The 54,723-nt window shown below is 68.1% G+C and carries 55 protein-coding genes (2 of these 55 running past the window's edge); 23 read left to right on the top strand and 32 right to left on the bottom strand.

Annotated features, from left to right (window positions below; genetic code table 11):
* The 15 genes from NNZ72_RS14955 to NNZ72_RS15025 all read right to left on the bottom strand — a co-directional run.
* Window positions 1-1,000 carry the 5' portion of an ABC transporter substrate-binding protein gene (locus NNZ72_RS14955; protein ID WP_257316156.1) on the bottom strand. It extends 722 nt beyond the left edge of the window, so the window shows 1,000 of its 1,722 coding nt (coding positions 1-1,000); the start codon lies at window positions 998-1,000; its stop codon lies off the left edge, out of view.
* 73 nt (window positions 1,001-1,073) lie between these two features.
* Window positions 1,074-1,355 (bottom strand): DUF2160 domain-containing protein, encoded by a 282-nt coding sequence (locus NNZ72_RS14960; RefSeq protein ID WP_257316157.1) that lies wholly within the window; start codon window positions 1,353-1,355, stop codon window positions 1,074-1,076.
* Between the two features lie 13 nt (window positions 1,356-1,368).
* Window positions 1,369-2,187 (bottom strand): carbohydrate ABC transporter permease, encoded by an 819-nt coding sequence (locus NNZ72_RS14965; RefSeq protein WP_257316158.1) that lies wholly within the window; start codon window positions 2,185-2,187, stop codon window positions 1,369-1,371.
* A gap of 15 nt (window positions 2,188-2,202) precedes the next feature.
* Window positions 2,203-3,069: a carbohydrate ABC transporter permease gene (locus NNZ72_RS14970; RefSeq protein WP_257316159.1), complete on the bottom strand. Its 867-nt coding sequence runs from the start codon at window positions 3,067-3,069 to the stop codon at window positions 2,203-2,205.
* Entirely contained in the window at window positions 3,066-4,145 is a 1,080-nt protein-coding gene (locus NNZ72_RS14975) for an ABC transporter ATP-binding protein (protein ID WP_257316160.1), read from the bottom strand. The genes NNZ72_RS14970 and NNZ72_RS14975 overlap by 4 nt, the downstream gene beginning before the upstream one ends.
* A gap of 9 nt (window positions 4,146-4,154) precedes the next feature.
* Window positions 4,155-5,222, bottom strand: a complete 1,068-nt coding sequence (locus NNZ72_RS14980; protein WP_257316161.1) for an ABC transporter ATP-binding protein — start codon at window positions 5,220-5,222, stop codon at window positions 4,155-4,157.
* 38 nt (window positions 5,223-5,260) lie between these two features.
* Window positions 5,261-6,772, bottom strand: coding sequence for a glycerol-3-phosphate dehydrogenase (gene glpD, locus NNZ72_RS14985; RefSeq protein WP_257316162.1), 1,512 nt, complete (start codon window positions 6,770-6,772; stop codon window positions 5,261-5,263).
* Window positions 6,773-6,877: 105 nt separating this feature from the next.
* Complete coding sequence (locus tag NNZ72_RS14990) at window positions 6,878-7,657, bottom strand: DeoR/GlpR family DNA-binding transcription regulator (protein ID WP_257316163.1); 780 nt, start codon at window positions 7,655-7,657, stop codon at window positions 6,878-6,880.
* Window positions 7,658-7,760: 103 nt separating this feature from the next.
* The gene (gene lhpI / locus NNZ72_RS14995; protein WP_257316164.1) at window positions 7,761-9,461 is read right to left on the bottom strand and encodes a cis-3-hydroxy-L-proline dehydratase; all 1,701 of its coding nucleotides are present in this window, start codon (window positions 9,459-9,461) and stop codon (window positions 7,761-7,763) included.
* Between the two features lie 9 nt (window positions 9,462-9,470).
* Window positions 9,471-10,721, bottom strand: coding sequence for an NAD(P)/FAD-dependent oxidoreductase (locus NNZ72_RS15000; protein ID WP_257316165.1), 1,251 nt, complete (start codon window positions 10,719-10,721; stop codon window positions 9,471-9,473).
* 7 nt (window positions 10,722-10,728) lie between these two features.
* Window positions 10,729-11,451: an amino acid ABC transporter ATP-binding protein gene (locus NNZ72_RS15005; protein ID WP_257316166.1), complete on the bottom strand. Its 723-nt coding sequence runs from the start codon at window positions 11,449-11,451 to the stop codon at window positions 10,729-10,731.
* On the bottom strand, window positions 11,444-12,097 hold the full coding sequence (locus NNZ72_RS15010) for an amino acid ABC transporter permease (RefSeq protein ID WP_257316167.1): 654 nt from the start codon (window positions 12,095-12,097) through the stop codon (window positions 11,444-11,446). The genes NNZ72_RS15005 and NNZ72_RS15010 overlap by 8 nt, the downstream gene beginning before the upstream one ends.
* 13 nt (window positions 12,098-12,110) lie before the next feature.
* A complete protein-coding gene (locus tag NNZ72_RS15015; RefSeq protein WP_257316168.1) occupies window positions 12,111-12,776 on the bottom strand; it encodes an amino acid ABC transporter permease in 666 nt (221 codons plus the stop codon).
* 70 nt (window positions 12,777-12,846) lie between these two features.
* Window positions 12,847-13,656, bottom strand: coding sequence for an ABC transporter substrate-binding protein (locus NNZ72_RS15020; protein WP_257316169.1), 810 nt, complete (start codon window positions 13,654-13,656; stop codon window positions 12,847-12,849).
* 182 nt (window positions 13,657-13,838) lie between these two features.
* Window positions 13,839-15,356 carry an aldehyde dehydrogenase (NADP(+)) gene (locus NNZ72_RS15025; RefSeq protein ID WP_257316170.1) on the bottom strand — a complete coding sequence of 506 codons (1,518 nt, stop codon included), beginning with the start codon at window positions 15,354-15,356 and terminating at the stop codon, window positions 13,839-13,841.
* 144 nt (window positions 15,357-15,500) lie between these two features.
* On the opposite strand from NNZ72_RS15025, the gene NNZ72_RS15030 reads away from it, so the two are divergent.
* Window positions 15,501-16,538, top strand: coding sequence for an Ldh family oxidoreductase (locus NNZ72_RS15030; RefSeq protein WP_257316171.1), 1,038 nt, complete (start codon window positions 15,501-15,503; stop codon window positions 16,536-16,538).
* Window positions 16,539-16,581: 43 nt separating this feature from the next.
* Here the strand turns inward: NNZ72_RS15030 and NNZ72_RS15035 are convergent, their stop codons facing one another.
* Complete coding sequence (locus NNZ72_RS15035; protein ID WP_257316172.1) at window positions 16,582-17,286, bottom strand: GntR family transcriptional regulator; 705 nt, start codon at window positions 17,284-17,286, stop codon at window positions 16,582-16,584.
* Window positions 17,287-17,389: 103 nt separating this feature from the next.
* Between NNZ72_RS15035 and NNZ72_RS15040 the strand changes: the two genes are divergently transcribed.
* From NNZ72_RS15040 to NNZ72_RS15075, 8 genes are all read left to right on the top strand, one after another.
* Window positions 17,390-18,421, top strand: coding sequence for a trans-3-hydroxy-L-proline dehydratase (locus NNZ72_RS15040; RefSeq protein ID WP_257316173.1), 1,032 nt, complete (start codon window positions 17,390-17,392; stop codon window positions 18,419-18,421).
* Between the two features lie 210 nt (window positions 18,422-18,631).
* Window positions 18,632-19,732, top strand: a complete 1,101-nt coding sequence (locus NNZ72_RS15045) for an ABC transporter ATP-binding protein (protein ID WP_257316174.1) — start codon at window positions 18,632-18,634, stop codon at window positions 19,730-19,732.
* A 2-nt stretch (window positions 19,733-19,734) separates the two neighbouring features.
* Entirely contained in the window at window positions 19,735-20,661 is a 927-nt protein-coding gene (locus NNZ72_RS15050; protein ID WP_257316175.1) for an ABC transporter permease, read from the top strand.
* Window positions 20,654-21,457, top strand: coding sequence for an ABC transporter permease (locus tag NNZ72_RS15055; protein WP_257316176.1), 804 nt, complete (start codon window positions 20,654-20,656; stop codon window positions 21,455-21,457). Before NNZ72_RS15050 ends, NNZ72_RS15055 begins: the two co-directional genes overlap by 8 nt.
* A gap of 37 nt (window positions 21,458-21,494) precedes the next feature.
* A complete protein-coding gene (locus NNZ72_RS15060) occupies window positions 21,495-22,535 on the top strand; it encodes an ABC transporter substrate-binding protein (RefSeq protein ID WP_257316177.1) in 1,041 nt (346 codons plus the stop codon).
* Between the two features lie 78 nt (window positions 22,536-22,613).
* Window positions 22,614-23,795: a serine hydrolase domain-containing protein gene (locus tag NNZ72_RS15065; protein ID WP_306766322.1), complete on the top strand. Its 1,182-nt coding sequence runs from the start codon at window positions 22,614-22,616 to the stop codon at window positions 23,793-23,795.
* A 21-nt stretch (window positions 23,796-23,816) separates the two neighbouring features.
* On the top strand, window positions 23,817-25,487 hold the full coding sequence (locus tag NNZ72_RS15070; protein WP_257316179.1) for an amidohydrolase: 1,671 nt from the start codon (window positions 23,817-23,819) through the stop codon (window positions 25,485-25,487).
* A 66-nt stretch (window positions 25,488-25,553) separates the two neighbouring features.
* Window positions 25,554-26,444, top strand: coding sequence for a DMT family transporter (locus NNZ72_RS15075; RefSeq protein ID WP_257316180.1), 891 nt, complete (start codon window positions 25,554-25,556; stop codon window positions 26,442-26,444).
* Here NNZ72_RS15075 and NNZ72_RS15080 read toward each other — a convergent pair.
* The 5 genes from NNZ72_RS15080 to NNZ72_RS15100 all read right to left on the bottom strand — a co-directional run bounded on the left by NNZ72_RS15080 (window position 26,441) and on the right by NNZ72_RS15100 (window position 31,155).
* Complete coding sequence (locus tag NNZ72_RS15080; RefSeq protein WP_257316181.1) at window positions 26,441-27,220, bottom strand: carbon-nitrogen hydrolase family protein; 780 nt, start codon at window positions 27,218-27,220, stop codon at window positions 26,441-26,443. The genes NNZ72_RS15075 and NNZ72_RS15080 overlap by 4 nt on opposite strands.
* Before the next feature lie 4 nt (window positions 27,221-27,224).
* On the bottom strand, window positions 27,225-28,022 hold the full coding sequence (locus NNZ72_RS15085; protein ID WP_257316182.1) for an ABC transporter permease: 798 nt from the start codon (window positions 28,020-28,022) through the stop codon (window positions 27,225-27,227).
* Complete coding sequence (locus NNZ72_RS15090; RefSeq protein WP_257316183.1) at window positions 28,019-28,873, bottom strand: ABC transporter permease; 855 nt, start codon at window positions 28,871-28,873, stop codon at window positions 28,019-28,021. Before NNZ72_RS15090 ends, NNZ72_RS15085 begins: the two co-directional genes overlap by 4 nt.
* The gene (locus tag NNZ72_RS15095) at window positions 28,870-29,907 is read right to left on the bottom strand and encodes an ABC transporter ATP-binding protein (RefSeq protein ID WP_257316184.1); all 1,038 of its coding nucleotides are present in this window, start codon (window positions 29,905-29,907) and stop codon (window positions 28,870-28,872) included. The genes NNZ72_RS15090 and NNZ72_RS15095 overlap by 4 nt, the downstream gene beginning before the upstream one ends.
* A gap of 159 nt (window positions 29,908-30,066) precedes the next feature.
* Entirely contained in the window at window positions 30,067-31,155 is a 1,089-nt protein-coding gene (locus NNZ72_RS15100) for an ABC transporter substrate-binding protein (protein ID WP_306766323.1), read from the bottom strand.
* A gap of 289 nt (window positions 31,156-31,444) precedes the next feature.
* Here NNZ72_RS15100 and gcvA point away from each other — a divergent pair, with 289 nt between their 5' ends.
* From gcvA to cueR, 5 genes are all read left to right on the top strand, one after another.
* Entirely contained in the window at window positions 31,445-32,461 is a 1,017-nt protein-coding gene (gene gcvA / locus NNZ72_RS15105) for a transcriptional regulator GcvA (protein ID WP_257316185.1), read from the top strand.
* 21 nt (window positions 32,462-32,482) lie between these two features.
* Complete coding sequence (locus tag NNZ72_RS15110) at window positions 32,483-33,658, top strand: aminotransferase (RefSeq protein ID WP_257316186.1); 1,176 nt, start codon at window positions 32,483-32,485, stop codon at window positions 33,656-33,658.
* Between the two features lie 263 nt (window positions 33,659-33,921).
* Entirely contained in the window at window positions 33,922-34,140 is a 219-nt protein-coding gene (locus tag NNZ72_RS15115) for a heavy-metal-associated domain-containing protein (protein ID WP_257316187.1), read from the top strand.
* 57 nt (window positions 34,141-34,197) lie between these two features.
* Window positions 34,198-36,693 carry a heavy metal translocating P-type ATPase gene (locus NNZ72_RS15120; RefSeq protein WP_257316188.1) on the top strand — a complete coding sequence of 832 codons (2,496 nt, stop codon included), beginning with the start codon at window positions 34,198-34,200 and terminating at the stop codon, window positions 36,691-36,693.
* On the top strand, window positions 36,690-37,097 hold the full coding sequence (cueR, locus tag NNZ72_RS15125) for a Cu(I)-responsive transcriptional regulator (protein ID WP_257316189.1): 408 nt from the start codon (window positions 36,690-36,692) through the stop codon (window positions 37,095-37,097). Before NNZ72_RS15120 ends, cueR begins: the two co-directional genes overlap by 4 nt.
* 4 nt (window positions 37,098-37,101) lie before the next feature.
* On the opposite strand, the gene NNZ72_RS15130 is transcribed toward cueR, so the two are convergent.
* From NNZ72_RS15130 to NNZ72_RS15155, 6 genes are all read right to left on the bottom strand, one after another.
* Entirely contained in the window at window positions 37,102-37,410 is a 309-nt protein-coding gene (locus tag NNZ72_RS15130; RefSeq protein ID WP_257316190.1) for a type II toxin-antitoxin system RelE/ParE family toxin, read from the bottom strand.
* A 1-nt stretch (window position 37,411) separates the two neighbouring features.
* A complete protein-coding gene (locus NNZ72_RS15135) occupies window positions 37,412-37,657 on the bottom strand; it encodes a type II toxin-antitoxin system ParD family antitoxin (protein WP_257316191.1) in 246 nt (81 codons plus the stop codon).
* An 80-nt stretch (window positions 37,658-37,737) separates the two neighbouring features.
* The gene (locus NNZ72_RS15140) at window positions 37,738-38,139 is read right to left on the bottom strand and encodes a type II toxin-antitoxin system VapC family toxin (RefSeq protein WP_257316193.1); all 402 of its coding nucleotides are present in this window, start codon (window positions 38,137-38,139) and stop codon (window positions 37,738-37,740) included.
* Window positions 38,139-38,375 carry an antitoxin gene (locus NNZ72_RS15145; RefSeq protein ID WP_257316194.1) on the bottom strand — a complete coding sequence of 79 codons (237 nt, stop codon included), beginning with the start codon at window positions 38,373-38,375 and terminating at the stop codon, window positions 38,139-38,141. The genes NNZ72_RS15140 and NNZ72_RS15145 overlap by 1 nt, the downstream gene beginning before the upstream one ends.
* A 70-nt stretch (window positions 38,376-38,445) precedes the next feature.
* On the bottom strand, window positions 38,446-38,832 hold the full coding sequence (locus NNZ72_RS15150) for a YybH family protein (RefSeq protein WP_257316195.1): 387 nt from the start codon (window positions 38,830-38,832) through the stop codon (window positions 38,446-38,448).
* 16 nt (window positions 38,833-38,848) lie between these two features.
* Window positions 38,849-39,475: a TetR/AcrR family transcriptional regulator gene (locus NNZ72_RS15155; protein WP_257316196.1), complete on the bottom strand. Its 627-nt coding sequence runs from the start codon at window positions 39,473-39,475 to the stop codon at window positions 38,849-38,851.
* A gap of 129 nt (window positions 39,476-39,604) precedes the next feature.
* Between NNZ72_RS15155 and NNZ72_RS15160 the strand changes: the two genes are divergently transcribed.
* The 8 genes from NNZ72_RS15160 to NNZ72_RS15200 all read left to right on the top strand — a co-directional run bounded on the left by NNZ72_RS15160 (window position 39,605) and on the right by NNZ72_RS15200 (window position 48,248).
* On the top strand, window positions 39,605-40,681 hold the full coding sequence (locus NNZ72_RS15160) for an extracellular solute-binding protein (protein ID WP_257316197.1): 1,077 nt from the start codon (window positions 39,605-39,607) through the stop codon (window positions 40,679-40,681).
* A 284-nt stretch (window positions 40,682-40,965) separates the two neighbouring features.
* Complete coding sequence (locus NNZ72_RS15165; RefSeq protein WP_257316198.1) at window positions 40,966-41,829, top strand: ABC transporter permease; 864 nt, start codon at window positions 40,966-40,968, stop codon at window positions 41,827-41,829.
* Window position 41,830: 1 nt separating this feature from the next.
* Window positions 41,831-42,619: an ABC transporter permease gene (locus NNZ72_RS15170; RefSeq protein ID WP_257316199.1), complete on the top strand. Its 789-nt coding sequence runs from the start codon at window positions 41,831-41,833 to the stop codon at window positions 42,617-42,619.
* Complete coding sequence (locus NNZ72_RS25535; RefSeq protein ID WP_371747764.1) at window positions 42,616-43,707, top strand: ABC transporter ATP-binding protein; 1,092 nt, start codon at window positions 42,616-42,618, stop codon at window positions 43,705-43,707. Before NNZ72_RS15170 ends, NNZ72_RS25535 begins: the two co-directional genes overlap by 4 nt.
* Window positions 43,708-44,439, top strand: a complete 732-nt coding sequence (locus tag NNZ72_RS15185) for an MBL fold metallo-hydrolase (RefSeq protein ID WP_257316200.1) — start codon at window positions 43,708-43,710, stop codon at window positions 44,437-44,439.
* 12 nt (window positions 44,440-44,451) lie between these two features.
* Entirely contained in the window at window positions 44,452-45,885 is a 1,434-nt protein-coding gene (locus NNZ72_RS15190) for an aldehyde dehydrogenase family protein (RefSeq protein WP_257316201.1), read from the top strand.
* A gap of 2 nt (window positions 45,886-45,887) precedes the next feature.
* Window positions 45,888-46,922, top strand: a complete 1,035-nt coding sequence (locus tag NNZ72_RS15195) for an alcohol dehydrogenase catalytic domain-containing protein (RefSeq protein WP_257316202.1) — start codon at window positions 45,888-45,890, stop codon at window positions 46,920-46,922.
* Between the two features lie 426 nt (window positions 46,923-47,348).
* On the top strand, window positions 47,349-48,248 hold the full coding sequence (locus NNZ72_RS15200) for a DMT family transporter (RefSeq protein WP_257316203.1): 900 nt from the start codon (window positions 47,349-47,351) through the stop codon (window positions 48,246-48,248).
* A gap of 63 nt (window positions 48,249-48,311) precedes the next feature.
* Here the strand turns inward: NNZ72_RS15200 and NNZ72_RS15205 are convergent, their stop codons facing one another.
* Window positions 48,312-50,084, bottom strand: a complete 1,773-nt coding sequence (locus NNZ72_RS15205; RefSeq protein WP_257316204.1) for an IlvD/Edd family dehydratase — start codon at window positions 50,082-50,084, stop codon at window positions 48,312-48,314.
* Window positions 50,085-50,252: 168 nt separating this feature from the next.
* Here NNZ72_RS15205 and NNZ72_RS15210 point away from each other — a divergent pair, with 168 nt between their 5' ends.
* Entirely contained in the window at window positions 50,253-51,155 is a 903-nt protein-coding gene (locus NNZ72_RS15210) for a DMT family transporter (RefSeq protein WP_257316205.1), read from the top strand.
* An 8-nt stretch (window positions 51,156-51,163) separates the two neighbouring features.
* On the opposite strand, the gene NNZ72_RS15215 is transcribed toward NNZ72_RS15210, so the two are convergent.
* The 4 genes in view from NNZ72_RS15215 to NNZ72_RS15230 are tightly spaced (at most 14 nt apart) and all read right to left on the bottom strand, a layout consistent with a single transcriptional unit that may run on beyond the window.
* Window positions 51,164-52,078 carry an SMP-30/gluconolactonase/LRE family protein gene (locus tag NNZ72_RS15215; protein WP_257316207.1) on the bottom strand — a complete coding sequence of 305 codons (915 nt, stop codon included), beginning with the start codon at window positions 52,076-52,078 and terminating at the stop codon, window positions 51,164-51,166.
* A gap of 14 nt (window positions 52,079-52,092) precedes the next feature.
* Window positions 52,093-53,043, bottom strand: a complete 951-nt coding sequence (locus NNZ72_RS15220; protein ID WP_257316209.1) for an ABC transporter permease — start codon at window positions 53,041-53,043, stop codon at window positions 52,093-52,095.
* Window positions 53,040-53,987 carry an ABC transporter permease gene (locus NNZ72_RS15225; RefSeq protein ID WP_257316211.1) on the bottom strand — a complete coding sequence of 316 codons (948 nt, stop codon included), beginning with the start codon at window positions 53,985-53,987 and terminating at the stop codon, window positions 53,040-53,042. Before NNZ72_RS15225 ends, NNZ72_RS15220 begins: the two co-directional genes overlap by 4 nt.
* Window positions 53,984-54,723, bottom strand: partial view of a sugar ABC transporter ATP-binding protein gene (locus NNZ72_RS15230; protein ID WP_257316212.1) — the 3' portion only. It continues 715 nt past the right edge of the window; only the last 740 of its 1,455 coding nucleotides appear in the window; its start codon lies beyond the right edge, outside the window — the gene reads right to left on this strand; the stop codon is at window positions 53,984-53,986. The genes NNZ72_RS15225 and NNZ72_RS15230 overlap by 4 nt, the downstream gene beginning before the upstream one ends.

Raw genomic sequence — 54,723 nt, forward strand, 5'->3', positions numbered from 1 at the left:
CCGGACCGGATTCCGAGAAGGTCATGCCCTGGGCGGCGGCCGGGGCATAGGCCTTCAGCCATTCGAGATACTTCTCGATCGAGTAGACCGAGGCCGGGCCGTTGGTGTCGCCGCCGCGGGCGACGCAGGAGCCGACCGGACGCGAGTTCTCGTCGACCTTGATGCCCCATTCGTCGACCGGCAGGCCGTTCGGGATGCCCTTGTCGCCGTTGCCGGCCATGGAGAGCCAGGCGTCGGTGAAGCGCCAGCCGAGCGACGGGTCCTTCTTGCCGTAGTCCATGTGGCCGTAGACCTTCTTGCCGTCGATCTCGCGGCCGGTGAAGAACTCGGCGATGTCCTCATAGGCCGACCAGTTGACCGGAACGCCGAGGTCGTAGCCGTATTTTGCCTTGAAGTCGGCCTTGTTCTTCTCGTCGTTGAACCAGTCGTAGCGGAACCAGTAGAGGTTGGCGAACTGCTGGTCGGGAAGCTGGTAGAGCTTGCCGTCCGGCGCGGTGGTGAAGGACGTGCCGATGAAGTCGTCGAGGTCGAGGCCCGGGTTGGTGACGTCCTTGGCCTCGTTCGCCATCCAGTCGGTCAGCGAGCGGGCCTGCTGGTAGCGCCAGTGGGTGCCGATCAGGTCCGAGTCGTTGACATAGGCGTCGTAGATATTCTCGCCCGACTGCATCTGCGTCTGCAGCTTCTCGATGACGTCGCCCTCGCCGATCAGGTCGTGGGTGATCTTGATGCCGGTGATCGCGGTGAAGGCCGGCGCCAGCACCTTCGATTCGTATTCATGCGTGGTGATGGTTTCCGAGACGACCTTGATGTCCATGCCGGCGAACGGCTTGGCGGCGTCGATGAACCACTGCATTTCCGCTTCCTGGGCGGCGCGGTCGAGCGAGGACAGGTCGCCGATCTCCGCGTCCAGGAACTTCTTCGCCGCCTCCATGTCGGCAAAGGCCGAGCCGGTCATGGCGAGCAGCATGGCTGCCGTCGTCGTCAGTAGATGCTTTCGCATAGTCATCCTCCCTGGGGTTTGCGATTGCATGCTTGGAAGGCCCCCCTTGCGGAGGGCCTCCGTTCGTTTTGCCTCATACGTAACGGAATACGCCGACGGCGTAGACCAGCGACAAGGCAAGGGCCCACCACAGGCTGGGGCCGACGAGCCCGAGCCATGCGAGGTGAATGAAGGCGCTGCCGAGCAGCGAGATGAAGAGCCGGTCGCCGCGCGTCGTCTCGAAGCGCAGGACGCCGACGCGGGGATTGCCGCCGGGCGAAAAATACTCCCACACGCCCATCGCGACGATGAGGGCGAGGATCGTCAGGAAGAACAGCGCCGTCGGCAATGTCCAGGCCATCCAGGAGAAGCTCATGGGTCTTGCCTCCTTACACGCGGCCGAGGGCGAAGCCCTTGGCGATATAGTTGCGGACGAACCAGATCACGAGCGCGCCGGGGATGATGGTGAGCACGCCGGCCGCCGCGAGCACGCCCCAGTCCATGCCCGAGGCCGAGACCGTGCGCGTCATGGTGGCGGCAATCGGCTTGGCATCGGTCGTCGTCAGGGTGCGGGCGATGAGGAGCTCGACCCAGGAGAACATGAAGCAGAAGAAGGCGGCGACCCCGATGCCCGAGGCGATCAGCGGCATGAAGATCTTCACGAAGAACTTCGGGAAGGAATAGCCGTCGATATAGGCCGTCTCGTCGATCTCCTTCGGCACGCCCGACATGAAGCCTTCGAGGATCCAGACCGCCAGCGGCACGTTGAACAGGCAGTGGGCGATGGCGACCGCGATATGCGTGTCGATCAGGCCGAAGGCCGAGTAGAGCTGGAAGAAGGGCAGCGCGAAGACGGCGGGCGGCGCCATGCGGTTCGTCAACAGCCAGAAGAACAGGTGCTTGTCGCCGAGGAAGCGGTATCGCGAGAAGGCATAGGCCGCCGGAAGCGCCGCCGTCACCGAGATCACCGTGTTCAGCACCACGTAGATGATCGAGTTGATGTAGCCGGAATACCAGGCCGGGTCGGTGAAGATGACCTGATAGTTCCGGAGCGTCGGCGCCTGCGGGATCAGCGTGAAGGTCGCCGTGATCTCCGTGTTCGTCTTGAAGCTCATGTTGACGAGCCAGTAGATCGGCAGCAGCAGGAACAGGATGTAGAGGGTCGGAACGATCCAGGAGAGGTTCCGGGTCTTGGCTTGAGCGTTCATCGGTTTCCCCTCCCTTCAAGCCGTCTCGTCGCCGCTGGTCATGACCGTGTAGAAGATCCACGACAAGAGCAGGATGATCAGGAAGTAGATGATCGACATGGCGGCCGCGGGCCCGAGGTCGAACTGGCCGATCGCCATCTTGACGAGGTCGATCGACAGGAACGTCGTCGAGTTGCCGGGGCCGCCGCCGGTGACGACGAAGGGCTCGGTATAGATCATGAAGCTGTCCATGAAGCGTAGCAGGAAGGCGATCAAGAGCACGCGCTTCATCTTCGGCAGCTGGATGTAGCGGAACACGGCCCAGCGCGAGGCGCCGTCGATCTTGGCCGCCTGGTAGTAGGCTTCCGGGATCGAGACCAGGCCGGCATAGCAGAGCAGCACCACGAGGCTCGTCCAGTGCCACACGTCCATGACGATCAGTGTCGCCCAGGCGTCGAAGACGTTGTTGACGTAGTTGTAGTTGATGCCGAGCGCCGCGAGCCCGCGGCCGAGCAGGCCGATGTCGACGCGGCCGAAGACCTGCCAGATCGTGCCGACCACGTTCCACGGGATGAGCAGCGGCAGCGCCATCAGCACCAGGCAGACCGGCACGCCGATGCCCTTCTTCGGCATGTTGAGGGCGATCAGGATGCCGAGCGGGATCTCGATGGCGAGGATGATGCCCGAGAACATGAGGTTGCGGCCGAGCGCCTCCCAGAAGCGGTCGGATTCGAGCACGTCCTCGAACCAGGCGGTGCCGGCCCAGAAGAACTGGTTGTTGCCGAAGGTATCCTGCACCGAATAGTTCACCACCGTCATCAGCGGGATCGCCGCGGAGAAGGCGACGAGCACCAGCACCGGCAGCACCATGAACCAGGCCTTGTTGTTCCAGGTCTTGTTCATCGTCCGGCCTCCTTGCTGCCGACGCGCCAGCTGTCGGCATAGATATTGATGGCCGCCGGATCGAAGGCGACGCGCGGCTCGGCGGGGATCTCGCCGTCCTCCGGCACGACGATGGCGATGGGTTTTCCCGCGAAATCGGCGCGCACGATCTTCTGGCGGCCGATGTCCTCGACCTTGCGGATGGAAACGGGCATGCCCTCGCGGCCGAGGCGGACGAATTCCGGGCGGATGCCGAGCTCGGTCCTGGCGCCGGCGGCGATTTTTGGCGCATGGTCGAGGCCGATCGTCTCCTCGCCGATCCGCACCCGGTCGCCGTCGATTGCGGCCGGCAGCACGTTCATGCCCGGCGAGCCGATGAAATAGCCGACGAAGGTGTGGCTCGGCCGCTCGAACAGCTCGGCCGGCGTGCCGATCTGCACGATCTGGCCGTCATACATGACGACGACCTTGTCGGCGAAGGTCAGCGCCTCGGTCTGGTCGTGGGTGACATAGACCATGGTGAAGCCGAACTGGCGGTGCAGCTTCTTCAATTGCGAGCGCAGCTGCCACTTCATGTGCGGGTCGATGACCGTCAGCGGCTCGTCGAACAGGATGGCGTTGACGTCGTTGCGAACGAGGCCGCGGCCGAGCGAGATCTTCTGCTTCTGGTCGGCCGTCAGCCCGCGCGCCTTGCGCCTGGCCCAGCCGCCGAGGTCGGTCATCTCGATGATCTCGCGCACGCGCCGGTCGATCTCGGCCTCCGGCACGCCGCGGTTGCGCAAGGGGAAGGCGAGGTTGTCGTAGACCGTCATCGTGTCGTAGACGACCGGGAACTGGAACACCTGGGCGATGTTGCGCGCCTGCGTCGGCAGGTTGGTCACGTCCTTGCCGTCGAAGAGGATGCGCCCCTCCGAGGGCTGCAGCAGGCCCGAGATGATGTTGAGCAGCGTGGTCTTGCCGCAGCCGGAAGGGCCGAGCAGCGCATAGGCGCCGCCGTCGTTCCACTGGTGATGCACTTCCTTCAGCGCATAGTCCGCTTCCGATTTCGGTTTCTCGCCGTAGGCGTGGCGGATGTGTTCGAGGTCTATTCTGGCCATGTCCCCTCCTCAGCCCGCCGTTCCGATAGCCCGGCCGGCGGCGTCGAACGCCATCAGGTGGCGCGTGTCGACATGCACGGTGATCTCGCTGTCGGGCTCGATGTCGAGGATGCCGGGCGTCAGCATGACCCAGCGGTTGCCCTCGAACTCGACGTGGACGAAGCTTTCCGAGCCGGCGATCTCGGAGATCGCCGTGCGTACCGTCAGCGCCGCCGAATCGTCGCGTCCGGCCGGCGCCAGGTGGTGCGGATGGAAGGCGATCGTCATCGGCCCGTCGGCCATGTGCTTGAGATGCCCCGGCACCGGCAGCACCGGCTTCCCGCCGATCGCGAAGCCGTCGCCGCGCTTCTCCAGCGCGATCGTGTTCAGCGGCGGATCGGCGAAGGTGCGCGCGGTCAGAAGATCGCTCGGCCTGCGGTAGACGTCGATGGTGCGGCCGAACTGGGTGATGCGGCCCTCGCTGAGCGTCGCTGTGTTGCCGCCGAGCAGCAGCGCCTCGGAGGGCTCCGTCGTCGCATAGACGAAGATCGCGCCGGATTCGGAAAAAATCTTCGGCAGTTCCTCGCGCAGTTCCTCGCGCAGCTTGTAGTCGAGGTTCGCGAGCGGCTCGTCGAGCAGCACGAGGCTGGCGTTCTTGACGATGGCGCGGGCGAGCGCCGTGCGCTGCTGCTGGCCGCCGGAGAGGTTGAGCGGCGTGCGGTCGAGATAGGGCGTGAGCTTCAGCAGCTCGGCCGCCTTCTTCACCGCGCGGTCGATCGCCGCCGTGTCCGCGCCCTTCACCCGCATCGGCGAGGCGATGTTCTCGTAGACGGTCAGCGCCGGATAGTTGATGAACTGCTGATAGACCATGGCGACGCTGCGGTCCTGCACGCGCAGCCCCGTCACGTCCTTGCCGTCGAACCAGACCGAGCCGGTGGTCGGCTTGTCGAGGCCGGCCATCAGCCGCATCAGCGTGGTCTTGCCCGACAGCGTCGGCCCGAGCAGCACGTTGAGCGAGCCGCGCTCCAGCACGAGGCTGGTCGGGTGGATGTGCGTCGCGCCGCCCACCGCCTTCGTGATGTCCTTCAGTTCAAGCATTCCTATCTCCAATGTTCCTCCCAGCCATCGGTGCGGCGCTAAGCGGAAGCCTCCGTCGTCATGAAGGTTTCCAGCGCTGCCGCTTCCGCGGCGGTAAGATGCAGGCCCCGTTTCGTGCGCCGCCACAGCACGTCCTCGGCGTGGCGCGCCCATTCCTCCCTCATCAGCCAGCGCACCTCCCGTTCGTAGAGGTCGCTGCCGAAATGCCGGCCGAGATCGGCGAGGCCCGAGGCGTCGCCGAGCAGCGCCACCGCGCGCGTGCCGTAGAGGCGCACGAGCCGGCGGGCGTGGCCGGGCGCGAGAAACGGATAGCGCTTGGAAAGCGTCCGCACCTGCGCCTCGAAATCATGGACGGGAAAGTCGCCGCCGGGAAGGTGCGAATTTTTCGTCCAGCGTTCGCCCTTGCCGCCGATCGCCGCTTCCACGTGCTCCAGCGCCGATTCGGCAAGACGCCGGTAGGTCGTGAGCTTGCCGCCGAAGACGTTGAGCAGCGGCGCCCTGCCCTCGCCGGCGTCGAGCTTCAGCACGTAGTCGCGCGTCGCCTCCTGCGCCTTGCTGGCGCCGTCGTCGAAGAGCGGGCGCACGCCGGAATAGCACCAGACGATGTCCTCGCGCCGCACCGGCTCGGCGAAATACTCGCTCGCCGAGCGGCAGAGATAGTCGATCTCCTCCTCGCCGATGGCGGCGGTGCCGGGATCGCCGACATAGTCGCGGTCGGTGGTGCCGATCAGCGTGAACTCCTCCTGGTACGGGATCGCGAACATGATGCGGCCGTCCGGGTTCTGGAAGAAATAGGCGCGCGGGTCGGAGAACTTGCCGCTGACGACGATGTGGCTGCCCTGCACGAGGCGGACGTTGTGCACGTCGTTGAGGCCGACCACGTCGGAGAGCACGCCGTCCACCCAGGGGCCGGCGGCGTTGACCAGCATGCGGGCGCGCACCGTGGCGCGCTCGCCGGTCTCCACGCCCTCGGTCACCATGGTCCAGTGGCCGTTCTCGCGCCTTGCGGAGACGACGCGGGTAGCGGTGCGGATGTCGGCGCCGCGGTCGGCGGCGTCGCGGGCGTTGAGGACGACGAGGCGGGCGTCGTCCACCCAGCCGTCGGAATATTCGAAGGCCTTGCGGAAGCCGGGCTTCAGCGGCCGGCCGGACGGGTCGCGCGAAAGGTCGAGCGTGCGCGTCGCCGGCAGGAGCCTGCGGCCGCCGATATGGTCGTAGAGGAAGAGACCGAGGCGGATCAGCCAGGCCGGACGCGGGCCGCCCTTCTGGAACGGCAGGACGAAGCGCATCGGGCTGATGACATGCGGCGCCATCGCCCAGAGCACCTCCCGCTCCATCAGCGCCTCGCGCACGAGCCGGAACTCGAAATGCTCCAGGTAGCGCAGGCCGCCGTGGATGAGCTTGGTCGAGGCCGAAGAGGTGCCGGCGGCGAGGTCCTTCATCTCGGCGAGCACGACGGAATAGCCGCGTCCGGCCGCGTCGCGCGCGATGCCGCAGCCGTTGATGCCGCCGCCGATGACGAAGATGTCGTGGATCGCCTCGCCGATCAAAGTCCCCTCCCCTTTTCGCATTGCACAATTTGGTGCATTTGCGAAAGCAGGAGGATTTAAAACGAAACTTTTCCGAATGTCAAACGAATGCAACAGAAAATCATACTAAGGCGTCTCGGTCCCCGTCGCCGCCTCGATCAGCCGCACGTCGTGGCTTTCGCAGATGGCGCGCACGGCGGGTGCCGGACAGCGGTCGGTGATGAAGGTGTGGACCTGCGAGATATGGCCGATGCGCACCGGCGCGGTGCGCTCGAACTTGATCGAATCCGAAACGAGGATGACGTGGCGGGCATTGCTCATGATCGCCTGGGCGACCTTGACCTCGCGATAGTCGAAGTCGAGCAGCGTCCCGTCCGCATCGATCGCCGAGACGCCGATGACGGCGTAATCGACCTTGAACTGGCGGATGAAATCGACCGCCGCCTCGCCGACGATGCCGCCGTCGGAACCGCGCACCACACCGCCGGCGATGATCACCTCGATCGACGGCAGCACGCGCAAGCGATTGGCGACATTGATGTTGTTGGTGATGACCATCAACTCTTTGTGATCGCGCAGCGCCTCGCCGACGGCCTCCGTCGTCGTGCCGATGTTGATGAAGAGCGAGGAATTGTCGGGGATCATCGCCGCCGCGGCCCTGCCGATCGCCTGCTTCTCCGAGGCGGCGATGGCGCGGCGCGCCTCGTATTCGACATTCTCGTTGCCGCTCGAAAACAGCGCGCCGCCGTGGATGCGGGTGAGAAGCCGGGCGTCGCAGAGGTCGTTCAGGTCCTTGCGGATCGTCTGCGGCGTCACCGAGAAGCGGGCGGCGAGATCCTCGACGAGCACGCGCCCCTGCGCCCTCGCCAGTTCGACGATCTCCGACTGGCGGCCTGTCGGCTGCATGAAGCTCCTCCCCTGCTTTTCGTTTTCTTTCATAATAGAAGAAAACGAAAGCGCATCAATTCGCCGTCATGCAGATTTTGCCGTAAAGCGCATTCTTTCCGCGTCAGGCCGCAAGCCAGGCGGCGGGGCGGACCGGCACTCGGCCCGTCAGCGCCGCCTCGACGCAGTCGGCGAGGTTGCCGAAGCGGACGGCGCGGCCGGAGAGGCCGGGGCCGTAATGGGCGTATTTGCCGGAATTGGTCATGACCGCGCGGGTGCGGGTCGGAAACAGCGGCTCGGTGATCGAGCACCAGCAGAGGTCGGGCAGCACCTGCACGCCGCTCGTCTGCAACCGGTCGAGCGTTCCCTCCGCCCGCGCCGCCGAAATCACGTCGTGGCCAGCGGTGACGATGACGGCCGTCTGCGGGTGGCGCTTTTGCCCGCCAAGCGCACCGGCGAGCGCCCGGCATTCTTCCAGCGAGGCGTGCGGGCTGCCGATGGCGACGAGCTCCACCTCTTCCGGCCCGTCGTTGAGCAGCGCCCAGGCCTCGGCCATGTCGTCGCGGGTGATCGCCGCCCGGTCGGCGTCCCCGGCCGCGCCGAGGCCCGCTTCGGGCGTCACGCCCTCGATATGCAGCATCGGCGCCGCCGAGGTGGTGCCGAAGGCCGCGCAGAGCGCCTTCAGGTCGTCGCGCGAAGGCTTCGCCTCGGCAAGCCCGCGCAGCAGCGGGATGCGATCGGGCGCGGCGCGTCCGGCGAGATAGCCGATCAGCGGCCAGAAGGCGTCGTCGGTCTCCGGCGGCAGTTCCACGTCGACGATGCGGCGCGCCCTGCGGTTCTCGTCGAGATAGACGCCGGAAAACGGCGCACGGCCGGTGAGCGCGATGCAGAGGTCGAGGAAGTCCGGGTGCTTGGCCGTGCGTGCGCCGAGCACGGTGTTGGCGAAGACGACGGCGTTGGATTCGGCCCAGGCGATGGCCTCGCCCGCCTTCGGCGCGCTGTCGAGCAGGTAGGGCGAGCAGGTGAAGGTCGGCCGGCAGCCCATGCGGACATAGGCGTCGGCAAGCCGGGCGGCCGGATCGCCGAAATCGGCGGGAATGCCCTGCGCCTGCCAGTTGGCGCGGTCGACGGAGATGGCGTTCATCGTCGTCGGCACGCGCACCCTGGCGCCCATGTCGGCCATCGTCTCGGCGAAGGTGAGGTTGGCGGGGCTCGCATAGATGCAGCCGTCGATATGGCCCTGTGTCACGTCGACGAGGCCGCTCGCGCCCTGCTGGGCGGCCATGGCGCAGATGATGCGCATCGCCTGCGCGGCGGCGACCCCTTCCGCGCCGTCGAGCATCGCCCGGTCGGCGTCCGTGAGGTCGAGGGCGGCGGTCGCCGGCGGCGTCACGGGAAAGGCAAGGCCGTCTGCGGCGACGACCGTCTCGTCGATGCGGGCGGTCCCGGCCTTCGCCAGCGCGTCGAAAGCCTCCGGCGAGAGGCGGAGCACCGGCAGCGGCTTGCCGAACATCTCCGCGGCGATGAGCGCGCCCAGCGTCAGCACGTCCTCGGCCTCGCGGAAGATCAGCGCGGCCGGCGCGCGGCCGGTGAGGATCAGGTCGAGCAGCACGCCCGATCCGGTGCAGGAGCCGCGGCTCGACGGCATCATCAGGATGCCGCCGGTGAGACAGCGCCCGTGCAGCGGGTGGTGGATGTCGATGACGCGCCCCGTCGCCGGGTCGACGCCGCCCCAGAAGCTCAGCGCTTCCGTGGCGGCGATGACGGGCCCGGCCGCCCGGCCGGAAAGGATGCTGCGGGCATCGGGCAAGCGGGGCGCGGTCATGGGCCTTCCTCAGAAACGCTGCGGCGAGAAGGCGGAGATGTCGATCGGCGGCGGTGTCATCGACAGGAGATCGGCGACGATGCGGGCCGTGCCCGGCGACTGGGTGAGCCCGAGATGGCCGTGGCCGAAGGCATGGACGATGCGCGGCGTCGCCCGCGCGTAGCCGAGCGCCGGCAGGCTGTCGGGCAGCGACGGGCGGAAGCCCATCCATTGCGTGCCGCCGTCCGGCTTCAGGCCGGGCAGGAAGGCCCTCGCCTTTTCCAGCATCGCCTCGGAGCGGCGGAAGTTGGGCGGCAGGTCCAGCCCGCCGAGCTCCACCGCGCCGCCGACGCGGATGCCGGTCGAAAGCCGCGTCACCACGAAGCCGTGGCCGCCGAAGGTGACCTGCGTGCGCAGGTCGAAGGCGTCGGAGGGCAGCGTGGTGTTGTAGCCGCGCTCGGTCTCGAGCGGGACGGCCTCGCCGATCGTGCGGGCGATGCGATGGGAGAAGGCGCCGGCGGCGAGCACGACGCGGCCCGCCCGGCGCACGCCGCCGTCCGCCGTGACGATCTCGACGCCGCCCTCGACGGGCCTGAGCGCCGTCACTTCGCCCTGCTCGATCCTTCCGCCCTGTTCGCGGAAATGGTCGGCGAGCGCCAGGGTGAAGAGCTTCGGGTCGGTGACGGAGTACCAGCCGGGCGTGAAGGTGCCGTGGGTGAAGCGCGGCGCGAGCCCGGGCTGGATCTCCGCCATGCCGGCGGCGTCGAGATGATGGAATTCGATGCCGTGGCGTTCGCGCGCCGCCCAGCCGGCAAGCGAGGCCTTGAACTCCCGCTCGCCTTCATAGACCTGGAGGTTTCCCTCCTTGCGCAGCATGGCAAGCGTGCCGGTCCCGGCGAGGAACGGCTCCAGCTCCGCTTTCGAGAGGTCCATCAGCGCCGTCTGCGCCGCCGTGGAATGGGCGACGCGGGCGGGCGCGCAGGCGCGCCAGAAGCGGACCATCCAGGGCGCGATCCTGAGCGCATAGGACGGCGGCACGGTGAGCGGCCCGAGCGGGTCGACGAGCCATTTCGGCGCCTTCCTGAGGATGCCGGGCGAGGCGAGCGGCAGGATGTCGGTGAAGGCGAAGGCCCCGGCATTGCCGGCGGAGGCGCCGGCGGACGGCCCCTCCCGGTCGAGCACCGCGACGGAGAGGCCGCGGGCCCTGGCGGCGATCGCCACGGAAAGGCCGATGACGCCGGCGCCGATGACGACGACGTCGGGGGATGGTTCGACGCTCATGGCGGCCTCAGTGGGTTGCGGCGAGGAACTGCCTGAGGTCGGGGTCCTTCGGCGCGCCGAAGAGCTCGTCCGGCGGCGCGATCTCGGCCATGACGCCCTTGTGGAAGAAGGCGACGCGGTCGGAGACCTCGCGGGCGAACTTCATCTCGTGGGTGACGCAGATCATCGTCATGCCCTCGGAGGCGAGCAGGCGCAGCGTGTCGAGCACCTCGCCGACGAGCTGCGGGTCGAGCGCCGAGGTCACCTCGTCGAACAGCATGTAGTCCGGCGACATGGCGAGCGCGCGGGCGATCGCCATGCGCTGCTGCTGGCCGCCGGAGAGCCGCGACGGGTAGACCTTCAGCTTGTCGCCGAGGCCGACATGGGTGAGCTGCTTGACGGCGATGGCGTCGGCCTCCGCCTTCGACAGGCCCAGCACCTTGCGCGGCGCGAGCGTGACGTTCTCCAGCACGGTCAGGTGCGGGAAGGCGTTGAACTGCTGGAAGACGATGCCGAGCTTGCGGCGCAGCTTGTTGAGGTCCGTGCCCTTGGCGTGGACGTCGGTGCCGTCGACGACGATGCGGCCGCTGTCGATCGTCTCCAGCCCGTTGATGCAGGTGAGCAGCGTCGACTTGCCCGAGCCCGAGCCGCCGATGACGGTCAGCACCTCGCCCTTGGGAACGGTGAGGTTGATCCCCTTCAGGACTTCGAGCTGGCCGAAGGATTTGCGAACGTTTTCGATCTCAATCATTGGGGGACCACCGTTTTTCGAGATACCCGCCAAACCGGGCGACGGGGAAGCTGATGATGAAGTAGATGGCGCCGCAGATGATGAGGATGAACAGCGGCTCCTGCAGGCGGGTGACGAGGATCTGCGAGGCGCGCAGGAGCTCGATCAGGCCGAGCCAGAGCACCAGCGCGGAATCCTTCATGACGCCGAGCGTGAGCCCGATCCAGGCCGGCAGCGACACGCGGGTGGCGAGCGGGAAGACGATGTAGCGCATGTCCTGGAACCAGGTCAGCCCGAGCGAGCGGGCCGCGCGGCGGGTGGTCGGCGGCACGGCGCCGATGCCGCCGCGCACGATCTCGGTGCAGTAGGCCGCCGTATAGAGCGACAGCACCACGCAGGAGGTCGTGAACGGACCCCAGCCGAGCCGCATGATCGACTGCAGCGCATTGCCGAGCACGAGCTGGATGAGCAGCGGCACGGAGCGGAAGATGTCCAGCACGAAGGTGAGCGGCGCGGCCCAGTAGGGGCCGAGCTGGAAGCGCAGCACGCCGAAGAGGATGCCGAGCACGGTGCCGGCGGCGACCGACACGGCGGTGACGGCAAGCGTCATCGCCGCGCCTTGGGCGAGGAAGGCCAGATCGTTCCAGCTGAGGGCGGTTTCGAACATTCCCTGTCCTCCCTCAGTAGCGGAACATGCGCGCGGCGAAGAGCCGGGCGGCGAGCGTCACGGCCTTGGCGATCACGTAGTAGATCACCGCGGCGAGCGCGAAGAATTCGAAGGTGCGGAACGAGCGGGCGTTCAGCTCCTGGGTGACGCCGGCGAGGTCCGTGTTCATGCCGACGGTGACGCCGAGCGAGGTCATCAGGATCGCCCAGACCATCTGGTTGGTGGCTGGCAGGAAGGCGATGCGCAGCATCTGCGGCAGCACGATGTAGCGGAAGGCCTGCAGCGAGGTCATGCCGAGCGAGCGCGCCGCGCGTGTCTGCGTGTCGGGAATGGCCTTCAGCGCGCCGCGGAAGTTCTCCGCCAGATAGCCCGCGTTGTTGAAGGCGATGCCGACGAGCAGCGCCGTGTAGGGGCTGAGGTGGATGCCGAAATTGCCGAGGCCGAAATGGGCCATGTAGATCTGGAACAGCGCCGGCGTGTTGCGGGCGATCTCGACCCAGGCCGTGGCGAAGCCGCCGAGGATGCGGTTGCCGGAGAGCCGGAACAGCGTCAGCGCGATGGCGCAGGCGAGCCCGATCGCCATGGAGAGCAATGCGATCTGCAAGGTCACCAGGGCGCCGTCGAGCATCTGCGGCAGTGCCCGGAGCGCCTGGTTCCAATGGAATGTATAGTTGAACATAGCCGCCTCACCTCTCGAAAGGAGCGACGGCGCGGAACTTGCGGTCCGCGCCGTTCAGGAAACGGTCAGATCAGCGGTAGGCGCCGTTCACCGTCAGGTCGGGCAGTTCGCCGCCGACCCACTTCTCGTAGAGCTCGGCGTAGCGGCCGGTGCGGACCTGCTGGTTGATGAACAGGTTCAGGTAGTTGAGGAAGCCGTATTCCTCGCGGTTGGTGAAGAGCGCGACGTAGTCGATGTCGAAGGGCGCCTTGCCGACGACGGAGATGCCGGGGAACTTGCCGGTCTTGACGTTGGCCTGGGCGACGGTCGAGGTGGAGACCGTGGCGTCGATCTGGCCCTGGCTCAGCGCCAGGAAGACGTCGGCCTGCGTCTGGTACGGGCGGAACTCGCCTTCGCCCCATTCCTTGACCTGGTTCTCGAGCGCGATCGCCTCGAACGTGCCGGCGGTGGCGCCGACGACCTTGCCCTTCATGCCCTCGAAGGAGGTGATGCCGGACTTGTCGTTGGCGGTAACGGCCATCTCGAAGGCGAAGTAGGGGATCGTCATGCCGACGGTCTTGGCGCGCTCCAGCGTGTCGGAGGTGGAGGCGACGCCGACGTCGACGCGGCCGGACATCAGGGCCGGAATGCGCTCGGGGAACGGCGTCTCGACGATTTCGGCGGTGACGCCGAGCGCCTTGGCGAGGTCGTTGCAATAGTCGACGTCGAAACCGATCGGGTTGTTGTTCTCGTCGCGCGAGCCCATCGGCGGGAAGTCGAGCACGACGGCGCAGCGCAGCGTGCCGGAGGCGATCACGTCATCGAGCTTGTCGGCGAAGGCCGGACCCGTGGACGCGACCGCAGCGGCGAGGCCGAAGGCGAAAACCGTGGATTTCTTCATTTCTCTCTCCCTGAGTTGGCAGCGCTTGTCACGCTGTCGTCGCTATTTCACGTCGCAGATTAGAAATCAATGGAAAAATACAAGGAATATACAATACGTATTAACAATCGTCAGCCAAAACCTCCGCGTCGGGTGCCTTCCGTTACCCGGAAGGCACCCGTTTTTTCAATCCGTCGCCTACCTTAGCGCAAAAATTCCTCCGGCAGCAGGCCTTCCGGGAAATTCTGGTAGGAGACCGGCCGCAGGAAGCGGCGGATGGAGAGCGTGCCGACGCTCGTCGCACCGAAGTTCGTGGAGGCCGGGTACGGGCCGCCGTGCACCATGGAATCGACCACCTCGACGCCGGTCGGGAAGCCGTTGACCAGCACGCGGCCGGCCTTGCGCTCCAGGATCGGACGCAGGCGGCGGGCGGCGTCGAGGTCGGCGGCGTCCATGTGGAGCGTCGCGGTGAGCTGGCCCTCGAAGCCCTTGGCGAGGCCCACCATCTCGTCGAGCGAGCCGACGCGCACGACGAGGCCGAGCGGGCCGAACACCTCTTCCGACAGCGCGTGATCGGCGAGGAATTTCTCGCCCGTCGTCTCGAACAGGTTCGGCGCGGCGGAGCGTTCGGAGGAGTCCGTCACCAGCAGCGGCTTGACCGCGTTGCGCGTGGTGAAGCGTTCCTTCCCGTCGCGATAGGCCTTGGCGATGCCGTCCGTCAGCATGGTCTGCGGCGCGGCCTTGCCGAGCGCGGCGACGGCGGCGGTCGTGAAGCGGTCGGCGTCCGCGCCGTCGATCACCACGGCGATGCCGGGATTGGTGCAGAACTGGCCGGCACCCATCGTCAGCGAGCCGGACCAGCCCTCGGCCAGCGTCTCGGCCCGCGCCTTCAGCGCCTCGGGCAGCAGGAACATCGGATTGACCGAGCCGAGCTCGCCGAAGAAGGGGATCGGCTGCGGCCGTGCGGCGCAGAGGTTGAAGAGCGCGCGTCCGCCGGCGAGCGAGCCGGTGAAGCCGACGGCCTGGATCAGCGGATGCTGCACCAGTGCCTCGCCGACCTGGCGGTTGCCGCCCTGGATCAGCGAGAAGACGCCCGGATGCACGCCGGTCTTCTTGATGGCGGCGTCGATCGCCTGGGCGACGATCTCGCCGGTGCCGGGATGGGCGGAGTGGCCCTTGACGACGACCGGGCAGCCGGCCGCGAGCGCGGCCGCCGTGTCGCCGCCCGCCGTCGAGAAGGCGAGCGGGAAGTTGGAGGCGCCGAAGACGGCGACCGGGCCGACGGGACGCTGCAGCAGGCGGATTTCCGGGCGCGGCGCCGGCTGGCGTTCCGGCAGCGCCGCGTCGAAGCGGCGGTCGAGATAGTCGCCCTTCTCGATATGGTCGGCGAAGAGGCGGAGCTGGCCGGTGGTGCGGCCGCGCTCGCCCTGAAGGCGCGCGACCGGCAGGCCGGTCTCCTGCGTGCCGATCTCGGTGATGTCGTCGGCGCGCGCCTCGATCTCGTCGGCGATCGCCCGCAGGAAGGCCGCGCGCTCCTTCGCCGTCGAATAGCCGTAGCTCCAGAAGGCCTCCTCGGCGGCTTCCGCGGCGCGGTTCACCAGCTCGACGGTGCCGGCGGCGAACTCATGGGCCGGACCGTGCGCGGGCGCGGAGGAGAAGGTGCCGTTGCCCGCCAGCCATTCGCCGGCGACAAGGTGTTTTCCGTTGGGGATAAAAGCCATTTGACGTCCCTTTCTGAAGAAGCGTGATATGCCTCGGGCAAAATCGGTCCGGGTGAATTGCCCTTGTTGCGCATTTGTATACTCTATGTATGCAGAACATCAACCGCCAACCGCTGCGTTCGGCGTCAATCGGGAGAGACAGAGATGACGGAAACCACCACCCTGACGGTCGAGGCCCTCGCGGAGCGCGTCGCCGCGATCTTCCGCCGCACCGGCCTGAACGACGTCCAGGCCGGGGCGCTGGCGCGGGTGATCGTGGCCGGCGAGCGCGACGCCTGCAAGTCGCACGGCGTCTACCGTATCGAGGGAGCGCTGCGCACCGTCAAGGCCGGCAAGGTGAAGCCGGACGCGATCCCGGAACTTTCCGCCGACGACGGCTCGGCCATCGTCAAGGTGGACGCCAGGGGCGGCTTCGCCAACCCGGCCTTCGAGCTCGGCGTGCCGGCGCTGGCCGAACGGGCGCGCCGCCTCGGCCTCGCCGCGCTGGTCATCAACGACTGCACCCACTTCTCCGCGCTCTGGCCGGAGGTCGAGGCGCTGACCGAGCAAGGCCTCGCCGCGCTGGTCATGTGCCCGAGCTATGCGACGGTGGCGCCGACGGGCGGCAACAAGCCGCTGCTCGGCACCAACCCCTTCGCCTTCGGCTGGCCGCGCAAGGGCACGAGCCCCTACGTCTTCGACTTCGCGACCTCGGTCGCCGCGCGCGGCGAGATCGAGCTGCACCGCCGCGCCGGCAAGAAGCTGCCGGAAGGCTGGGCGATCGATGCCGACGGCAACCCGACCACCGATCCGGAAGCCGCGCTGGCCGGCGCCATGCTGCCCTTCGGCGGGCACAAGGGCTCGGCGATCGGCACGATGATCGAGCTTCTCGCCGGCATCATGATCGGCGACCTGACGAGCCCCGAGGTGCTCGACTATCTCGGCACCACGACGCTCGCGCCGTTCCACGGCGAGCTGATCCTCGCCTTCTCGCCGGAAGCCTTCGCCAAGGGGCGGCCGGGCGATCCCTTCGCGCGCGCCGAGACGCTGTTTCAGACCATCGTCGGCCAGGGCGCCCGCCTGCCCTCGCAGCGGCGCTTCGCGGCGCGGGCGAAGTCGGAGCGCGAGGGCATCGTGCTGACGGCGACCGAGACGGAACAGCTCGACCGGCTGCTGGAGAAGGGCCTCGACGCGGTTTCCTGATCGAAGCAATTCGAGCAAAAGCGTGCAGCGGTTTTGCGCAGGCTTATAGAGACATGTCGAGGCGGCCGTCGCGGATGAACAGCTTCTGCACCTGCTGGACGATCTGCTCGGAATGGGCCTTCGCCAGCCGGTCGGCTCCCTCGACGTCGCGCGCCTCGATGAGGGCGATGAGCTGACCGTGTTCCTCGACGAAGCGCTCGGGGAACTGGTCCTCGTAGGACTGGTAATAGAGCCGCAGGATGCGCCGGCCCTCGTCCAGCAGCCGGCGGAACAGGCCGCTGAAATAGGGGTTGCGGCCGGCATCGGCGATGGCCGCGTGGAAGGCGGCGTTCGTCGCGATCATCGCCAGCGCGTCGCGCGCCTTCACGGCGGCGGCGTAGTCCTCGTGGAAGCCGCGGATGATCTTCAGGTCCTCAGGGCGGTGGTACTGCGCGGCAAGCCGCGTCGTCACCCGGTACATCAGCACCATCGCGTCGAAGAAGGTGTGCAGATTGAGGAAGTCGATGTTCGACACCATGGTCGAGCGGTTCGGCAAGGTCTCGATCAGCCCCTCCCCCGCCAGCCGCACCAGCGCCTCGCGGATCGGCGTGCGCGACATCTTGAACCGCTCGGCGAGCTGCACCTCGTCGACGGGGCTGCCCGGCGGCAGCTTCAGGTCGAGGATCTCGTCGCGCAGAAGGTCGTAGACCATCTTCACGCCGGAGCCTCGCTTGCGCTCGGGAAGCGCGGGGGAAATGGTGTCGGTCATGGAAAATCCTCTTGTCGACATAAGAAATACTTGTATCGTCCGGCAGGTCAACCGTTTCCGCGGCAGCGGAGCCGGACATGCATTCCCAGCAGAGGAAAATGCCATGCGCAGCAGCAAGGTCGTCCATATCGTTTCCTGCCACGCCGAGGGCGAGGTGGGCGACGTCATCGTCGGAGGCGTGGCGCCGCCGCCCGGGCAGACGCTGTGGGAACAGCGCAAGTTCATCGCCGAGGACGGGACGCTGCGCAACTTCGTGCTGAACGAGCCGCGCGGCGGCGTCTTCCGCCACATCAACCTCCTCGTGCCGCCGAAGGACCCGCGCGCGACGATGGGCTTCATCATCATGGAGCCGGAGGACACGCCGCCGATGTCGGGCTCCAACTCGATCTGCGTGTCGACCGTGCTGCTCGACAGCGGCATCGTGCCGATGGTGGAGCCGGAGACGCACATGGTGCTCGAGGCGCCGGGCGGGCTCGTCAACGTTGTCGCCACCTGCAGGAACGGCAAGGCCGAGCGCATCACCGTCACCAACGTCCCCTCCTTCGCCGACCGGCTCGACGCCAAGCTGGAGGTGGAGGGGCTCGGCACGCTCACCGTCGACACCGCCTATGGCGGGGACAGCTTCGTCATCGCCGATGCCCGCGCGCTCGGCTTCTCGGTGACGCCCGACGAGGCGCGCGAGCTCGCCGAGACCGGCATCCGCATCACCAACGCCGCCAACGAGCAGCTCGGCTTCAGCCATCCGGAAAACCCGGAATGGGACCATATCTCCTTCTGCCAGCTCACGCTGCCGGTCGAGGAGCGCGACGGCGCGCTGCACGGGCGCAACACCGTCGTCATCCAGCCGGCCAAGCTCGACCGCTCGCCGACCGGCACCGGCTGCTCGGCCCGCATGGCGGTGCTGCACGCGCGCGGGCAGATGAAGGTCGGCCAGCGGTTCTCCGGCTATTCGGTCATCGATTCGCGTTTCGACTGCCGCATCGCCGGCGAGACGACCGTCGGCGGCCGGCCCGCCATCGTGCCGGAGATCTCCGGCCGCGGCTGGATCACCGGCACCCACCAGGTCATGCTCGATCCGGACGATCCGTGGCCGGCGGGCTACCGGCTGGCCGACACCTGGCCGCGCAAGCGGTAGGTCCGCATGCCGCGCCCGGCGCCGCCGTTTCCGGACCCCAGAAATTTGGCAGGGGCACGCAATAGGCCTTTACAGCCTTCGCCAAACCGTGGAATGTTTTGATCATAAATCAGGCAAGCCTATCACATAGAGCCGCGTCAAGCGGCCGGACGCCAGAGCCGCCCGACCGGGAGAGGAAACCCGCCGGGCCGGATCACGAACGGGGAACCGATGACTCATTCCCGCGCGACCGGGGCCCATGGCGGTGCCATCGGCCTCAACGGCATCAAGAAATGGTTCGGCACCTTTCAGGCTGTCGATGACGTCACCCTCGACATCCGCTCCAACGAATTCTTCACGCTGCTCGGCCCCTCCGGCTGCGGCAAGACCACGCTGCTTCGCATGATCGCCGGCTTCGAGCTGCCGACGGAGGGCAGCCTGACGCTCGACGGCGCGGAGATCTCGAGCCTCCTGCCGAACCAGCGGCCGGTCAACACGGTCTTCCAGAACTATGCGCTCTTCCCGCACCTGACGGTCGCCGAGAACATCGGCTTCGGGCTGAAGATGCTCGGCAGGCCGAAGGCGGAGACCGCCGCCGTCGTCGCCGACATGCTGAAGCTCGTGCATCTCGAAGGGCGCGGCGACGATCCCGTCACCCAGCTTTCCGGCGGCCAGCAGCAGCGCGTGGCGCTCGCCCGGGCGCTGGCCCCGCGGCCCAAGGTGCTGCTCCTCGACGAGCCGCTCTCGGCGCTCGACCTCAAGCTGCGCAAGTCGATGCAGATCGAGCTGAAGCGCCTGCAGGCCGAGACCGGCATCACCTTCATCTTCGTCACCCACGACCAGGAGGAGGCGCTGACCATGTCGGACCGCATCGCCGTCATGTCGAGCGGCAAGGTGCGGCAGGTGGGCACAGCGCGCGAGATCTACGACCGGCCCGCCGACCGCTTCGTCGCCGACTTCATCGGCGAGACGAATTTCCTGGAAGCGACCGTCGAGCGTGTCGAGGCCGGCCGCGCCGTGCTGCGGCTGCCCTCCGGCGCGACGCTGACGGCGGGCCTGCCGGACGGGCTCTCGCCGTCGGGCAAGGTGAGCTTCGTCATCCGCCCGGAGCACGCCGGCCTCGTCGCCGCCGGCAGCGGCACCATCGACGGCACCCTCGGCAACGTCGTCTATTTCGGCACCGACACCCATTACCACGTCCATCTCGACGACGGCGCCACCTTCATCGTCCGCCGGCAGAACGCCCGTGCCGGCGCCTCCGGCGGGCCGGAGGCGGGCCAGCGCGTCGGCATCCTGTTCGGCGAGGACGCCGCGCAGATCCTGAGGGACTGACCATGGCGAGCGAGGTGGAGCGGATCGGCAGGGAGCGGGAGAGGAAGGACATCCGCGACCGCTGGCTGCTCAGCGCGCCGGCGCTCGTCATCGTCTTCCTCGCGGCGGTCGGGCCGCTTTTCGTCATGCTGCTCTATTCCTTCATGGTGAAGGGCGACTACGGCGACGTCAGGCCGGGGGAATTCTCGCTGGAGGGCTGGGTCTCGGTCTTCTTCCAGCGCGACATCTTCGATGACACGCTGGGCCTGGCGGACGCGCACCTGTCGATCATCTGGCGCTCGATCCAGCTCTCCTTCCTGACCACCGTGCTGACCCTGATCCTCGGCTTCCCGACGGCCTATTTCATCGCCACCCGCCCGCCGCACACCCGGGAGATCTGGGTCTTCCTCGTCACCATCCCCTTCTGGACCAACCTCCTGATCCGCACCTTCGCGATGCAGCAGGTCATCCGCAACGAGGGCCTCCTGAACAACGCGCTGATCTGGCTCGGCGTGATCGAGAGGCCGCTGCAGATCATGTACACCGACACGGCCAACCTGCTCGGCATGACCTATGTCTACCTGCCGCTGATGGTGCTGCCGCTCTACGCCTCGATCGAGAAGCTCGACTTCCGGCTGGTGGAGGCGGGATACGACCTCTACGCCACCCGCTTCCAGGTCCTGCGGCGGATCGTCATCCCGCTGGTCAGGCCCGGCATCATCGCGGGCTCGATCCTCGTCTTCATCCCGTCGCTCGGTGCCTACGTCATCCCGCGCGTGCTGGGCGGCGGCAAGAACATGATGCTCGGCAACCTGATCGAGCTGCAGTTCGGCGCGGGCCGCAACTGGCCGCTCGGCGCGGCGATGTCGATCACGCTGATGGCCCTGGTGATGGTCGCGCTGATCGTCTACGTCCGCAACGCCTCGCGCGGGGGAGCGGGCCATGTTTAGATCGCATTTCGACGTCCGCGCCCAGCCCGGCTTCGGGCTGATCACCCTGTTCACGTTCTTCGCGCTCTATCTGCCGATCGCCGCCCTCGTCGTCTATTCCTTCAACGGGTCGGAATCGCTCTCGCGCTGGGACGGTCTTTCGACGCGCTGGTTCGTCGCCGCCTGGCACAATTCGGCCGTCCAGGACGCGGCCGTCCGCTCGCTGGTCATCGCGCTGTGGGCCGCCTTCCTCGCGACCTTCGCCGCGACCATGGCGGCGCTTGCGACGACGCGCACGGCGCCCTACCGCGGCCTGACCTTCAAATATGCGCTCATCAACCAGCCGCTCATGGTGCCGGAGATCGTCACGGCCGTGGCGCTGCTCATCGTCTTCTCGCGCATCAAGGTGTGGACCGGCTATTCGGGCCTCGGCTACCTGGTCATGGCCCACACCGCCTTCTGCATCCCCTTCGCCTACCTGCCCATCCGCGCCCGGCTGGAGAGCATGGACCTGACGCTGGAGCGGGCGGCGGCGGACCTCTACGCCACCCGCTGGATGACCTTCCGCCACGTGACCCTGCCGCTCCTGCGCCCGGGGATCATCGCCGGCTTCATGCTGGCCTTCGTCATCTCGCTCGACGACGTCGTCATCACGGAATTCGTCAAGTCCGGCGGGCAGGATACCCTGCCGACCTACATGCTGGGCCAGATCCGGCGCGAGACCACACCCGAGATCAACGCCATCGCCACGGTCTTCCTTGCGCTTTCGACGGTTCTCGTCGTGGTCTTCTTCTTCGTCAACAGGCGGAAAACGTGACATCATCTCGACAACAAGCGACAGAGAGGAACAGAGAATGAAAGCGACATGGATGACGACGACCGCGGCAGCGGCGATTGCGATTCTGGCCGGCGCGGGCGCCGCCTCGGCGGCGGGCCAGCTCAACATCTACAACTGGGGCGACTACACGAACCCGGAGCTGATCAAGAAGTTCGAGCAGCAGTTCGACGTCAAGGTGACGGTCACCGACTACGATTCGAACGACACGGCGCTCGCCAAGGTCCGCGCCGGCGGCCACGGCTTCGACATCGTCGTGCCGTCGGCGAACTACGTGCAGATCTGGGTCAAGGAGGGCCTGCTGGAGGAGGCGCGGCCGGACCAGATGGAGAACTTCAAGAATGTCGACGAGCGCTGGGTCGACGTGCCGTGGGATCCGGGCCGCCACTATACCGTTCCGTGGCAGTGGGGCCTGACCGGCATCGGCATCAATACCTCGGTCTACAACGGCGACATCAACACCTCGGCGATCTTCCTCGATCCGCCCGAGGAGCTCGTCGGCAAGATCAACGTGGCGCCGGAAATGAACGACGTCCTCTTCGCCACGATCAAGTATTTCGGCGGCGACTGGTGCACTGAGGACAAGGAGGTCCTGCGCAAGGTCCGCGACAAGCTCGTGGAAGCGAAGTCGAAATGGCTCGCCATGGACTACAGCGTGACCGAGAAGCTGCCCGCCGGCGACTACGCGGCCGTCTACTACTGGAACGGCGCCATCATGCGCTCGCGCGAGAAGAACCCGGACATCAAGTTCGGCTATCCGAAGGAGGGCTTCCCCTTCTTCATGGACAGCGTCGCGATCCTCAAGGACGCGAAGAACGCCGAGAACGCCAAGCTGTTCATGAACTTCATCATGGATCCGGAAAATGCGGCCCTGATCTCCGCCTTCGCGAAATATGCCAACGGCATCAAGGGCTCGGAGAAGTTCATGCCGCCGGAAATGCAGACGGCGCCCGAGCTGACCGTCCCGGCCGAATTCCAGTCGGCGGGCGAGTTCCTCGAAAGCTGCGAGCCGCCGGTCCAGGAACTCTACACCAGGATCTGGACCGAACTGCAGAAGTAAGCGGCCCGGCCCGCATATCGAAAGGAGTGCCGGACGCGGGGAGGCTTCGCGCCTTCCCGCGCTCCGGTTGACATGACGATGATCAAGACCTTCAAGGAGGCGCACGGCTTCGCCCGCGCCGACGTGACGCTCGCCAACTGGCGCACCGCCCCCTACAGCCGCTGGAGCTTCCAGAACGTGCGCGATCTCGTGCCGACGGCCCCGATCGCCGCGCAGGCGCCGGCCGCGGAGGTGCCGATCGCCTCCGACGCCTTCCTCGACGCGCCGATGGAGACCGGGCTCGACGGCGCGTCGACGGCCCGCGCCTTCCTCGATTACGCCCATACCGACGCCTTCGTACTGATGCGCGGCGGCGAGATCGTCGCGGAACATTACGCCCCGCACTGCGATCCGAACGCCCCGCATCTCGTCTTCTCCATCTCGAAGTCGATGGTCGCGCTCCTTTCCGGCCTGCTGGAAGCCGAAGGCCTCATCGATCCCGACCGGCCGGTGACGGACTACCTGCCGGAGGCGAAGGGCAGCGTCTACGGCGACTGCGCCTGGCGCGACGTGCTCGACATGCGCGTCAGCCTCGATTTCGAGGAGGCCTATCTCGATCCGCTGAGCGACTTCGCCCGCTACCGCCGCGCCATGCTGTGGAACCCGCCGGAGCCCGGCCTTCCCGCCGAGACGCTCGCCGATTTCCTGCTCACCCTTCGCAAGGCCGGGCACCCGCATGGCGGCCCCTTCTACTACGCCTCGCCGAATGCCGACCTCCTCGGCGTCGTCGTCGAGCGCGTCACGGGCGCGCGCTTCTCCGATCTCTTCTCCGAGCGCATCTGGAAGCCGATGGGCGCGAAGGGCGACGGCTGCGTCACGGTCGATGCGATCGGCACGCCCCGCACGGCGGGCGGCGTGTGCGTGCGCGCCCGCGACCTCGCCCGCCTCGGCGAGTTGCTGCGCAACGACGGCGTGAAGGACGGCCGGCGGATCGTGCCGGCCGGCTGGATCGCCGACATGCGCGAGAACGGCGACCGCCAGGCCTGGCAGGAGGGCCGCAACGTCGACCTGCCGAACGGCCGCTACCGCAGCCAGTGGTACCAGTCCGGCGAGGCGGACGGCACCTTCTGCGCGATCGGCATCCATGGCCAGTGGCTCTATGTCGACCCCAGCACCGAGACCGTGATCGTCAAGCTCTCCTCCCAGCCCGACCCGCTCGGCGACGAGGAGAACCAGGACATCTTCGCCTTCTTCCGCGCGCTCTGCCGCCGGCCGGCGTGACGCGAACCATCGGGAACAGCCATGCAGACCGAAGCGACATACATCATCCGCAATGCGCGCGTGCTGACGATGGACGACGCCAACCCGCGCGCCGAGGCGGTGGCAATTTCCGCAAACCGCATCCTGGCGGTGGGCTCGGAGGCCGAGGTCGACGTCTATTCCGGCCCGGATACCCACGTGATCGACGCGGGCGGCGGCACGGTGCTGCCGGGCTTCAACGAGGCCCACATGCACATCTTCGCCGGCTCCGCCGAGCTCGACGAGCTCTCGCTTGCCGGCGTCAAGGGCTTCGATGCGCTGGAGAAGGCGATCAGGGCCTATGCGGCCGAATATCCCGACCGCCGCCTGCTCGTCGCCCAGCAGGCCGAATACACAATCCTGTCCGACACCGAGCGGCTGACGCGTCACCATCTCGACCGCATCCTGCCCGACCGGCCGCTCTTCGTCGGCGCCTACGACCACCACACCGGCTGGGCGAACACCGCCGCGCTGAGGATGGCGGGCATCCTCGAAGGCGGCGACGTCGGCGTCGGCAACGAGATCGTCATGGGCGAGGACGGGCTTGCCGACGGCGAGCTGCGCGAGAGCGACGCCATGGGGCCGGTCACCGCCTTCGGCGAGACCGGCGGGCGCGGCATGCTCGGCATCACCACCGGCGGCGAGCCGGAAAACGTCACGCCGCAGGCGCGCGCGGGCGACATCGAGGTCTTGAAGAAGGGCCTCGCCTATTGCGCCTCGCTCGGCATCACCTCGCTGCAGAACATGGACGGCAACCTCTACCAGCTGGAGATGCTCGAGGAGATCGAGCGCACGGTCGGCCTGCCGGTGCGCGTGCGCATGCCCTTCCACATGAAGAATTTCATGCCGCTCTCCGACCTGACGGAAAAGGCCGTCGCCTGGCGCGCGCGCTTCGACACCGACCGGCTGCGTTCGGATTTCGTCAAGCTGTTCATGGACGGCGTCACCGAATCCGGCACCGCCGTCTTCGTCGACGACTATTGCCACCGGCCGGGCTGGAAGGGCGAGCCGCTGTTTTCGCAGGCGCATTTCGACGATATCGCGACCGCCGCCGACCGGCTCGGCCTGCAGGTCGCGGTGCATGCCATCGGCGACGGGGCGGTCAACATGGTGCTGAACGGCTACGAGGCGGCGATCAGGGCGAACGGCACGCGCGACAGCCGCCACCGCGTCGAGCATATCGAGGTGATCCAGCCCGCCGACATCCCGCGCTTCAAGGCGCTCGGCGTCGTCGCCTCGATGCAGCCGGTCCATCCGCCGGGCATCGGCGACCTGCCGCTCGAGCCCTATCTCTCCTATATCGGCGAGGCGCGCTGGTCCCGTGCCTTCGTCTGGCGCACGCTGGTCGAGGCGGGCGCGAAGATCGTCTTCTCCACCGACTGGCCAGTCTCGCCGCTCGATCCGATGAACTGCATCCAGTGCGCGATGACGCGCAGCATCTGGAAGGAGGGACTCAAGGACGAGCGGCTTTCGCTCGCCGAGACGCTCGCCGCCTATACCCGGGCCGGCGCCTGGGTGGAGTTCATGGAGGATCGCAAGGGCGTGCTGAAGGCGGGCTATCTAGCCGACATCGTCGTGCTCTCCGGCAATGTCGAGGCGGTCGCCTACGAGAACCTCGCCTCGATCCGCCCGGTCACGACGATCTGCGACGGGCGCATCACCTTCCAGGCCTGACGGAGGCCCTTCCGGCGGCCGGCTTTCCGTGCGATAGGCCGGTCGTTCTTCCCGGGGCCGGTTCCCATGTATCTCGCCGAAATCCTCGCGCTCAGCGCCGCCGTCTGCATCGCGATGAGCGGCATGCTCGTCAGCGAGCTGCAGGGCCGCCTGCCGCTCTTCGACCTCGCCCGCCTGCAGATGCTCGCGGCCTTCGCCATGACCGCCGCCGCCTCGCTCGCGGTCGGCGGCTGGCGCAGCGTCGAGCCGTGGCATCTCGGCTTCCTCGCCGCGTCGAGCCTCTTCGGCATCATCCTCGCCAGCACCACCTATTTCGCGACGATCTACATCGCCGGGCCACGCACGATGGCGCTGCTCTTCTCGCTCACCTCGCCCTTCGCCGTGCTGCTCGGCTACCTCTTCCTCGGCGAGACGATCACCATGCGGCAGGGCGGCGGCATCGCCCTCGTGCTCGCCGGCATCCTGCTCGCCATCGGCCGCCGTCCGGCGAAGGGGCCGCGGCGCAGCGGCGCCCCGCAGCGCGCGGCCTGGCCCGGCATCGCGCTCGGCGTGGTGACCGCGCTCGGGCAGGCGCTCGGCAGCCTCGCCGCTCGCCCGGCCATGGCGGCGGGCGTGGAGCCGTTCACGGCGATGGCGGTGCGCTCGGGCTTGGCCGCGCTGTTCTTCTTCCTGCTTCTCCTCGTGCCGCTCCCCGTGTTCCGCCCCGCCGCCCGCGTCGAGCCGCGTTCCTACGTCTTCGTCGGCGGCTCGGCCTTCCTCGGCGTCGGCCTCGGCATGTCGCTGCTGATGGCCGCGCTCGCCCACGGCAATGTCGGCATCGTCTCGACGCTCTCATCGATGACGCCGGTGCTGATCCTGCCGATGGTCTGGGTGCGCACGGGTATCGTCCCGCCGGCGCCCGCCTGGCTCGGCGCCGCGCTCGCCGTCGCCGGAACCGCCCTGATCAGCCTCGGCTAGATCTGCCGCGCGAGGTCGTAGAGATAGGTGTTCTCCGCCTTCGAGCGGGCGAAGTCCTCCGGCCGGATCTCGGCGAAGAGCAGGGTCTCGCCCTCGGCGGGGGCTTCGGCCAGCAGCCGGCCGTCCGGGGCGGCGATGCGCGAGAGGCCGGCATAGGTGAAGTGGTCGTCGGCGCCGCAATGGTTGACATAGGCGACGAAGACCTGGTTCTCGAAGGCGCGCACCGCGATCATGTGATTGGCGATGAAGGTGCCGGAGGTGCCCTTCGGCAGCGCCGTCGGCACCACCACGAGATCGGCGCCGGCGAGCGCCAGCCGGCGGACGTTTTCCGGGAATTCCACGTCGTAGCAGATCAGCATGCCGAGGCGGATCCCTCCGAGCTCGACCATGATGGAGCCGGGTGCCTCGGGGCGGAACCAGTGCCGCTCGTAGTCGCCGTAGAGGTGGGACTTGCGGTAGACCGCGTTCGTGCCGATGCCGTCGGTGAAGAGCGCGCTGTTGTAGCGCTCGCCGCCGTCCGTCTCGGCGAAGCCCGCGACGATGGCGAGCCCGTTCTCGCGGGCGATGGCGCCGAGCCGTTCGGCGACCACGCCGGAGGCCGGCGAGCCGATCTGCGCGAAGGCCTCGCCCGCCCCGTAGCCGGTGACGGCGAGTTCCGGGGCGATCAGGAGCTTCGCGCCGCCGGCGGCGGCGTCCGCGGCGGCCGCGGCGATGCGGGCGAGGTTCGCCTCGCTGTCGCCGGGGATCGCGCGCATCTGGAGGGCGGCTATGCGCATGGTCTCAATCCCGTGTGGACATGGCGCCGAGCAGCTTCGGCAGGTCACCGAAGCGGGCGACGAGGCTGAAGACGATCGCCGCGATGGCGACGAAGAGGATCGTCACCGAGGCCATCGTCGGCGTGTAGCCGTAGCGCAGCGCGTTGAAGATCTTGATCGGCAGCGTCTCCATCGTGAAGCCGACGGTCATGTAGGCGACGATATACTCGTTGAGCGAGAGCACGAAGGCGAAGGCGTAGCCGGAGACGAGGTAGGGCAGGATCAGCGGCAGGACGACGGTGCGGAAGACCGTGCGGTCGTCGGCCCCCATGGTCGCCGCCGCCTCGACCAGCGAGCGGTCGATTGCGGAGAAGCCGAGCGACAGCGTCACCAGGGGTAGCGTCACGAAGAAGATCGCGTGGCTGACGACGGCGGTCGCCGGCTGGCCGTAGAAGCCGGTCGTCGCCCAGAAGGTGAGCAGCCCGAGCGCGGTGATGACCGGCGGCAGCGTGAAGGGGGCGATGCCGAGGAGCTGGAAGATGTTCGCCCAGCGCGCCTCGCGCCGCCACAGGAACCAGGCGAGCGGCAGCGCGATGACGACCGCCAGCGCCGCCGACAGCGCGGCGAGCACGACCGAGGCGACGAGGGCGCTGCGCCATTCCGGATTGGCGAAGATCTCGCCGTACCAGGAGAGCGAGAAGCCCTGCGGCGGGAAGGCGAGGTTCTGCTTCTCGTTGACCGAGACCCCCGCCACGACGATGAGCGGCAGCGAGAGGAACAGGCCGAAGAGCGCGAAATAGAGCCGTTGCAGGGCGGTGTTCATGCGGCTTCTCCCTTGCGTCCGGCATAGACCGTGAGCGCGACGAGGCCGAGCGTGACGAGCACGAGGAAGACGGCCATGGCGGCGGCGAACGGCATGTTCGACTGGTAGATCGCCTGGTCGGTGATGAGCACGGAGAGCGTCCAGTGCTGCGGCCGGCCGAGGATCTGCGGCAGGAGGTAGGAGCCGAGCGCGAAGATGAAGACCATGATCAGCGTGGCGATGATGGTGTTTCGGAGCGCCGGCACGACGACGGTGAAGAAGGCCTTGAGCGGCGAGGCGCCGAGCGTGCGCGCGGCCTCCGTCAGCGTCGGGTCGAGCCGCACCAGCGCCGGATAGAGCACCAGCACCGTGTAGGGCAGCGCCTGGTAGACCATGGCGGTCAGCACCGCGCCGAAGCTCGGGTTGAGCGCCACGGCCTCCTGCATCAGGCCGAGGGTGACGAGGAGATTGGTGATGCCGGCGGTGCGGGAGAACAGCGTCGACCAGGCGAAGCCGATGATGACCTCGGAGAGCGACAGCACGGAGAGCAGCGCCACCAGCCAGAACACCTGCGTGCGCCGCTTCGAACGGGCGAGCAGGTAGGTGAAGGGCAGCGCCAGCACGACGCAGCAGACGGCGACCGCGACCGCCAGCCCCAGCGAGAAGCCGAGCACCTTGCCGAAGAACAGGCTGAGGAAGCGGGCGTAGTTGTCGAAGACGAAGTCGGGCGAGTAGAAGCCGGCCGGATTGCGCCGGAAGAAGGAGACGGCGATCATCGTCGTGAAGGGCACGACGAAGAAGACGATGAGCATGCCCGCCGGAAAGAGGAGCGGGCCGTAGTCCGAGAATTTCTGCGGCGGTTCGCGTCTCATGACTTCAGCACCACGCAGGCATCCGGGGCGAGCCGCACGCCGACATTCTCGCCGACCGCCATGTCGGGGCGCGCATGCGGCATGGAGACGGCGACGATCTGCCGGCCGGCGGCCTCGACGAAGGTTTCCACCGTGCCGCCGAGATCGCGCACGAAGACGACCGTGGCGGGGATTGCGCCTTCGCCCGGCGCGGTCAGGCGCACTTCTTCCGGGCGGACGGAGATCGTGCCGGAGGTGAGCCCCGCCGGCACGGCGAGGCCCGGGACCGGCGTGCCGAGCACCGCGGCGGTGCCGGACGCGTCCGCCGTGAAGTCGAGGAGGTTGGTCGAGCCGATGAAGTCGGCGACGAATGTGTCGGCGGGGCGGCGGTAGATCTCGACCGGCGGCGCGGCCTGGCGGATCTCGCCGCCGTTCATGACGACCACCGTGTCGGCCATGGTCATCGCCTCGCGCTGGTCGTGGGTGACGACGATGGTGGTGATGCCGAGGCGCTGCTGCAGCTGCCGGAGCTCTACCTGCATCGCCTCGCGCAGCTTGGCGTCGAGCGCGGAGAGCGGCTCGTCGAGCAGGAAGAGTTTCGGCGAGATGGCGAGCGCGCGGGCGATGGCGACGCGCTGGCGCTGGCCGCCGGAGAGTTTTGCCACCGGCCGGTCGGCATAGCCCGGCAGGTGGATCATCGCCAGGAGCTCGTCGACGCGCTTCTTCTGCTCCTCCCTGCCGGCGCCGCGGATGCGCAGCGAATAGGCGATGTTCTCGCCGACCGTCAGATGGGGGAAGAGCGCCAGCGACTGGAACACCATGCCGAGGTCGCGCTTGTGGGTGGGCACATGGGTGATGTCCGCGCCGTCGAGGCGGATCGCGCCGCTGGTCGGCAGGTCGAGGCCAGCGATCATGCGCATCAGCGTGGTCTTGCCGCAGCCGGACGGACCGAGCAGGCAGACGAAGGTGCCGTGCGGCACCGTCAGCCGCACATTGTTGACGGCCGTGAACGAGCCGAACTGCTTCGTCACATTTTCCAAGGTCAGCCCGGACATCGAATCTCCCGCTTGGCGCTGCTTCCGCTCTTGCGCAATTCCTTCGCGGGAAGACCGGTTCCCGCTCTTTCCCGGAATTGCCCCTAAACCCGTGCCGCCGCGCATCCTTGCGGGCACGCGGCGGCGGGGACACAGTATAATACCGGCTTCGGCGATCCGTCAGCCCGCGATCATTTCCGTCCACTTCTGGTTCAGCCAGTCGGACTTGGTCTGGTAGAGGTCGTAGCGCGGGATGATCGGCTCGATGTCCGAGGAGACGGCGGCGAATTCCTCGGCCGTCAGGTCGAGCAGATCGCGCTTGACCGTCGGCGCGGTGCCGACCTTGCGCGACAGCACGGCCTGGATCGCCGGCTGGCTCATGTAGTCGATGAAGACATGGGCCTCTTCGAGCTTGGTCGAGGCACGCGTGACCGCCCAGCTGCCGGCGTCCATGATGCCGCCTTCCTTCGGGAAGGTGGAGCGGACCGGGTTGCCGTCGGCGGCGGCAAGGCCGGTGACGTCGTGGTAATACTGGCCCATCGGGATCTCGCCCGACTTCAGCGACTGCTCGAACTGCGCCTCGTCGCGATACCAGAGCCGGACGTTCGGCTTGACCTCGGCGAGCTTCTCGAAGGCCTTGAGCTGGCCTTCCTCGGTGTCGAGCGCGTTGGTGCCGCCGAAGAAGGTCTTCGCCGTCACTTCCAAGAGGAAGGAGTTGGAGACGAGCGCGAGCAGGCCGAGCTTGTCGGCGTTCGCCGGATCCCACAGCGCGGCCCAGGAGGTCGGGGCTTCCGGATAGACGTCGGTGTTGGTGACGAGCGTGATGTACCAGGCCACCGCGCCGATGCCGGCGATGCGGCCGTCGGGATACTTGTTGACGAAATGGTCGATCAGGTTCGACGCGTTCGGGATCTTGGCGAGGTCGAGCGGCGCCCAGAGATCGGTCGACTGGCCCTTCAGCAGCGAGACCTGCGAGATCATCGAGACGTCGGCGGGCGCCTGGCCGGCCTTGGCCGCCTGCTCCAGCTGCACGAGCCAGGCCTCGCCCGTCGGCTCGGCGATCGATTCGACAGCGATCCCCGTCGCCTTGGTGAATTCCGGGAAGATGTTCTTGTCGAAGGAGTCCTTGAAGTAGCCGCCATAGGCGCCGATCTTCAGCGACTTCTCCTGCGCGCGCAGCACCGCCGGCATGGCGATGAGCGAGGCGCCCGCCACGCCCGCGCCGAGCACCGCGCGGCGGCTGACATTGGTCCCGAGGATATCACGCATCGTCTTTCTCCTGTTGGCCGGCCGGTCTTGGCCGGTCCGGTTCGTTCCCGTTGCAGACAGTTTATCCCAGGCGCTTGCCGCCAAGGAAGGGCCGATCTCCACGAAGTCCAGGATTTTGGAGGCGCGCGGCTCCGGCGCCGGGACCTCGGGGTCCGCTCCTCCGCTCCCATTCTCGTTCCCTGGGGCTTCAGCCCTTGTTGGCGCCAGTATCGCCGCAAACGGACTGGAAAATCAATTGACGATGTTATACGGATCGCCGTGAGAAAAACTCACAACCGATTGCTCTGCCATGGCTTCGCGGCTGCCCCCGCTCAATCCGCTCCGCGCCTTCGAGGCGACCGCCCGCCAGGGCTCGGTCTCGGCCGCCGCGCGCGAGCTGAACGTCACGCACGGCGCCGTCAGCCACCAGATCAAGGCGCTGGAGGAGGCGCTGGGGGCCGCCCTCTTCGAGCGCGGCGGCAAGCGGCTGAAGCTGACGGCGCAGGGCGCGCTGCTGCTTCCCGCCGTCACCTCCGCCTTCGGCGAGATCGCCGCCGCCACCGCGCTGATGAAGCGGCCGGAGGCGAGCGGCGAGCTGACCGTCGCCTGCGTGGCGGGCCTGCTCTCCTTCTGGATCGTGCCGCGGCTCAACCGCTTCACCGAGCAGTATCCGGGCGTCAGCGTCACCTTCATCGCCTCCAACGACGCGGCCAACCTGCGCTCGCCGGACGTCGACGTCTGCGTGCTCTACGGCGACGGCAACTGGCCGGACTGCTGGAAGCGGCTCTGGTCGCACCTGAGGCTCTTTCCCGTCATCAGCCCGACGCTCCTCAACAACCGGCCGCTGCGGACGATCCGCGACCTTGCCGACCACACGCTGATCCACGGCGACGACGGGCGCGAGTGGAACACCTGGCTCGCCGCCGCCGACGCGGTGCACATGCCGCGCGGCCGCCAGCACTTCATGAGCGACGCGCGGCTTTCGACCGAGGCGGCGCTGCACGGCCAGGGCGTGGCGCTCGGCGACACGATCACGGCCGGCAACCTGATTGCCCGCGGCGAGCTCGCCGTGCCCTTCGACCTGACGGTGCCGGCCAATGTCGCCTTCTACGTCGCCTGCCGGCAGGCGCTGCGCCGCGCGCCGATCGTCAAGGTCTTCATCGACTGGCTCTTCGCCTCGCTCGAGGCCGACCGCCTGCCGGAGCCGCAGGCCTCCGCGCGCCTGCTCCTGCGCGGCCGCGGCCGGGCGCAGGAGACCTTCCAGCCCGTTTCCGCGCCGGCGGCGCGCCGTCCCGCGGCGCTTTCCCGGCGCAAGGCCCGAACCTGACCACCCTTCACGGACACGCCCATGCCCCGCTTCAATCCGCTCGTCGAAACGCTTGCCGCCCCGCCCATTCCCTCCGTCTTCGCCTGGGGACGCGCCTATGACGGCCGCAGCGGGCCGATGATCGACCTCTCCCAGGCCGTGCCCGGCTATCCGCCGCATCCGCGCATGCTGGAGCTGCTCGGCGAATGCGCCGCCTCCCGCGCCTTTACCGGCTACGGCCCGATCGAGGGCGAGGACGGGCTGCGCACCGCCTATGCGGAGCACATGTCGGCCGTCTACGGCGCGCCGCTCGCCGCCGGCAATGTCCACGTGACGGCCGGCTGCAACCAGGCCTTCATCTCAGCGGCCATGGCCGTGGCGGGCGCCGGCGACATGGTGCTGATGACCGATCCCTATTACTTCAACCAGGAGACGACGCTGGCGATGCTCGGTGTGCGCACGCGCTTCGCCCCCTGCGATCCGGACAACGGCTTCCTGCCCGACGTTTCGGCGCTCGCCGATGCGATCACGCCGGACGTGCGGGCCGTTGCGCTCGTCTCGCCGAACAACCCGACCGGCGCCGTCTATCCGCCGGCGCTGCTGGCGGCAGTCTACGAGCTTTGCGAAAGCCGCGGCATCTGGCTGATCCTTGACGAGACCTATCGCGATTTCCTCCCCGAGGGTGCGGGCCGGTCGCACGACCTCTTCACCCGCGCCGGCTGGCAGGACACGCTGATCGGCCTCTACAGCTTCTCCAAATCCTTCTGCATTCCCGGCCACCGCCTCGGCGCGATCACGGCGGGCGAGAGGGTGGTCGAGCAGGTGGCGAAGATCATGGACAACGTGCAGATCTGCCCGCCGCGCTCGGCCCAGGCCGCCGTCGCCGCCGCCCTCCCCCTGCTTGCCGACTGGCGCGAGGAGAACCGCCGCGAGATCGCCCGCCGGGCCGAGACGCTGCGGGCGACCATGGCGGGCGTGCCCGGCTGGCGCGTCGGCGCGGTCGGCGCCTATTTCGCCTTCATCGGCCATCCGTTCGAAGGGGCCTCCTCCGCTCATGTCGCGGAGAAGCTGGCGAAGGAGGCGGGCGTCCTCTGCCTGCCCGGCAGCTATTTCGGCCCGCGGCAGGAAGGCTACCTGCGCTTCGCCTTCGCCAATGCCGACCAGGCGACCATCGCCCTCCTGCGCGAGCGGCTCTCCGGCTTCTCGCTTGCCCCTTGACCTTGCCACGGGGGAAGGCTTCACCCTGCGATAAAGCAGACGGGCAATTACCTATGAATGAGCGCGCTTCTTGCCCCTTCTCCCCGCGGGGAGAAGGTCGCGGCAGCGGGATGAGGGGGACGCCGTAGGAAGAATCACGGCCGCCGTGGCGTGTTCTACCCCCTCATCCGGCCCTTCGGGCCACCTTCTCCCCGCGGGGGAGAAGGGGAAACGGAGACGTCGCATTCCATAGGCAATTGCCCCGGCAGAACAGGAGAAGACCCATGAACCAGCACGCTCCCCTTTCCTTCACCGTCGCCGACATGACCTGCGGCCACTGCGTGAAGGCCATCACCCAGGCCGTGACCGCCGCCGTTCCCGGTGCGCAGGTGTCCGTCGACCTTGCCGCCAAGCGGGTGACGGTCGGGAATGCCGCGGACCCGGAAGCCGTGGCGGCCGCCATCGTCGAGGAAGGTTATACGCCGGTGCAGGAAAGCCCTTGACCTTGACATGATGGCAAGGTGCACGATCTATCCCGACACAGGATGAAAGGGTGCGCCATGCTCACCACCGCAGAGCCGGAAGCCCGGCAGACAATCAAGCTATCGATCGCCGACATGACCTGCGCCTCCTGCGTGCGGCGCGTCGAGAAGGCCATTTCCAAGGTGCCGGGCGTCTCCGGCGCCGCGGTCAACCTCGCGACGGAGAAGGCGGACGTCACCTTCGACGGTCAGCCGGACGTTGCGGCCGTCGCCGAGGCCGTCCGGGCGGCCGGATACGGCGTCGTGGAGGAAACCCTCGAATTCCCCGTCGAGGGCATGACCTGCGCCTCCTGCATCGCGCGCGTTGAGAAGGCGCTGAAGGCGGTGCCCGGCGTGCTCGACGCCAGCGCCAACCTGGCGCAGGAACGCGCGCGCGTCCGTTTCGTGAAGGGCGCCGCGACGTTCGAGGACTTCGCCCGGGCGGTGGAGCGCACCGGCTACAAGGCCGTGCGCGAGAGCGGCAGCGACGCCGCCGGGAGCGAGGACGAGCGCCGCGCCGCCGAGGCTTCCGCGCTGTGGCGGGCGCTCGTCGTCTCCGCTATCCTGACGGCGCCGCTCTTCGTCATGGAGATGGGCGCGCACGCCTTCCCGGCCTTCGGCCATTATATCCACGAGACGCTCGGCATGCAGGAAAGCCGGGTGATCCAGTTCGTGCTGGCGACCCTCGTGCTCGCCGGTCCCGGCCGGCGCTTCTACGCCAAGGGCGTGCCGAGCCTCATCCGGCTCGCGCCGGACATGAACGCGCTGGTCGTCATCGGCGCCTCGGCGGCCTGGATCTTCTCCACCGTCGCCACCTTCGCGCCGGGCTGGCTTCCGGGCGGCACGGCCAAGGTTTATTTCGAGGCGGCGGCCGTCATCGTCACGCTGATCCTCGCCGGCCGCTACCTGGAGGCCCGCGCCAAGGGTCGCACCGGCGAGGCGATCCGCCATCTCGCCGGGCTTCGCGCCCGCTCCGCCCGGGTCGTGCGCGACGGCGGCACCGAGGACGTGCCGCTGGAGGCCGTCGTGCCGGGCGACCACGTGCTCGTGCGCCCCGGCGAGAAGGTGCCGGTCGACGGCGAGGTGACGGAGGGCGCCTCCTTCGTCGACGAGTCGATGATCACCGGCGAGCCCATGCCGGTCGAGCGCAAGGCGGGCGACACGGTCACCGGCGGCACGGTCAACACGACCGGCTCCTTCACCTTCCGCGCCACCCGCGTCGGCGCCGACACGGTGCTGTCGCAGATCATCCGCATGGTCGAGGACGCGCAGGCCGCCAAGCTGCCGATCCAGGCGCTGGTCGACCGGGTGACGCAATGGTTCGTGCCGGCCGTCATCGCCGTCGCGCTCCTCACCTTCATCGCCTGGTTCCTGCTCGGCCCGGACCCGGCGCTGGGGCATGCGCTCGTCGCTGCCGTCGCCGTGCTGATCATCGCCTGCCCCTGCGCCATGGGGCTCGCGACGCCGACCTCGATCATCACCGGCACGGGCCGCGCCGCCGAGCTCGGCGTGCTCTTCCGCCAGGGCACGGCACTGCAGACGCTGGAGGGAACCGACATCGTCGCCGTCGACAAGACCGGCACGCTCACCCTCGGCCAGCCGACGCTGACGGAGGTGATCCCGGCGGACGGTTTTTCACGCGGCGAGGTGCTGGCGCTGGTCGCGGCGGCGGAAGTCCATTCGGAGCACCCGATCGCGCTGGCGATCCACAAGGCCGCCCTTGAAGAAGGCATCGACCTGCCGGCCGCGAGCGGCTTTGCCGCGACCTCCGGCCAGGGCATCGCCGCCGACGTCTCCGGCCGTCGCGTCGAATCCGGCTCGGTCGGCTTCATGCGGGGGCTTGGCCTCGACGTCGCGCCCTTCGCCCGCGATGCCGAAAGGCTCGCCGCCGAGGGCGCCTCGCCCCTCTATGCCGCGATCGACGGCAGGCTCGCCGCGCTCTTCGCCGTCACCGACCCGGTGAAGCCGACGACGAAGGAGGCGATCGCTGCCCTGAAGTCCCTCGGCATCACGGTGGCGATGATCACCGGCGACAACCGGCGCACGGCGGAAGCGGTGGGTGCGGCGCTCGGCATCGACCGGGTGATGGCCGAGGTGCTGCCGGAGGGCAAGGTCGCGGCCGTGCGCGATCTCGCCGAGGGCGGCACGAAGAAGGTCGCCTTCGTCGGCGACGGCATCAACGATGCGCCCGCACTCGCCGCCGCCGATACGGGCATCGCCATCGGCACCGGCACGGACGTCGCCATCGAAAGCGCCGACGTGGTGCTGATGGCCGGCGACATGCGCGGGGTGGCAACCGGTATCGCGCTGTCGCGCGCGACGATGCGCAACATCCGCCAGAACCTGTTCTGGGCCTTCGGCTACAACGTGGCGCTGATCCCGGTCGCCGCCGGCCTGCTCTACCCGGCCTTCGGGCTGCAGCTCTCGCCGGCGCTCGCCGCCGGCGCCATGGCGCTCTCCAGCGTCTTCGTCGTCACCAATGCGCTGAGGCTGAAGCGCTTCAGCCTGGGCTTCGGCAGGGAGGCGCGGCGATGAACATCGGCGAGGCGGCGGAGGCGACGGGCGTCACGCCCAAGATGATCCGTCACTACGAGGCGATCGGCCTCATCCCGGCGGCCGGGCGCACCGGCGCCGGCTACCGCACCTACGGGCCGAGGGACCTCTCCACCCTCGGCTTCATCCGCCGCGCCCGCGACCTCGGCTTCTCCATCGCCCAGATCCGCGAGCTCCTGGCGCTCTGGCAGGATCGCGCCCGCGCCTCCGCCGACGTCAAGCGCATCGCCGGCGCGCATATCGACGAGATGAAGGCGAAGATGCGGCTGCTGGAGGAAATGGTGCGCACGCTCGAACATCTCTCCGCCCATTGCCACGGCGACGGCCGCCCCGATTGCCCCATCCTCGACCGCCTGGCGGCGGGGGACGGGAAGGATTGCTGCTGAGGGTTTACGAAGGGGCGTCGAAATATCCGTCGATATCGCGATGCCCTTCGAGGATGTCGACCACCTCGAAGCGGTCGTCCGCATAGCGGAAGAAGATCACATAGCCGCGAAAGGCGAAGCTGCGGATATCGGGCCGCAGTTCCGGCCGCGGGCGCCCCATTTGCCCGGGCAGGCCGGCGAGATGGCGGCATTGCCGGCGCAGGAGATCGACGAAGCCCCGGCCCGTGCCGATGTCGCCGCTCTCGCGGGCGATGTAGGCGTGGATGTGGAGAAGATCGGGCCTTGCGCTTTCCAGATAGACGAGGCGCGGCAAGTCACGTGCCTTCGCGGGCGAGAACGGCCTCCTGGGCATCGAGCGCCGCGTCGAGCTCCTCTTCGCTGACCGCGCCGCCCGCCGCGATCGAGCGATCCAGCATCCGGCGAAGCGCCGTCAATTTCGCCTCCCGCTCCTCGACGAGACGAAGCCCTTCCCGCACGATCTCGCTCGCCGAACCGTAGCGCCCGTCCCTGACGGCCTGCTCGACGAATTTCTCCCAGCGGTCGCCGATGGAAACGTTCATGGGTTTTCTCCTGCTGTCGAGAAGAAGCATAACACAGGTTGCGCAATAATTGCTATCCGGCGCGGCTCGACATCTGAGAATCAGGCCGTCAGCCAGTTCTCGACCTTCAGCCCGGGATAGGCGGCGAAGTCGCGTTCGTTGTTGGTGACGAGGACCGTGTCGAGGGAGACGGCATGGGCGGCGATCAGCTTGTCGAGATGGTCGCTGCGGCGCTCCCGCGTCGCCTTGCGGACGGGGCCGTAGGCGCGGCCGGCGGCCGCGTCGAAGGGCATGACGGGGATCATCTCGATCAGGGCTTCGAGATTGCCGGCCTCGCGGGCGCTGTCGGCCGCGACGGCAACGCCATATTCGAGCTCCGCATGAGTGATCGCCGAGATCACCACGTCGCCGACCTGACAGGCGGCGAAGCGCTTCGCCACCTGCTCGGGCTGGTTCTTCATCAGGTAGATGCACATGTTCGTGTCGAGCATGTAGCGCGGCATCAGAGCGGGTCCCGCTCCGTCTGCTCCTGATCGCCCCGCCCTTCCGCCAGGAAATCGGGATCGAAACGGGCGAAGCGCTCCAGCACGCCGGCGAGCGAACGCCGGGCGGGGCGGATGCGCAGCTCGTCGCCGACGCGCTCGATCTCCACCTCGATGCCGGTCCGCTCATAGGCCAGTTCCGCCGGGATGCGGACCGCCTGCGAATTGCCGTTCTTGAAGACGCGGGTCATGTGCATGCTTCTCATCCTTCCTCGACGGCGGATCATAGCATGCGGCGTCCCAAGAGTACACACCTTGTATGTACGCTTACGTCGGTGCCGAAAGATGCTCGTGCACGGCGACCCAGCGGCCTTCAGGGCCGCGGGAGAAGACGATGGTCTCGCGTTCGTTGCTGGTCACGGCCTCGCCGCCGAAGGAGAGGTCGGTTTCCACCGCGTGGGTGAAGATCGCGACGTCGCCGACGAGCTGGACCTTGCGGTCCGTCGAGCGGCAGCCGGTGACGCGAAAGCCGTCGCGCGTCTCCCAGAGCGCCCATTCCGCCTCGTAGGCCGCGCGGCAGTCGAGGCGGCGGTCGAGATTGTGGAAGACGAAGGTGGCGTCGGGGGCGAAGGCGGCGAAATAGGCGTCGCGGTCGTGGCGCGCGAAGGCCTCGACCAGCGCGTCGGCGGCGGCGAGAACGGCGGTTTCCGTCATGGTATTTTCCTGGCTGTCAGACGATGCGGGCGCTGCTGATGAGGGCGGCGACCGGGCGGTGCTGCGCGGCGACGCGCGCTTTCAGCTCCTCGAGCGTCATGGCCTCGACCTTGCAGAACTCGATGAACATCTGGTTGAGATTGTTGAAGAAGACCTCGCCGACGGCGCGGGCGTCGACGGTCGAAATCACCGCGCCGCGGGCCTGCAGCGCGGCGACGAGGTCGGCGACCTGCGCCGAGAGCTGGCCGTCCAGCTCCGTGTAGCGGCGCGAGAGCGGCGTGTCGGGCTGCTGGATGGAGATCGCCATGGCGGTGCGCCACATCTCCTTCGACAGATAGACGAGCGAGTGGTCGTAATAGGTCTCGACGAGGGCGCGCAGCGCCTCCTCCACATGGAGCGGCGGATTGGCGAGGATGCGGCTGCCCGCCTCCAGCACCTCCGTCACCTCCATCGCCACGGTGGCGACGAGGATGTCGCCCTTGTTCTGGTAGTAGTTGTAGAGCGTGCCGACGGAGACCTCCGCCATCTCGGCGATGTCCTCGATGCGGGCGCTGTCGTAGCCCTGCTGGCGGAAGAGCGCGGTCGCGGCTTCCAGGATGCGGCGCGCCCGGTCGGCCTTCTGTTTCGCGCGCAATCCGGCCATCGGCCCCTCCTTTGTAGTTCCCTCAAAATTGATATTGACTTAAAAAATGAACTCGTTCAATCTTTTTCTCAAGGCACCTGAACGAGTGCCGTTTGTCGAGGCAAAGGCTTCCAGCCAGAGGGAAAGATCATGAGGAAAACCGTTTCCGCCGCGCGCATGCGCCGCCTGCTTCTCGTCACCGCGTCCGCCGCGCTGCTCTCGGCCTCGGCCGCCTCCGCCCAGGAGACGCTGAACGCGCTGGTCTGGTGCGACCACACCGATCCCGGCCTGATCGAGCCGTTCGAGAAGGCCAACGACGTCAAGGTCAATCTCAAGGAATACGAGGGCACCGGGGCGGCGATCTCCATTATCGAGCAGTCGCGCCCCGGCGACTGGGACGTGCTGGTGATCGACGCCGTCGACGTGCCGCGCGCCATCGACATGGATATCCTCGGCGAGATGCCTGCCGACCAGCTGCCGCTCGCCGATCTCTTTCCCGAGGTGCGCATGGACGAGACGACGACGAAGGACGGCAAGGTCTACGCCGTCACGGAGAAGTTCGGCTACAACACCATCTCCTTCGACAAGACCAAGGTCGACCCGGCCGACATGGAGGATCTCTCGGTCGCCTGGTCGGAGAAATACAAGGGCCGCATCGCGCTCTACGACTATTATCTCCCCATGGTCGGCCTCACCGGCGTCGGCATCGGCAAGAAGACCGCGGACCTCACCGAGGCGGACCTGCCGGAGATCAAGGAAAAGCTGTTCGAGATGAAGAAGGTGTCGCGCCAGGTGAGCGACGTCGTCGCCTCGCAGACGGCGCTCGCCACCGGCGAGGTCGACATCGTCATCGGCGGCGGCGAATGGCTGACGGCCGGCCTCGTCGCGGAAAAGCCGAACCTTGACTGGACCGTGCCGAAGCAGGGCGCGTTGCGCTGGGCGCAGTCGATCGGCGTCTTCAAGGATTCGGAAAAGCGGGACCTCGCGCTGAAATTCGTGCAGTATATCGTCAGCCCCGAGGGCCAGGCGCGGCTTGCCACCTCCTCCTGCTACTGGGCGATGCCCGCCAACGCCAAGGCGGGCGAGCATCTCTCCGACGCGCAGAAGGCCGTGCTGCGCTGGGACCGGCAGCCGGAATATCTCAAGAACACGCAGCTCTATCCCGTCGCCGACGCCGATCTCGATGCGGCCATGCAGGACGTGTGGACGGAGATGCTGCAGCAGTAGGGAAAGCGCGTCGAGGTCTGCCCTGTCGGCTGCGACGTTGCCGTTTCCCCTTCTCCCCGCCGGGGAGAAGGTGGCCCACAGGGCCGGATGAGGGGCAAGTTCGCCGTATTCTGCCTGCGGCACCCCCTCATCCCGCTGCCGCGACCTTCTCCCCGCGGGGGAGAAGGAGCAGGAGGCACCCTCGTCATTCCATAGTCGGTACCCTGCCGTAGGGACGCCGAGCTGGCAGAGGGGGCCACGGAACATCCGTCTCCATCAGAAAGCGCGAACGGAGAACCGCATCCATGACCGCCACCCCTCTCGAACGCGCCGAGCGCCGCAAGGCCTGGGCCTTCGCCCTGCCGGGGCTTCTCTGGACGGGGCTGTTCTTCCTGGTGCCCTTCGCCTACATGGCGATGCTGAGCTTCTGGACGCGGCAGGGGCGCGAAGTCGTCGCCACCTGGACGCTTGATAATTACGTCGCCTTCTTCGAGAAGGCCCATCTCTTCAAGGGTCTCGTCGTCTCGCTGGAGATCACCGCCGCCGTCACGGTCATCTCCGTGCTGCTCGCCTATCCGCTCGCCTGGATCATCGCCGAGCGCGTGCCGAAGCGCTGGCAGCGCTTCGCCTTGATCATGGCGATCCTGCCCTTCTGGACCTCCTATGTGGTGCGCTCCTATTCCTGGCTGCTGGTGCTGTCCAAGGGCGGGGTCGTCAACCAGGCGCTGCTCTGGACCGGCCTCCTCTCCGAGCCGCTGGAGCTCTCGGCCAACCGCACCGGCACGATCATCGGCTTCGTCCACTTCTTCGTCATGCTGCTGACGCTGACGATCTATGCCAACCTCATCCAGCTTTCGCCGAACTACCGCCGCGCGGCGGCCGATCTCGGCGCGAACGCCTTCCAGACCTTCTGGCACGTCGTGCTGCCGCTGACGCTGCCCGGCATCATGGTCGGCGCGTTCCTCACCTTCGTGCTCTGCATCGGCGACTACATCACGCCGCAGATCCTCGGCGGCAACAACGAGCTGGTGCTGCCGCAGGTCATCATGCTGCAGCTCGGCCGCCGGGCGGATTTCCCGATGGCGGCAGCACTGTCGCTGGTGCTGATGGTCGTCGTCACGCTCGCCTATGTCGCCTGCGCCCGCTGGCTGAAGATGGAGAGGACGTGACATGCGCCGTCTGACCGCCGCCCTTTCCGCGCTCTACGCCGGCCTGATCTACCTCTTCATCTTCCTGCCGGTCGTCGTGCTGGTGCTGTTCTCCTTCCAGGACGGCACGCTGCCGGTGCCGCCGCTGAACGGGCTGACGCTGCGCTGGTACGAGGCCGTCCTCTCCGACGGCAAGCTGATGGCCGCACTCGGCAATTCGCTCCTCGTCGCCGTCCTTTCCTCCGCGCTCGCCTGCCTGCTCGGCTTCCTCGCGGCCTACGCCTTCGCCCGCTACCGGCTTCCGGCCTCCGCGCTGCTTCGCGGCCTCCTCGTCGCGCCGATGACGGTGAGCACGCTGATCATCGGGCTTGGCCTGCTCTCGGTGCTGAACGTCACGGGGCTGAGGCTGTCGCTCGTCACGGTCGGCATCGGCCATGTGGTGATCAACCTGCCGCTCTGCTTCGCCGTCATCTACGCCTCGATGGGCGGCCACCAGGTCAATATCGAGCGGGCGGCGCGTGATCTCGGCGCGAAGGACTGGCAGGTGATGGCGCTCGTCACCGCGCCGATGCTGATGCCGTCGATCCTCGCCGCCTTCTTCCTCTCCGTCACCTTCAGCTGGGACGAGTTCATCGTCGCCTTCCTGCTCTCGCGCTTCGACGTGACGCTGCCGGTCGAGATCTGGAGCATGCTGCGCTCCGGCCTCGACCCCAAGACCAATGCCGTCGGCAGCCTCGTCTTCCTCGTCTCGGTCGCGTTCCTGCTGGTCATGGAGCTCGCCGTGTTCAGAAAATCCGGGAGGTCCTCATGACCGCAGACGTCTCCATCCTGAACGCCACGAAAGTCTTCGGCGCGTTCCGTGCCCTCGACGACGTCTCGCTCGACATCGCCGCCGGCGAGTTCATCGTGCTGCTCGGGCCGTCCGGCTGCGGCAAGACCACGCTGCTCTCCATCCTCGGCGGCTTCCTGGAGCCGACCTCCGGCACGATTTCGATCGGCGGCCGCGACATGACCCACGTCTCGCCGGCGAAGCGCCCGACGACGACCATGTTCCAGGACTACGCCCTCTTCCCGCACATGCGCCTCCTCGACAATGTCGGCTTCGGCCTCAGGATGCGCGGCATGGCGAAGGCGGAGCGGGACGAGAAGGCGCTCTCCTATCTCGACCTCGTCGGCCTCCGTGCCTCGGCTGCGAAGAAGCCGCACGAGCTTTCCGGCGGCCAGCGCCAGCGCGTGGCGCTTGCGCGTGCGCTCGCCGTCGATCCGGACGTGCTGCTGCTCGACGAGCCGCTCGGGGCGCTGGACCTGAAGCTCCGCCGGCAGATGCAGGACGAATTGAAGGCGATCCAGAAGCGGGTCGGCACCACCTTCGTCCATGTCACCCACGACCAGGAGGAGGCGATGGCGATCGCCGACCGCATCGTCGTGATGAACAAAGGCCGCATCGAGGATGTCGGTACGCCGGCCTCGATCTACATGCGGCCGCGCTCGCTGTTTTCCGCCGGCTTCATGGGCGAGGCGAATTTCCTGCCGGCCAAGGTGCGCGGGCTTTCGGCAAACGAGGCTGAGGTCGAGACGGCGCTCGGCCGCGTCGCGCTTCCCGCCTCCGCCTTCGTCTCCGGCATGCCGGCGGCGGGCCGCGACGTGACGCTCTGCATCCGCCCGGAGCATTTCCGCAGCGCGAGCGCCGCTGTGCCGACCGTCTCGCTCGGCCGCGGCCGCATCACCGGCAGCGCCTTCTTCGGCACGCATCACCGCTGCCATGTCGCCGCCGACGGCACGGCGCTGACCGCGCACCTGCCGCAGACCGAGGAGCCCGAGGTCGGCGCCGAGCTTGACCTTCGCCTCAAGGCGGATAGCATCGTCGTGCTTCAGGACGGAGCGGGAGTGGGACATTAAATGCAGCGTATCCGCCCGGAGGATTGGTACAGCGTGCGGCGCCTCGACGACGGCGTCACCGCCATTTCCGAGCCCTATATCCAGGAATTCTACCGCTGCAACGTCTGGCACGTGCGCGGCCGCGACGGCGACATGCTGGTGGACAGCGGCATGGGCGTGGTGTCGCTCCGCGAATGGGTGCCGCTCGTCACGGAACGGCCGCTGACGGCGGTGGCGAGCCACACCCATTTCGACCATATCGGCTGCCACCACGAGTTCGAGTGCCGCGCCGTCCACGCCGCCGAAGCCGGCCTCCTCGCCAATCCGACGCGGGAGAACACGCTCGCCGACCCCTACGTCACCGACGGGATCTTCGATGCGCTGCCGCCGGAGCCCTATTGCTCGGCATGCTACGCGGTGAAGCGCGCGCCGGCGACGCGCATCCTCGAAGACGGCGACGTCATCGATCTCGGCGACCGCCGTTTCGAGGTGATCCACACGCCGGGGCACTCCCCTGGGGGTATTGCGCTCTACGAGAAGGCGACCGAGATCCTGTTTTCCGGCGACATCGTCTATGACGGCCCGCTGATCGAGGATACCTATCATTCCGACGCGGCCGACTACCTCGCCTCCATGGAACGGCTCCTCGCCCTGCCCGTCCGGCTGGTGCACGGCGGCCATTTCCCGAGCTTCGGCGGCGAACGCTACCACCAGCTCATCCGAAGCTGGCTCGACGAGAAACAGAAAATCTGAAGGGAGACCGGAATGCTCGACAAGCGCAAGTTCTACATCGACGGCCAGTGGGTGGACCCGCTCACGCCGAACGACCTCGAGGTGATCAACCCGGCGACGGAAAAGCCGATCGCCGTCATCTCCATGGGTACCGCCGCCGACATCGACCGGGCCGTCGCGGCCGCCAAGAAGGCCTTCGCCACCTACAGCCAGACGAGCGTCGACGAGCGCATCGCGCTCCTCGAAAGGCTGCTCGACGTCTACAAGCGCCGCTACGAGGAGATGGCCCGCACCATCACGCTGGAGCTCGGCGCGCCGATCACCATGAGCAAGGAGCAGCAGGCCGACGTCGGCGTCGGCCACCTGCAAGGCTTCATCGACGGGCTGAAGCGGCTGAAGGGCCGCGAGGTCCTGCCGAACGGCGACGTCGTGCGCCGCGAGCCGATCGGCGTCGTCGGCCTCATCACGCCCTGGAACTGGCCGATCAACCAGATCGCCCTCAAGGTCGTGCCGGCGCTCGCCACCGGCTGCACCTGCGTGCTGAAACCGTCCGAGTTCACGCCGCTCAACGCGCTGCTCTACGCCGAGATGGTGCACGAGGCGGGCTTCCCGGCCGGCACCTTCAACCTCGTCAACGGCGACGGTCCGGAATGCGGTGCTGCGCTGTCGCGCCACAAGGACATCGACATGATGTCCTTCACCGGCTCCACCCGCGCGGGCATCGCCGTCAGCAAGGACGCGGCCGACACCGTCAAGCGGGTGACGCTGGAGCTCGGCGGCAAGTCGCCGAACATCGTCTTCGCCGATGCCGACCTCGAAGACCGCGTCGCCGGCTCCGTGCTCGAATGCTTCAACAATTCCGGCCAGTCCTGCGACGCGCCGACCCGCATGCTGGTCGAGCGTTCCGTCTACGACAAGGTACTGGAGATCGCCGAGCGCACCGGCAGGCAAGCGAAGGTCGGCAATCCGGAGGAGGAAGGCGGCCATATCGGCCCGCTCGTCTCGCATATCCAGTTCGGTCGCGTGCAGGCGCTGATCGAGGCGGGTGTTTCGGAAGGCGCGCGCGTGCTGGTCGGCGGCCCAGGCAAGCCGGAGGGCTTCGAGACCGGCTATTTCGTCCGCCCGACGATCTTCGGCGACGTGAACAATTCGATGCGGATCGCCCGCGAGGAGGTGTTCGGCCCGGTGCTCGCCATCATCCCCTTCGACACCGAGGAGGAGGCGATCGCGATTGCCAACGACACCAATTACGGGCTCGCCGCCTATGTCCAGACCGGCGATCCGGAGCGCGCCGAGCGGGTGGCGGCAAAGCTGCGCGCCGGCATGGTGCACATCAACGGCGGGCCGCACCGCTACGGCAGCCCCTTCGGCGGCTTCAAGCAGTCCGGCAACGGCCGCGAGGGCGGCATCTTCGGCCTTGAGGACTTCCTTGAGGTGAAGACCGTGCACCGGCCGGAAGCCGCCTGACCATGACGATCCCGAAGACCATGAGGGCGGCGCTCGCGGAGAGCGCCGCCTCCCCCCTCGTCATCCGCGATGTGCCGGTGCCCGTGCCCGGCCGCGGCCAGCTCCTCGTGAAGCTGGAAAGCTGCGGCGTCTGCCACTCCGACCTGCACATCCGGAACGGCGACGAGCATCTGCCGGACGAATTCTATCCGCTGATCCTCGGCCACGAGGGCATCGGCCGCGTCGTCGCCGTCGGCGAGGGCACGGAGACGAAGCTTTCGATCGGCGACCGCGTCGGCCTGCCCTGGCTCTACGACACCTGCCTCGATTGCAGCCCGTGCCTGACGGGGGCGGAGACCTTCTGCCAGCACCAGCATGCCCGCGGCCTGCACCGCCCCGGCGCCTTCGCAGAATATGCGCTGCTCGAGGCCCGCTTCGCCTGCACGATCCCCGACGCCGTCGATCCGCTGCAGGGCGCGCCGCTGCTCTGCGCCGGGCTGACGGCCTGGAGCGCGCTGCGCAAGACCGCACTCCGGCCCGGCCGGACGGCGATGGTGATCGGCTGCGGCGGCCTCGGCCAATATGCGATCATGATCGCCAAGGCCCATGGCGCCAACGTCGTCGCCGTCGACCGCGATCCGGCCAAGCTGGAGGAGGCGCGCCGGCGCGGCGCGGACCATCTGGTGGAGGCCGGCCCCGAGGCGGGGCTCAAGGTCAAGGCGCTCGGCGGCGCCGACGTCGCCGTCAATTTCGCGCCGACACCGGCGGTCTGGGCGACCATCGAGCAGGCGGTGAACCCGATGAGCGACATCGTCGCCATCGCGCTGGTGCACGATCCGGTGCCGCTGTCGATGATGTGGCTGATCGACGGCGGCCACCGCGTCTTCGGCTCCTCGGTCGGCTCGCGGCAGGACCTGCGCGATTTCCTCGCCTTCGCCGCCCGCCATCCGCTTGCGATCGACATCGAGACGATCCCGCTTGCCAGCGTGAACGCTGCGCTCGACCGGTTGCAGGCGGGGGACGTGGCGGGGCGGGTCTGCATCGACTTCTCGCTGTAAGCGGTCCCTCGCCTCACCCCCTCTGCCCTGCCGGGCATCTCGCCCAAGGGCAGGGCAATCGCATATGGCATTCGGGGGTGCCGCCTGCCCCTTCTCCCCGGCGGGGAGAAGGTCGCGGCAGCGGGATGAGGGGGTGAGCGAAGCGAAAGACGGTGCCCCCTCATCCGACCCTTCGGGCCACCTTCTCCCCAAGGGGAGAAGGGGAAAACGGCCATGTCTTGCCATATGCGATTGCCCTGCCCTTGGGGGAGATGCCCGGCGAAGCAGAGCGGGTATCGGGGAAAAGGGACTGATACTCCGCAAACCCGTCCGCCCCCACCCCCTATTTCTAACCATCCCGTCTGGCTGGAAGCTCGGCGTTCTGCTACTGGCTGTTCGCAGCATTCGAGGCCCCGCCGGGGCCTGCCCGTATCCCGGACCGTTCCCTTGGCCGACCTCCCGCTTCCTCACGCCGCCCGCTCCTCGCACAACCGCCTCGCCCTCCTTGCCCTTCTCGCCGGCGCGGTCGCCATCGGCGGGTCGCCGATCTTCGTGCGCCTGTCCGAGGTCGGGCCGGTGGCGACGGCCTTCTGGCGCGTGGCGCTCGCCTTCCTGCCGTTCCTCGGCGCGCTGCGCTTCTTTCCGCCGGCGACGGCGGACACGCGGCCGTCCGGCCTGCGCGACTACCTGATGCTGCTCCTGCCCGGCGTCTTCCTCACGATCGACCTTCTGGCCTGGCACCTCTCGCTCGACATGACCTCGGTCGCCAACGCGACGCTGCTTGCCAACCTCGCGCCCGTCTTCGTCACGCTCGGCGCCTGGCTCCTCTTCCGGGCGAAGATCACCCGCATCTTCCTTGCGGGCCTCGCCATGACGCTTGCCGGCGTCGTCATCCTCAAGGGCGGGCCGCTGGCGATGGGCGGCGGCGAGATCGCCGGCGACGCGACGGCCATCGTCGCGGCGATCTTCTATGCCGCCTACATGCTCGCCATCGGCTATGTGCGCACGCGCTTCTCGACGCTGCGCATCATGGTCTGGTCGACCTTCTCGACCGCCCTGCTCGTGCTGCCCTTCGCGCTCGTTTTCGAGGATGTGCTGGTGCCCGTCACGCTCTACGGCTGGGCGATGCTGCTGGGGCTGGCGCTGGTCTGCCACGTCGGCGGCCAGGGCCTCGTCACCTATGCGCTCGCCTACCTGCCGACGGCCTTCTCCTCGCTGACCCTGCTGCTCCAGCCGGTCGTCGCCGCGGTGCTCGCCTGGCTGCTGCTCGGCGAGGCCGTCGGGCCGATGCAGGCGATCGGCGGCACGATCGTGCTTGCCGGCATCCTCGTCGCCCGCCGCGGCTGACGAGGCTCTTCGTCACCGCCGCATTCGTGCGACGCCGGGTGATTCCACCCGGCTGCAAAATGCTCAGTGATTGTGCCGCGGCGGCGTCGCGGCGATGCCGCGGAAGTCGGCGGCCCCCTCGATCACCGCGCCGTCGGCAAGTTGCGTCACCGTCTGGCGGTAGAGCCGCTGCCAGGGCGTGGCGTCGGCCGGCACCGGCGGGATGCCGTCGGCCTTGCGCCGCTCGATCTCCGCCGCATCCACCAGCATGTCGCAGCGGCCCTGTTCGAGGTCGATGCGGATCGTGTCGCCGGTCCTGACCCAGGCGAGCCCGCCGCCGGCCGCGCTTTCCGGCGAGGCGTTGAGGATCGACGGGCTGTCGGCGGTGCCCGACTGCCGCCCGTCGCCGATGGTCGGCAGGCTGGTGATGCCGCGTTTCAGGAGATGGTCCGGCGGCTGCATGTTGACCACCTCCGCCGAGCCCGGCCAGCCGAGCGGCCCCGCGCCGCGGATGACGAGGATCGTCCGCTCGTCGATGCCGAGCGCCGGATCGTTGATGCGCGCGTGATAGTCCTCCGAGCCGTCGAAGACGACCGCCCTGCCCTCGAAGACGCCGTCCCTCAGATACCGTTCGCGGAACTCCGGCGAGATCACCGAGGTCTTCATGATGGCGAAGTCGAACAGGTTGCCCTTGAGCACGAGGAAGCCCGCCCGCTCCTTCAGCGGTGCGCCGTAGGGGCGGATCACCTCGCGGTCGGTGGCGGCGCGGCCTTCGAGGTTCTCCGCGACCGTCCGCCCGGTGACGGTGCGACAGCTGCCGTCCAGCTTTCCGGCGTCGAGCAGCTCGCGCATGACGGCCGGCACGCCGCCGGCGCGGTGGAAGCGCTCGCCGAGGAAGCGGCCGGCGGGCTGCACGTCGGCGAGAAGCGGGATGTCGTAGCCGTATGCCTGCCAGTCGTCGGGGCGGAGCTCCACGCCGGCGTGCTTCGCCATGGCGGCGAGGTGCGGCTGGGCGTTGGTGGAGCCGCCGATCGCCGAATTGACGCGCACGGCGTTGAGGAAGGCCTCTCGCGTCAGGACATGCGAGGGGCGGATATCCTCCAGCACCAGCTCGACGGCGCGCCGGCCGGTGCGGTAGGCCATCTGGCCGCGCTCGCGATAGGCGGCGGGGATGGCCGCGCAGCCGGTGAGCGACATGCCGAGCGCCTCGGCCATGGCGTTCATCGTCGAGGCCGTGCCCATCGTGTTGCAGTGGCCGACGGAGGGCGCGGAATCGAGCGCCGCCTGCAGGAATTCGTCCTCGTCGATCTCGCCGGCGGCGAGCTTGCGGCGCGAGCGCCAGATCACCGTGCCGGAGCCGACGAGGTCGCCCTCGTGCCAGCCGTCGAGCATCGGCCCGCCGGAGAGCACGATGGCCGGGATGTCGACGGTCGAGGCCGCCATCAGCGACGACGGTGTGGTCTTGTCGCAGCCGGTCGTCAGCACCACCCCGTCGATCGGATAGCCGTAGAGGATCTCCACCAGGCCGAGATAGGCGAGGTTGCGGTCGAGCGCCGCCGTCGGCCGCTTGCAGTTCTCGAAGGTCGGATGGGTCGGGAACTCGATCGGGATGCCGCCGGCGTCGCGGATGCCGTCGCGCACGCGCTTGGCGAGCTCGATATGGTGGCGGTTGCACGGGTTGAGGTCGCTGCCGCTCTGGGCGATGCCGATCACCGGCCTGCCGGCGCGCAGCTCCTCCGGCGTGATGCCGCAGTTCATGAAGCGCTCGAGATAGAGCGCCGCCAGGTCGATATGCTCACGGTTGTCGAACCAGTCTTGGGAGCGCAGCCTGCGTGCCGGTTTCTCGTTCTTCGTCATCGTCCTCGTCCTTCCGCCGGATCGGCCTGAATGTCCCACCGGTGCGGCCGGCGATCAACCGGGGACGGGCATGAATGCGCCGTGCTGATCCAGCCATCAAAATTGCTGACTGGATCGTGCCTCGCGAATGTGCCAGAGCCCTGGCTGCTAGAGAGAGACCGCTCCGCCATGACCATCGCCGCCTCCCCTGCCGCCTCCGGCTCCGCCGTCCGCCTCGGCGTGCTGGCGATGCTCCTCGGCATGCTGATGTTCTCGCTGAACGACGTGATGGGCAAATGGCTGGTCGCCACCTATTCCGTCGGCCAGCTCATGCTGATCCGCAGCCTCGCCGCCCTCGTCGTTCTCTCGCCCTTCTTCTGGCGCGTCGGCTGGCGCCGGCTCGTCCGCGTCGACCGGCCGAGGCTCCATCTGCTGCGTTCGGTGCTCTTCGCCTGCGAGTCCTCCGGCTTCTATTTCGCCGTCGGCTACATGCCGCTCGCCGACGCCATGACCTACTGGCTGGCTGCTCCCATCTACGTCGCCGCCCTCTCGCCGCTGCTTCTGGGCGAGAAGGTCGGCTGGCGGCGCTGGACGGCGATCCTCGTCGGCTTCGCCGGCGTGCTGATCGCGCTCGAGCCGTCGCGGGAGACGTTCACGCTGCCCGCGCTGACGGCGCTCGGCGGCAGCTTCTGCTTCGGGCTCGCCATGGTGCTCGGGCGGACGCTGCGCGCCGCGCCGGACACGACGCTGGTCTTCTGGCAGATCGCCGGGGCGACGGCGCTGGCGGGCATATGGTGTCTCGTCGACCCGAAGGGCTGGACGCCGACGAGCGTCGGCGATTTCTCCCAGCTCTGCCTGCTCGGCATCGTGGCGATGGGCGCGCACATGCTGGTGAACCGCTCGCTGAAGCTCGCCGACGCCAGCGCCGTCGTGCCGCTGCAATATACGCTGCTGCTGTGGGCGATCGCCTTCGGCTGGATCTTCTTCGGCGATGCGCCGCGGCCGGTCATGCTGCTCGGCGCGGCCTTCATCGTCGCCTCGGGCCTCTTCATCTTCTTCCGCGAGCAGCAGTTGAAGCGTCGCGGCGCCTGAGGGCGGCATCAGGGCACCTGCGCGCCCGTCGCCGTCACGTAGATCGAATAGAGCGAATTGGTGGCGGCGACGAAGAGCCGGTTGCGCCGCGGCCCGCCGAAGGTGAGGTTCGCCACGGTCTGCGGCACGAGGATCTTGCCGAGGAGCGCGCCGTCTGGCGCGAAGCAGTGCACGCCGTCGCCGGCACTCGACCAGAGGTTCCCGGCCATGTCGGTGCGGATTCCATCCGGGATGCCGTTGTCGATGTCGCAGAAGACCCGGCCGTTCGTGAGCCGGCGGCCGTCGGCGAGGTCGAAGGCGCGGATGTGGCGCGGCAGGCTCTCGTCGTGGCTCGCGCCGGAATCGGCGACGTAGAGCACGCGTTCGTCCGGCGAGAAGGCGAGCCCGTTCGGCTGGTTGAAATCGCTGGCGACGGCCTCGATCGCGCCGCTCGCGGGGTCGAGCCGGTAGACGTTGCGCGTCTCCTGCTCGGGTTCGGCGCGGTAGCCCTCGTAGTCGGAGAGGATGCCGTAGGTCGGATCGGTGAACCAGACGCTGCCGTCCGATTTCACCACCACGTCGTTCGGGGAGTTGAGCCGCCGGCCCTGATGGTGTTCGGCAAGGACGGTGATCGTGCCGTCCGGCTCCGTGCGGGTGACGCGGCGCGCGCCGTGCTCGCAGGAGACGAGCCGGCCCTCCCTGTCGCGGGTGTGGCCGTTGGCGAAGTTCGAGGGCTCGCGGAAGACGGAGACGCCGCCGCCCGGCGTCCAGCGCAGCATGCGCTGGTTGGGGATGTCGCTCCAGATGAGCTGGTTGGCGTCGTTGAACCACACCGGCCCCTCCGCCCAGCGGCAGCCGGAATAGAGCTCCTCCAGCCGGGCATTGCTGACGATCAGGTGGCGGAAGCGCGGATCGCGGATGTCGTAGAGGGGATCGCTGGCCATGGGAAAGTCCTGAATTAGCGCGCGCCGGGCTGGCGACCGCCCGCCAGCATGATGACGCTGATGATGATGAGGCCGGTCATGATGAGGCGGATGCCCGCGCCGAGCCCGTAGGTGTTGAGCATGGAGACGACGAGGAACATGAAGAGCGAGGCGCCCCAGATGCCGGGCACGTTGGAATCGCCGCCCGCCACCGCCGTTCCGCCGATGACGACGACGGCGATGGACATCAGCAGGTATTCCGCCCCCATGTTGAGCGCAGCCCCGCCCGAGAAGCAGGCGAGCAGGTAGCCGGCGAGCGAGGCGAGCACCGCGCAGAAGACGTAGGTGACGAAGCGCACGCCGTCGACCGGGATGCCCGCCATGCGCGCCGCCGCCATGCTCTGGCCGATGGCGGAGATCCAGCGGCCGTAGATCGTCTTCTCGAGCAGCACCCAGGCGAGGAGCGAAAGCAGGAGGGCGACCAGCGCGACGTTCGGCACGCCGAGCGTCATCGAGGTGGTGAAGTCGGCAAGGACGGAGGGCGGCTTGATGCGCAGGCCGCGGTTGGTCCAGATCGCCGCCGACTGGACGATGAAGCTCATCGACAGCGTGGCGATGATCGGCGGGATGCGCAGCGCCTTGATGAGCGCGTAGTTGGCGATGCCGACGGCCACCCCGATCAGGACGGCGACGAGAAGGCCCGGCAGGATCATGCCGTTCTCCACGTTCATCAGCTTCAGCGCCACCGTGCCGGCGAGCGTCATCGTCGCGGGGACGGAGAGGTCGATATTGCCGGGACCGAGCGTGATGACGAACATCTGGCCGATGCCGACGACGATGGAGAAGGCGGCGAAGGTGAGCGCGGCCTGGCTGAGGCCCAGCGTGCTCGCTCCCCCCGTCACCATGATCGTCGCGAACCAGACGACGAAGGCGGCGATCCACGACCAGATCCAGGGTTTTCGCGTCAGACGGGCGAGCGCGCTCATCGGCCCTTCTCCCGGTTCTCGATGCGGTTGAGGAGGAGGCGCAGCGCCAGCACGACGATCAGGATCGCCCCCTGCGCGCCGATCTGCCAGTCGGGCGAGATGCGCAGGAAGGAGAGGAAGGAGCCGGCGAGCGTCAGAGTCAGCGCGCCCACGACGGCGCCGATCGGCGAGACGCGCCCGCCGATGAACTCGCCGCCGCCGAGGATGACGCCGGCGATCGAGAGCAGCGTGTAGCGCAGCGCGATATTGGCGTCGGCCGAGGTGGTGAGCCCGACCAGCGCGATGCCGGCGGCGACGGCGAAGAGGCCGGCGAGCCCGTAGGCCATGGCGCGGGCGTAGACGACCGACCAGCCCGCCCGCTCGACCGAGCGCTGGTTGCCGCCGACGCCGCGGATCAGCACGCCGAGCGAGGAGCGCATGACGAGGAAATGGGCGATGACCGCGATGAAGACGCTGGCGACGATGGCCATCGGCACGAAGGGGGGCTTGGCGGTCATCAGCGTGCGCACCCAGTCCGGCGCCTGCCCGCCGGGTGCGGGCAGCATCAGCACGGCGAGCCCCGCCCAGACGAAGCTCATGCCAAGCGTGACGACGATGGAGGGCAGGTTGCGCAGGTGGATGACGACGCCGAGCCCGGCATAGACGAGGATGGCGCCGGCGAGGATGAGGACGCCGAGAAGCGGCGCGTCGCGCAGGAAGGTGGCGGTGACGCAGGCGACGAAGCTGACGAAGGTGCCCATCGACAGGTCGAGGTCGTTCACCGCCATGATCAGCATCTGCGCGATGGTGGCGAGCGCGATGGGCACGGCGAGGTTGAAGAGCAGGTTCAGCCCGACATAGCTCATCGCCCGCGGCTGCAGCCAGAAGACGGCGGCGAGCAGCACCGTCAGCGACAGCGCCGGGATCAGGAGACGGATGGCGTCGGCGGAGAGGCGGAGCTTCATGCGGCAGTTCCCTCGAAGGAGGCGGCGAGGATGCTCTCCTCGGTGACCGCCTCGCCGGCAAGCTCGGCGACGATCGCCCCCTCGCGGAAGACGTAGACGCGGTCGCAGAGGCAGACCTCCTCCATCTCCGTCGAGTACCAGACGAAGGTGCGCCCGTTTGCCGCCTCCTGCCGGACGATGTCGTAGACCTCCTGCTTGGTGCCGACGTCGACGCCGCGCATCGGGTCGTCCATCAGCACGACCGGCGCGCGGGTGGAAAGCGCGCGGGCGAAAAGCACCTTCTGCTGGTTGCCGCCGGAAAGCGAGAGGATGCCGTTTCCCATGTCCCGGGTGCGGATCTCGATGCGTTTCCTCCAGTCGGCGCCGCGTTCGGCTTCCGCGTCCGCCTGGACGAGGCCCTGCCGCGACAGGTCGCCGAGCGAGGCGATGGAGAAGTTGCGCAGGATGCTCCAGAGCTCGAAGACGCCGTTGAGCCGCCGGTCGCCGGCGACGAAGGTGACGGCGGGGTCCTTCCGCGGCAGCCAGTCGCCGCTGCTGGCCGCATGGAGCTTCATCAGCATGCCGGTCTGGCCGTGGCCGGCAAGGCCCGCAAGCCCGACGATCTCGCCGCGCCGTGCCCGGAACGGCAGGCCGCGGCCCGCGTGCTCAAGCACGACCGGTGCGTTGGCCAGGTCGCGGGCGGCGCGGCGGCGCTCCTCGCCCTTGACGACGCTGCCCATCGCCTCGACGAGACTGT

This window comes from Shinella pollutisoli, assembly GCF_024609765.1.
In the GTDB taxonomy this organism is placed as follows: domain Bacteria; phylum Pseudomonadota; class Alphaproteobacteria; order Rhizobiales; family Rhizobiaceae; genus Shinella; species Shinella pollutisoli.

What these genes read in the sequence shown, in the direction of transcription:
- NNZ72_RS15015 (WP_257316168.1), bottom strand. Translation starts at nt 12,776, where the DNA reads ATGTTCAACTATACATTCCATTGGAACCAGGCGCTCCGGGCACTGCCG.
- NNZ72_RS15110 (WP_257316186.1), top strand. Translation starts at nt 32,483, where the DNA reads ATGCCCCGCTTCAATCCGCTCGTCGAAACGCTTGCCGCCCCGCCCATT.
- NNZ72_RS15025 (WP_257316170.1), bottom strand. Translation starts at nt 15,356, where the DNA reads ATGGCTTTTATCCCCAACGGAAAACACCTTGTCGCCGGCGAATGGCTG.
- lhpI (WP_257316164.1), bottom strand. Translation starts at nt 9,461, where the DNA reads ATGACCGCGCCCCGCTTGCCCGATGCCCGCAGCATCCTTTCCGGCCGG.
- NNZ72_RS15225 (WP_257316211.1), bottom strand. Translation starts at nt 53,987, where the DNA reads ATGAAGCTCCGCCTCTCCGCCGACGCCATCCGTCTCCTGATCCCGGCG.
- NNZ72_RS15085 (WP_257316182.1), bottom strand. Translation starts at nt 28,022, where the DNA reads ATGAACACCGCCCTGCAACGGCTCTATTTCGCGCTCTTCGGCCTGTTC.
- NNZ72_RS15155 (WP_257316196.1), bottom strand. Translation starts at nt 39,475, where the DNA reads ATGGCCGGATTGCGCGCGAAACAGAAGGCCGACCGGGCGCGCCGCATC.
- NNZ72_RS15010 (WP_257316167.1), bottom strand. Translation starts at nt 12,097, where the DNA reads ATGTTCGAAACCGCCCTCAGCTGGAACGATCTGGCCTTCCTCGCCCAA.
- NNZ72_RS14965 (WP_257316158.1), bottom strand. Translation starts at nt 2,187, where the DNA reads ATGAACGCTCAAGCCAAGACCCGGAACCTCTCCTGGATCGTTCCGACC.
- NNZ72_RS14975 (WP_257316160.1), bottom strand. Translation starts at nt 4,145, where the DNA reads ATGGCCAGAATAGACCTCGAACACATCCGCCACGCCTACGGCGAGAAA.
- NNZ72_RS15035 (WP_257316172.1), bottom strand. Translation starts at nt 17,286, where the DNA reads ATGACCGACACCATTTCCCCCGCGCTTCCCGAGCGCAAGCGAGGCTCC.
- NNZ72_RS15045 (WP_257316174.1), top strand. Translation starts at nt 18,632, where the DNA reads ATGACTCATTCCCGCGCGACCGGGGCCCATGGCGGTGCCATCGGCCTC.
- NNZ72_RS15100 (WP_306766323.1), bottom strand. Translation starts at nt 31,155, where the DNA reads ATGCGTGATATCCTCGGGACCAATGTCAGCCGCCGCGCGGTGCTCGGC.
- NNZ72_RS15135 (WP_257316191.1), bottom strand. Translation starts at nt 37,657, where the DNA reads ATGAACGTTTCCATCGGCGACCGCTGGGAGAAATTCGTCGAGCAGGCC.
- NNZ72_RS15040 (WP_257316173.1), top strand. Translation starts at nt 17,390, where the DNA reads ATGCGCAGCAGCAAGGTCGTCCATATCGTTTCCTGCCACGCCGAGGGC.
- NNZ72_RS15050 (WP_257316175.1), top strand. Translation starts at nt 19,735, where the DNA reads ATGGCGAGCGAGGTGGAGCGGATCGGCAGGGAGCGGGAGAGGAAGGAC.
- NNZ72_RS15205 (WP_257316204.1), bottom strand. Translation starts at nt 50,084, where the DNA reads ATGACGAAGAACGAGAAACCGGCACGCAGGCTGCGCTCCCAAGACTGG.
- NNZ72_RS15160 (WP_257316197.1), top strand. Translation starts at nt 39,605, where the DNA reads ATGAGGAAAACCGTTTCCGCCGCGCGCATGCGCCGCCTGCTTCTCGTC.
- gcvA (WP_257316185.1), top strand. Translation starts at nt 31,445, where the DNA reads ATGGCTTCGCGGCTGCCCCCGCTCAATCCGCTCCGCGCCTTCGAGGCG.
- NNZ72_RS15170 (WP_257316199.1), top strand. Translation starts at nt 41,831, where the DNA reads ATGCGCCGTCTGACCGCCGCCCTTTCCGCGCTCTACGCCGGCCTGATC.
- NNZ72_RS15075 (WP_257316180.1), top strand. Translation starts at nt 25,554, where the DNA reads ATGTATCTCGCCGAAATCCTCGCGCTCAGCGCCGCCGTCTGCATCGCG.
- NNZ72_RS15190 (WP_257316201.1), top strand. Translation starts at nt 44,452, where the DNA reads ATGCTCGACAAGCGCAAGTTCTACATCGACGGCCAGTGGGTGGACCCG.
- NNZ72_RS25535 (WP_371747764.1), top strand. Translation starts at nt 42,616, where the DNA reads ATGACCGCAGACGTCTCCATCCTGAACGCCACGAAAGTCTTCGGCGCG.
- NNZ72_RS14980 (WP_257316161.1), bottom strand. Translation starts at nt 5,222, where the DNA reads ATGCTTGAACTGAAGGACATCACGAAGGCGGTGGGCGGCGCGACGCAC.
- NNZ72_RS15070 (WP_257316179.1), top strand. Translation starts at nt 23,817, where the DNA reads ATGCAGACCGAAGCGACATACATCATCCGCAATGCGCGCGTGCTGACG.
- NNZ72_RS15055 (WP_257316176.1), top strand. Translation starts at nt 20,654, where the DNA reads ATGTTTAGATCGCATTTCGACGTCCGCGCCCAGCCCGGCTTCGGGCTG.
- NNZ72_RS15060 (WP_257316177.1), top strand. Translation starts at nt 21,495, where the DNA reads ATGAAAGCGACATGGATGACGACGACCGCGGCAGCGGCGATTGCGATT.
- NNZ72_RS15140 (WP_257316193.1), bottom strand. Translation starts at nt 38,139, where the DNA reads ATGCCGCGCTACATGCTCGACACGAACATGTGCATCTACCTGATGAAG.
- NNZ72_RS15090 (WP_257316183.1), bottom strand. Translation starts at nt 28,873, where the DNA reads ATGAGACGCGAACCGCCGCAGAAATTCTCGGACTACGGCCCGCTCCTC.
- NNZ72_RS15095 (WP_257316184.1), bottom strand. Translation starts at nt 29,907, where the DNA reads ATGTCCGGGCTGACCTTGGAAAATGTGACGAAGCAGTTCGGCTCGTTC.
- NNZ72_RS15020 (WP_257316169.1), bottom strand. Translation starts at nt 13,656, where the DNA reads ATGAAGAAATCCACGGTTTTCGCCTTCGGCCTCGCCGCTGCGGTCGCG.
- NNZ72_RS15195 (WP_257316202.1), top strand. Translation starts at nt 45,888, where the DNA reads ATGACGATCCCGAAGACCATGAGGGCGGCGCTCGCGGAGAGCGCCGCC.
- NNZ72_RS14960 (WP_257316157.1), bottom strand. Translation starts at nt 1,355, where the DNA reads ATGAGCTTCTCCTGGATGGCCTGGACATTGCCGACGGCGCTGTTCTTC.
- NNZ72_RS15220 (WP_257316209.1), bottom strand. Translation starts at nt 53,043, where the DNA reads ATGAGCGCGCTCGCCCGTCTGACGCGAAAACCCTGGATCTGGTCGTGG.
- NNZ72_RS15005 (WP_257316166.1), bottom strand. Translation starts at nt 11,451, where the DNA reads ATGATTGAGATCGAAAACGTTCGCAAATCCTTCGGCCAGCTCGAAGTC.
- NNZ72_RS15185 (WP_257316200.1), top strand. Translation starts at nt 43,708, where the DNA reads ATGCAGCGTATCCGCCCGGAGGATTGGTACAGCGTGCGGCGCCTCGAC.
- NNZ72_RS15210 (WP_257316205.1), top strand. Translation starts at nt 50,253, where the DNA reads ATGACCATCGCCGCCTCCCCTGCCGCCTCCGGCTCCGCCGTCCGCCTC.
- NNZ72_RS15065 (WP_306766322.1), top strand. Translation starts at nt 22,614, where the DNA reads ATGATCAAGACCTTCAAGGAGGCGCACGGCTTCGCCCGCGCCGACGTG.
- NNZ72_RS15165 (WP_257316198.1), top strand. Translation starts at nt 40,966, where the DNA reads ATGACCGCCACCCCTCTCGAACGCGCCGAGCGCCGCAAGGCCTGGGCC.
- NNZ72_RS15080 (WP_257316181.1), bottom strand. Translation starts at nt 27,220, where the DNA reads ATGCGCATAGCCGCCCTCCAGATGCGCGCGATCCCCGGCGACAGCGAG.
- NNZ72_RS15215 (WP_257316207.1), bottom strand. Translation starts at nt 52,078, where the DNA reads ATGGCCAGCGATCCCCTCTACGACATCCGCGATCCGCGCTTCCGCCAC.
- NNZ72_RS15120 (WP_257316188.1), top strand. Translation starts at nt 34,198, where the DNA reads ATGCTCACCACCGCAGAGCCGGAAGCCCGGCAGACAATCAAGCTATCG.
- NNZ72_RS15030 (WP_257316171.1), top strand. Translation starts at nt 15,501, where the DNA reads ATGACGGAAACCACCACCCTGACGGTCGAGGCCCTCGCGGAGCGCGTC.
- NNZ72_RS14990 (WP_257316163.1), bottom strand. Translation starts at nt 7,657, where the DNA reads ATGCAGCCGACAGGCCGCCAGTCGGAGATCGTCGAACTGGCGAGGGCG.
- NNZ72_RS15145 (WP_257316194.1), bottom strand. Translation starts at nt 38,375, where the DNA reads ATGCACATGACCCGCGTCTTCAAGAACGGCAATTCGCAGGCGGTCCGC.
- NNZ72_RS15150 (WP_257316195.1), bottom strand. Translation starts at nt 38,832, where the DNA reads ATGACGGAAACCGCCGTTCTCGCCGCCGCCGACGCGCTGGTCGAGGCC.
- NNZ72_RS14970 (WP_257316159.1), bottom strand. Translation starts at nt 3,069, where the DNA reads ATGAACAAGACCTGGAACAACAAGGCCTGGTTCATGGTGCTGCCGGTG.
- NNZ72_RS15000 (WP_257316165.1), bottom strand. Translation starts at nt 10,721, where the DNA reads ATGAGCGTCGAACCATCCCCCGACGTCGTCGTCATCGGCGCCGGCGTC.
- cueR (WP_257316189.1), top strand. Translation starts at nt 36,690, where the DNA reads ATGAACATCGGCGAGGCGGCGGAGGCGACGGGCGTCACGCCCAAGATG.
- NNZ72_RS15115 (WP_257316187.1), top strand. Translation starts at nt 33,922, where the DNA reads ATGAACCAGCACGCTCCCCTTTCCTTCACCGTCGCCGACATGACCTGC.